Below are 57,671 nucleotides of genomic sequence, written 5' to 3'. Positions count from 1 at the left end.
TTGGTTGGCAACAATACCAACAGCCCATCCATCAATACGAGCATATCCTGTAATGATGGTTTGTCCATAACCAGCTTTATATTCCTCAAATTCAGAGTTATCAACTAATCGTTTGATAATCTCGTTCATATCATATTGATCTGCTCTACTTTCAGGAAGTATACCGTAAATATCATCTGGGTTTTCAGCAGGTTTGGCAGGTTTAGCTCTGTTAAAACCAGCTTTATCAAAATCACCAATTTTATCTACAATATTTTTTATAGTGTTCAAAGCATCTTTATCATCTTTAGCTTTATAATCTGTAACTCCAGAGATTTCACAATGTGTCGTAGCTCCTCCTAAAGTTTCGTTATCAATAGTTTCCCCAATGGCAGCCTTTACTAAATAGCTTCCTGCTAAGAAAATACTACCTGTTTTATCTACTATCAAAGCTTCATCACTCATTATAGGTAGGTAAGCTCCACCAGCTACACAACTTCCCATAACAGCAGCTATCTGAGTAATACCCATACTACTCATTACTGCATTATTTCTAAAGATACGCCCAAAATGTTCTTTGTCTGGAAAAATTTCATCTTGCATAGGTAAAAATACACCTGCACTATCTACAAGGTAAATGATAGGAAGTTTGTTTTCTATGGCAATTTCTTGTGCTCTTAGGTTCTTTTTTCCGGTAATAGGAAACCAAGCGCCAGCTTTTACAGTAGCGTCATTAGCAACAACAATACATTGTTTACCTTTTACATATCCAATTTTCACAACAACACCTCCAGATGGACAACCACCATATTCAGGATACATGTCTTCACCTGCAAAAGCGCCAATTTCTATAGATTTAGATTTTGGGTCTAACAAATAATTAATACGCTCTCTGGCTGTCATCTTGCCCTTGCTGTGATGTTTAGCGATACTCTTTTCGCCACCGCCAAGTTTTACTTTGGCTAATCGTTTCTTTAAATCTGAAAGTTGAAGTTTATTGTGGTCTTCGTTCTTATTGAATTTTATATCCATTTATGTAAATATGTAATTGTACTTATTTTGGTATTCTGAATTTTATACGTCACGAATTTACAAAACAATAATGTTTTATATGAAAAATTAAATTTCCTTAAAGAAAAGTTAATTATATTTCCTTGGAAATATTTTCCTTGGAAAATAAATTTATTATTTCTAAATTTGTACCATCAAAAACAAACAGAATGAAAAAAATATTAGCATTTGCAGGTAGTAACAGTAGTACTTCAATAAACAAACAGTTGGCTAAGTACGCATCTTCATTGTTAAAAGATGTAGATGTGAACTTAATTGATTTAAATGATTTTAAAGCGCCATTATTTGGTGTAGATCTAGAAAGTGAATTAGATGAAGCTCCAGAAAGCGCACATAGACTATTGAACTTAATAAAGGAGTCAGATGGTATTGTACTTTCGTTAGCAGAGCACAATGGTGTGTATGCAACGGTGTTCAAAAACCTTTTCGATTGGATGACTAGAATTGAAGGTAATTTTCTATTCAAAAAACCGATGTTATTAATGGCTACTTCACCTGGTGCAAGAGGCGGACAAACAGTTTTAACTATTGCAGAGGCAAGGTTTCCTTGGCACGATGGAAACATTGTAGCTACATATTCACTACCATCATTTGATGCAAATTTTGAAAATGGTAAAATTACCAATAAAGAGTTAAATAATGAACTTCTAGAACAGGTGGAAAAACTACAAAAAGCATTGTAAAATGGGAGATATAGCAAAAGATGTTAATTCAAAATTTAAGGATAATAAAACTAAAGCCTTAATAAATATTTTGTACACAGCTAATTGGATTACGGCAAAACAAAATACATTTTTTGCAGGATTTGGAATTTCTCCTCAGCAATACAATATTCTTAGAATTCTTAGAGGAGCTAATAAGCCTTTGCCCATGCAAATAGTAAAGGATAGAATGATAGAGCGTGCGCCCAACGCTACTAGACTCACAGATAAGTTATGTGCAAAAGAGTTAATAGAGCGTATTCCTTGCGAAAATGACAGAAGAGTCGTTCATGTTAAAATAACCAAAAAGGGATTGGAATTACTAGAAGAAATTTCAGATGATTTTAATGATGATTGGTTGGGTGAGATTACAGAAAAAGAAGCAGAACAATTAAGCGATTTGCTAGACAAATTGAGATAATAATAAGAAAGGAAAAGAAAAATGAAAACAATAATTCACAAAGCAGAAGATAGAGGATTTGCAAATCATGGATGGTTACAAGCCAACCACTCTTTTAGTTTCGCAAGTTGGTATAACCCTGAAAAAGTTCATTTTGGTGCCTTGAGAGTATTGAACGATGATATTATTGCACCAAAAATGGGTTTCGGTACACATCCACATGATAATATGGAAATTATTACCATTCCGTTAAAAGGAGTGTTGAAGCATCGAGATAATATGGGAGATGATTGGATACCAGTTGTTCCAGGTGAAGTACAAGTGATGTCTGCAGGTACAGGTGTGCAGCATTCAGAAATTAATGGTTCTGTTGATGAATATTTAAGTTTGTTTCAAATATGGATTATTCCAGAAGAACGAAGTGTAAAACCTCGTTACGATCAAAAAACATTTAGTGAAGCTGACAGAAAAGGAAAGCTTCAAACTTTAGTAACATCTTTTAAAGATGAAGACGAGAACAGTTTAAAAATCCATCAAGATGCTAAACTATCTCGTATTGATTTAAAAGAGGGAGAGTCTTTTACTTATGCTTTAAAAAGTAAAGATCATGGAGTTTACGTTATGACTATTAGTGGAGGCGTTTCAATTTCAGATTTTAATTTAAATTCTAGAGATGCAATTGGTATTTCTGAAACTTCTGATTTTGAAATAAATGCAATCGAAAACTCAGAATTATTATTTATTGAAGTGCCAATGATTACCCTATAATAGAACTTTGGTTTATTGATAAGGCACCACAATTTGTGGTGCTTTTTTATTTTAAAATAACGATATTTGCTTTCAACTAACTATCTAAAATTAAGAATAAGATTATGGCGATGAATAAAAACACGGTTTTAGCATGGGCTACAACCATTATGATTATTGTTGGACTAGGATTAATAGCACTTGGGGCATTTCGTTATGATGAAGTTGCAGGTTGGGGATTTGCAGCAGTCGGAATAGGCTTTTTTGCTATTGCGTGGGTATTTAATGCATTAAAAGGAAGAGTATAATTATGAGCGATGATAAACAAATCATATTTTCAATGTCTGGTGTTACAAAGACGTTTCAGTCTGCAAATACACCAGTTCTAAAAAATATATACTTAAGTTTTTTCTATGGTGCCAAGATTGGTATTTTAGGTCTTAACGGTTCTGGTAAATCTACATTATTAAAGATTATTGCAGGTGTTGACAAAAATTATCAAGGAGATGTAGTTTTTAAACCAGGATATACTGTTGGTTATCTTGAGCAAGAGCCACAACTAGATGATGAAAAAACAGTAATGGAAGTTGTTAAGGAAGGTGCTGCTGAAGTGGTTGCAATTCTCGATGAATATAATAGCATTAATGATCAGTTTGGTTTAGAAGAAGTTTACAGCAATCCTGATAAAATGGAAAAGCTTATGAACCGTCAGGCTGAATTACAAGATCAAATAGATGCTACAAACGCTTGGGAACTAGACACCAAGTTAGAAATAGCAATGGATGCCCTACGAACACCAGAAGGCGATAAAAAAATTGGTGTGTTATCTGGTGGTGAGCGTCGTAGAGTGGCACTTTGTCGTTTACTTTTACAAGAGCCAGATGTGTTACTGTTAGATGAGCCAACAAACCACTTGGATGCGGAGTCTGTACATTGGTTAGAGCATCACTTGGCGCAATATAAAGGAACTGTTATTGCTGTAACGCACGATAGATATTTCTTAGATAATGTAGCGGGATGGATTTTGGAACTGGATAGAGGTGAAGGTATTCCATGGAAAGGAAATTACTCATCGTGGTTAGATCAAAAGTCTAAACGTTTAGCACAAGAAAGTAAATCGGCTTCTAAACGTCAAAAAACGTTAGAACGAGAGTTGGAATGGGTAAGACAAGGAGCAAAAGGGCGCCAAACTAAGCAAAAAGCACGTTTGAAGAATTACGATAAGTTAATGAGTCAAGATCAAAAACAACTTGATGAAAAACTTGAAATATATATACCAAATGGACCGAGATTGGGTACAAATGTTATTGAAGCTGTTGGTGTAAGTAAGGCTTATGGCGATAAGTTGTTGTATGAAGACTTAAACTTCAATTTACCACAAGCAGGTATTGTTGGTGTAATTGGGCCAAATGGTGCTGGTAAAACCACCATTTTTAGAATGATAATGGGAGAAGAAACACCAGATAAAGGTGAGTTTAAGGTGGGAGATACAGCTAAGATTGCTTATGTAGATCAAAGTCACTCAAATATAGATCCAGAGAAAACAATCTGGCAAAACTTTAGTGATGAGCAAGAGTTGGTAATGATGGGTGGACGTCAAGTAAACTCTAGAGCTTATTTAAGTCGTTTTAACTTCTCAGGAAGTGAACAAAACAAAAAAGTTAAGTTACTTTCTGGTGGTGAAAGAAACCGACTTCATTTAGCAATGACTTTAAAAGAAGAAGGTAATGTGTTACTTTTAGATGAGCCTACTAATGATCTTGATGTTAATACATTACGTGCGCTTGAAGAAGGTTTAGAAAACTTTGCTGGTTGTGCTGTAGTCATCAGTCACGATAGATGGTTCTTAGATCGTATATGTACGCATATTTTAGCTTTTGAAGGTGATTCTCAAGTTTATTTCTTTGAAGGTGGATTTAGTGATTACGAAGAGAATAAAAAGAAGCGCCTTGGTGGAGATTTAATGCCAAAACGAATCAAATATAAAAAGTTAGTAAGGTAGCTTATTGATAAATTATTAATACAGAAAAAGCCAGCATTTGCTGGCTTTTTTATTTAATTCTATTTTGGTTTTTTAATTATCTCCGTAAAGGTGTCCACCTGTAAAATCTTTATAAGATTCATCTACATCCTTAAATGCATTAGTCTCCATCAATTTCTTATTCTCAGCTTTCAATTTATACATTTTAACTATGGCTATAATTATGAAAACAAGGAATATAGATGCTACAGCAATGAGAATCATAGTAAGCTGAGTAGTCGTCACTAATAAAGCTTTGAAAAGCAGTGTTTTAAGCATGATTGATACAATTAGATTTGGGTTCTATGATGCTAAGATAGAAAAAAAACCTTATCCAAATCCCTAATTTTAAATAATTTACACTTTTGTTTTGAACAAATTCATCGTTAAAGCGGGTCAAATCTTCGATGAATAACAGTGTTTTCGGTCTAAATTCAGCTTTTAAGAAGTTGTTAACAACTCAAAAATTTAACACAGAAATTTTAGTTGTACCATTTCAAAAGTTCCACATTTATAGATTTAATTGAATCATTAACAATTGTCTTAAATAAATTTACGTCACTTAGTCCATCAGTGCCTCTGTAGTGGTATGGAAATACAGTTTTTGGTTTAAAGTCTAAAACTGCACTAGCTGCGCTCTCTACAGTCATGGTGTAGGGTAGATTCATGCAAACAAAAGCTTTGTCTATATTTTTTAAGTTGCGCATTTCAGGAATATCTTCTGTATCTCCCGAAATATATATGCGTTCATCATTTATATCTAATACATAACCATTACCTCTTCCCTTGGTATGAAACTTTAGTGCTTCCTCCCTCAAATTGTACATAGGTATTGCTTCAATATTAATAGCATTATGTTTTGTAGTTTCATTATTATTAAGTGTAATAATATTATTACTCACTGTACTTGGTATTTTATCAGTAACTGCTTTAGGTGCTATAATAGTTACGTCTGTTAGATTTAAAGCTTCTAAGGTAGAGGTACTTAAATGATCTCCATGTATATCGGTAATTAGGACTAAAGTTGGAGATTTCTGCCCCTTAAAAGCTTCAGAGCCACCAGTTGGATCTACATAAATGACTTCAGATTTTGATTCTAGCACAAGTGTACCGTGTGTTATGGGAATTACTTTAACACTTTCTTCAAAGACTTCATTTGTGCCATCAACAGCGAGTTCGGTCTCTTTTTTTTCATTTTTACAACCTAAGACTGTTATTGATAATGCAATAATAAATGTGATTTTTAAAACTTTCATAGATGTTGATTTTTTATAAAGATATTCAACAAATAGCGGTAACTGAAATTTTGTAACATTTTTATAACATAAGCTACTTATAATTTGGTGGTAAAGTTTTTATAGTCTTAAAAAAATACCGAAATTGCTTATCCTAAAAATTGTTCAACTAAATAATACGATACAACATGTCTGATGATTTTGATTTATTAGAAACCAACTCACAAGAGAAACCTGAAAAAGTAGATGTAAATTGGGGAAAAGCCATAGACCAAATGAAGTCTAAGTTGGCGCAAGAAGATGATCCTGAAAGTCGTCAGAAAATCTTAAATGCTACTTTAGATAATGTTGTAGATATGGCAGAGAAGGATAGAACAACTCTTCTTGATGCTATTAAGGACTTAACAGATTACCAGGATGAAGTTGGTATTATGTTCGAAGGTTTTTCAGCATTAAATGCTGCGGAGCAAAAGATTATTGATGATGCTGTAAAACGTCTAGAACGTGCTAGAGTTGAACTTGAAGATGCTAAAGCAAAACCAGATACTTGGTGGAATAACCTTTGGGGAAGAAAATCTAAAATTAAAAAGGCTGAAGACGAATTAGCTGAAGCACAAAAACAACGTGATGGTGCTGATAATAAAGCAAAAGCTATGTTTCAGCAACGTATAGAAACTGCAGATGTGCAGACCTTGTTAAACGAATTGTCATTTAAGAGTCAAGCAGCAATTAAGCGTCTAAAAGACAGAGAACTCGAAATTAAAGAAGTTGAAGAAAGCTTAAAATCTGCTATTGTAGAGGCCAGCGATAACCATACTAAAGCACTTAAAAAGAAAGAGGAAGTTGAAGCTAAGCTCGAAGAGCAATATGCTTTATTAAAGCAAGCAAGACAAGCTTTAGAAGAAGTCGCAGATAAACAATCTCCAGAATACTCAGAAGCCTTAGAAAAAGTAACGGCTTTAGAGCAAAAGGTTGAGGAGCTAGAAGGGCTTAAAAATGCATACACCACATTAGCGGCTTCAAAAGATAGTTTTGTGCATAAGCATAACCTTACTATAAAAGTACTAACGTCTTTACGTAGTAACCTTCAAACGCATCGTGCTAAGTTAAAATCTGATACCGATGAGCGTTTAAAATATTACGATGGTTATGTAGTGGCTTTAAAAGCACGTACAGATCAAGAATTTGCAGCTATTTTAGAGCACTTAGGTGTTAAAACCGATGAGCATATCGGTGAAACTTTGGCAGCAATGCATACGGCTAGTGCCAAAGCACGTCAGGAAATGATGGATAATATTCCAGTACACGAAAAAGTAATGCAAGGTATTTACGGTAGTTATGCAGAAGCGCTTAAAGATATTAGATCTAAAGATGCTGAAATACAGAAAAACTTTGCAGACCGCTATGGTATAGATATGAAAGCCATTTTTGATGAATATTATAGCGCAGATTCTAATGCACCTTCAGGTGATGGTGAGCCAGCAAGTGATCCAAAACCAGAAGCTAATGAAGATGATTTACTTGGGTAAATCTATGATAAGTATAAAGTAACAAGTCACTAATTTAAAGTTTTTGATAAGGCTTGTTACTTTACACTTTGTACTTAAATACTTGTTACTAAAACATGATTGTAACTCCCTTAGATTCCGCAGTATTAGATTCTAAAGAGCAGTACGTATTTTATCACAAAATGATAGATTTTACGCTCAAGGAATTAATTACCGCAGTTCAGGCCAAGCAAATACTTAATCAACAGGAAATATTATTGTTTAAACAGTATACAGACTTGTTGTTGTATTCTATTGAAGCCATGCGAGTAAAATACATGTATGACGATGAGGAAAACATGAAGGTAGATCTTACCGATTCTAGTTTTCCTAATTATCTGGAATTTAGATATCTCTTCAATGACCTGGAATTGCGAGAAGAGTATTTAACTAAGCTCACAAATATTGATGTTCTTAAAGATGAGTTTCTAGATACATTAATGAGAAAGAAAGAACCAATTTCTAAACGTAAATTGTTTCAAGCAGCTTCGATAGTGTATTATTCATCCGCAAAGAAGGAGTATATCTTCAATCGTTTTGTACAAGGCAAGATTATAGCTGCACCTCAAGGCTCACCAGCAGAACATTTGGTAAGTTGGAGCTTTTATGATGTTACTCACAACAGACCTTTTGTTTGTTTCATGTATTTTAATTACGATGGAAGGGATGTTAATGGTTACAAAGACGAAATTTATTCGGTTTTAAAGAATACATCAGATCGTGAGATGAATTTAGATACTATGGCTTATGCCATAGACAAGCGTTTACCAAAGGTTTTACCAAAACTCGTTAAACGAATAGATTTAGGACCAATTCATAATGTGTTTGCAAAAGATGAAAACGAAATAACACATGCTATCTTAGATGGTATTGCTAAGAAAACAATTCCATTAGAATCTTATGTAGTTTCGTTTAAGGTAGATGAACTTGTATCAAAAAGCGAATTTAAAGAAGGTAGCTTTTTTAGCAAACAAACGTTTCAGAAATGGGCAAGTCCATTTAGGCAGCGCTATGTTTTTGCACCGCATAGAATCATACAATTATTATACAATAAAACACCAGAAATCATGAACAAATTAGCGATTCCGCCAGTTCAGGTTTCTGATTTAAAAATTGAAAAATGAAATTAAAAACCACATTCTTATTCTTAGCTTTTTTTACCTTTTCATACTTGTCGGCACAAGATTCACCGGATGAAATTGTAGAAACCTTTTTTAATAAATACAAGAATGAAGGCTCAACAGTAGCTTTAGATTATTTGTATGATTTAAATGATTGGATAAGTAAATCAAGTGATGATGTTATTGCACTCAAAAACCAGATGAGCAATCTCACCGAGGATTATGTTGGAAAATACTATGGTTATGAACATATTTTAGACAAGCATTTATCAGATTGTTATGAGTTAAAAAGTTTTGTCGTTAAATATGAGAGACAACCCTTAAGATTCACATTTCAGTTTTACAAGCCAAACGATAAATGGATGTTTCATGGATTTAGCTATGATGCCAATTTAACAGAAGAAATAAAAGAATCAGCAAGACTTCATAATAACAGATTGCACTAGTAAATAGATAATTTTTGAACAAGCTTCATTTCTTTAATAATAGTGCAACTTAACACTGGAAACTGATTACTGAAAACTAAAAAAATGCAACACAACTCAACATTTCCTATAAAACAAAATGAACTCAACATGCTTCGCGATGAAGCAACATCTTACCTCAAATCTATTCAGTGGGAGCAAAGTCAACGTGCCAAGAATCGAGACAACGATGGTAAGGATGAATCTATTTTGTTGTATCTATCGCGTGCTAGCAATGGCAGTAATGTTTCTGTAACTTCAGTTTCAAAAACCATTTTAAGCTTAAAAAAGAAATTGTTGCCAGAGTCGGTTGCAATTCCTTTATTTCTTAATCAAACATTATATGCTGTACAAGAAGGTATTACACTTGGTATTTGGGTAAAGGATAGTTATTATGATGCTTCAGGTTTATCAACTCTAAGTGAAAATAAATCGGCTTTAGATAACTCAGGAAAACGTGAGTACGAAAGTAAAATGTTAACAGCAACAGCCTTTATGTTGTTTGCTACGGCTTATAAAATATTACACGATTTAAAACCGCATGCGTCGGACGATTTATCTGTAATGAAGCAGAAGTTTGCAGGAATCCCAGAAGTGTCGTTTTTATCGCCTTTAAAAGGAATTTCGTGCCAACTATTTTATTACGATAAGTATTTAGGACATCCTGATATCATCAAAACTGATAAAGACGTTATCGATTTTACAGTCGTTTATTTTGAAGCACTTATAGATGAAATTCAACTAAGAAAAAGTACTTTAGAATATACAGATACTATTGAAGATCGTTCGTTTAAGTTAGAACATTCAGACTTTACGATTGATGGTTGGAACAACGTTTTTGCTGGTACAGCAGTAAGTGTAGAGTTTAATAAAATACAATTTGAACAAATTGTAGGTAACAAAGATGCTAAGCACTTTGCCAGACGATTAACGGAGCGCTTATTAAGCTATGATTTTGAAGCTAAGAAGAATCCATTTCAAGAACTCGGTGGTTTTATGCCAGTATTTATGGGCTACGGAATTCCAGGTACAGGTAAAAGTATGCTCATTGCAGCAATAGCTACACGATTAAAAGAGCATAGTGAAAATTTAAATATTCCGTTTTTGTTTCACCCAATGCCAGATACGTTGATTTCAACGTTTCAAGGTGGTTCTGCTGAAAAAATGGTAGAATGGATGAAACCATTACAAGACCCAACCCGACTCATTTTTGCGCCAATTGATGATGCAGAGAACAATCTTCAAGAACGCACTACACAAGGGGTTTCTGCTGGTGTTAAGGAAGTGATTGGTGTATTTCTTAGATATACCGAAGGTGCTTATGCTGTTAATTATGGTAACAGTTCTATTGGTTTATTTACCAACTTACCAGAAATGTTGGATAAGGCTGTAATTTCTCGTGTACAAGGGAGATTTAAAATCGATGGAGCTCGTAACGAAAATGACTTTGTGGATCAGGATTACCTATGGTGGAAAAAGCTCGAAGATACCATGCCAGATTTCATTAATATGAAAAATCCTAGCGATTATAAGTATCTCGATGCACAGAAAGTCGCAAAGAATTTAGGGGAAATATTAGATAAAATAGACAAGCCAACCGAAGATCGAGTATTAGATACATTTGACAAAGTATCGAGCAAATACAAGGACAATGAGCATATGTTCTATGCGCATTTATATACTGAAATTCAGAAGATATTTCCATTCTTTTCATCGCGTGATGTACGAAACATTCAAAAAGCCGTCTCCTTACGTTTAACGGATTTCGACTTAGAAGACGATTGGTTCAATAATCCAGAAGTGTATTTCAAAAAAGATTATGATACCAAATTCGGTATGCTTCAAGAGTTGATGCGAGCCAACATGAAAGGCTTAGATTTTAGTGACATAAGAAGACAAGAAGTAGTAAGATATCTAGATAATGTAGCAACGATTGCTGATACCGACTTTAAACGAAAAGTTGATGCCAGAATCAATCAGTTAAATATTGAAACGGAAGCGAGAGAACGTTTTGGGAAAGAAAATTAAAAGCTATAGTTGTCATTCCTGAGAAGACAGGAATCTAAATTATAAATGAATTGTTTTTAGAATAGAAAATAATGGGATTAGGAGCAGGACATGTTTTGGATATGATAAATCGGATGAAACAAAACCGAGCACAGCGTCCATCTAATCGTGAAAAGTTTAAACAAAATAATAGAGAAGGACTTTATTCTTCTGAAGTAAAGGAAAAACCAAAATTTAAAACAGTACCTGAAGAGGAGCTCGTAAGAATTAAAGAACAAATACAAATAAATGCAAAAAAGCAACGCAAAAGAGAAATCAAAATTTTTAGTATTGTCTCTGTTCTAATTATAATCGCTGTTCTTGGTTTTATAAAGTTCTTACTGTAATGTTATGACCAAACGCATCAAAAATATCAACCGTACCATTCTTTCAGATAAGTACTTTACTTTATCTCAAGTAAAATTCAATTATCAACTAAATGACGGAAATTGGGTCAATAATACTTGGGAAGTTTTAGAGCGTGGTAATGCAGGAGCAGCCTTGTTGTATGATGTCGAAAAGCAAACCGTTATTTTGGTAAAGCAATTCCGTTTACCAGCTTATATGAATGGAGTAGAAGATGGTTTTTTATTAGAAGTGCCAGCAGGAATGTTAGAAGATGATGATATTTCAGCAGAAGACGCTATGAAAAGAGAAATATTGGAAGAAACAGGTTATAAAATCCCTGAACTTAAAAAAGTGTATAGTGCTTTTGCAACACCAGGTGGTAGTACAGAACGGTTTACGTGTTTTGTTGGCGAATATACTGATGAAATGAAGATCAGCGAAGGAGGTGGCTTAGAAAGCCTTAATGAAGATATTGAAGTATTAGAAATACCATTTGTAAAAGCATTAGAAATGATAGCAAATGGAGAGATTATAGATGCAAAAACAATTATGTTATTGCAGCATGCACAATTAAATAAATTAATTCCTGCTTAGATAGGAATCTCAAAAACAAAAAGATTATCGCTTAAGTTCATCTTGAGCGTAGTCGAAAGGCAGCAATGCAATGAACAAACTAAAACAAGCAAATCTATACAGAAGCGAACTTATACCAGTTAGTGGTAAGCTGGTAGAACGCTATAATAAATGTTTAAAAACACTTGGCTTTAAGGAAACCAAGCTCACATCCTTTTCTATAGATGGTATAGGTTGGAGTCCTGAAATTGCCGAAGAGAAGAAAAATGTACATTATCTCAATCATGGAGGTGCAAACCCACAAGGCATTATTATTTCCCCTTTACAAAAAGGAAAGCCTGTGCATTTACCATTTCATTCTTTCGATAGAGACATGATGCAACACATCTTTAGAACGCATGGTAGCAAAATCAATGATATTACCAGAGATTCTGCTATTTGTATTGATTTTGATCAGGATATTGATGTATTTTATGAGCCTTTAGATATTTTAAAATACGACGATGTAAGTATTAGTTTTAGACTCATTGATAATCTTGAAGAGAAGCAAAAAGAACAACTTCAACTTGTAGATAAATTTAGAACAGGTAACAACTTTATAGACGAAGACATTCATAAAGAGTTGCTAGATTCTGCAAAGACCTATGGAGATTTACGCAATAGAGATCTTAATCTTTATCCGTTGCATTATACTACAGGTTCTTTTTATACACGTGCTTTTGGAGGTGTTTACTTGTTAAGAGATTTCATTCAAACCATTGTGGTTTTTGAAAATGAAGACTCCTACAAAGAAGCCATAAAAGATACCATTCATGATGTGTTGATATATTATATAGACCAACCAGAACTAGTTGAAAAGCTAAAAAGCCACATCATTATTGAGTGCGATTTAGAATATATGGTAACAACACCAAATTATGATCGTATAAAGAAGTTTGAATTGTACAACAAATTAGAACAGCCAGAACATCCTATTAAAGAGATTCTAGATAGTAAAGCACTGTTTAAAAGTTATCTCAATAAAATTAATATTGATGCCAGAAAACAGGTAATGGGAGTGGAGCTGTATTTGGAAAAACTAGAACGCAGTAATGCCTATAAGATAGAAGATATGGTAGATCAGTCTATGTATTTTGCTTTACATCAACCACATTCATCATTATCTTCTGAGCATCGGGATTTAATTCATAAGTTATTAATTAATATCGCTCCAAAAGATGTGCTCTTCTTGTATTGGTACGATAAAGAGCAGTTTTACAAGAATTATGAGACTTGGGATTCGTCTTTTCAGGATTGGGTGATTGAGACCATTAGTAACAATATTTAAGTTTTTTAGACTAATTTTATAGGAACCTTAAAAAGAATATCATGGGATTAGGAATGGACATTATCATTTTCGTTTCGGCAATACTATTTGGCATCTTTCTCTATTGGAGAGAGTCTAACGGAAATGGAGTATACCGCTTTTTTAATAAAATGCTAAACAGCAAAGAGTTACAAATGAGCGCTGATAATCCCAAAGGATTTATTTACAAGCAACCATTTATTCCAAGATTGCTTTTTGTAGTAATTACTTTGTTAGTATTAGGATTGGTATTACAGTTTTTAACGCCAATAGAAATCTTTTCAAATTACTTTGCATTATCTGGCTTTGCAACCTTTGCAACAGGAACATTATTAGGCACATATCTAGCCAATTTTGTAATTAAAACTACTGAGGTTGTTGAGGAAAAAAGCGACTCACTAGGTGATTTTGTAGAAGATGCTGTTGAGAAAGGAAAACACCTTATAGAAGATTTGAAACACAAGGATAATAAAGCAGTAGAAGAAGCAAAAAAAGAGATTGCTAAAGAGCCAGAACCTGAAGCAGAACAAAAATCAGCACGTGACCGATTGAAGGATAAGGGTCTTATGTAATGTCATTCCTGTGAAGGCAGGAATCTCATAGCATGTCATAGAATAAAATAAATTAAAAATAGGAGATTCCTGCCTTCGCAGGAATGGGAAATCATGATAAAAAACTATTGGAATAAAGGAGCAAAGCAAAAACGAATAACCATCTTTCTTGGTTTGTTACTACTTATTTTACTTTTCTTTTTTAGAGACGATTATCAACCAGTGTTATTGTTCTTTAGAAAATACATTTTTGTAATTCTACTGAGTGTTATTATTTTGGTTTTGGGCTTAAGAAAGTTCAGAAAAACTGCAAGTACAGGTGGTCGATTAGGTATTTTGGGTATTCTCATTGTGTTTTTTGGACTGCTTTATTTCTTAGGCTGGAATCAAGGATTGTATGATTACATGAAGACGTATAACGTATTCAATAGTCTTAATAAAGTTGAAATTGATGAGCTGCCATTAACCCAAAATGAGCGTATTCAGCCATTAAGAAACATATTTTCAATGGCTAATGAGAGTGTAGGTGAGACCAAAGATGTATCGCTACCACATTTGGTAAGAATTGGCACAGAGAATAAATGGACTATGGCGATTCAACCAAGCGAAAAGTACATTATGCAACGCATAAGCGATAATACCGAAGAAGTTTTTGCTGTAAGTAGCACAACACCTTTCCCAAGATTTTCGAATGAAAATAGAATCGATGTTACTTTTTCAATAGGCGAATCTTTAAAGTTTAGCAGAAATACTTACAATGCAGTTGTTCAGCGTTTTAATCCTTGGATGCTTTTTAATTATGAGCCAAGCGACACCTTTTACATGAAAAACGATGAAGGTGATTGGGTACAAGTAGTCAGCTTAATAAAGTGGAAAGGCTTCTTTTTTCCCTATCCAACCTTTGGAGGAGTAATGATTATTGAAAGTGGTGAGCACGATATTAACGATTATTTTGAGCGCATATTAATAGGTAAAGGCACATTTGTAAGTCCAGACGAAATAAAAAATTATAAGTTTTTACAAAAGCAAAATACCTTAGCAGAGAGTGTTTCTCAGCTTCAGGCAGAATCTTTAAAGTTTTTAGGAGGCTTTAGCGATCCATTACCTTGGAATATGGAAACTGCGGTTAAGATTCCTGTAATGCCAAAAGATCAAAATCAGCAACCGTATGTAACGGATTTTGATTTTGCAGGAAGTAATTCTGATGCGTATAGCGGTTTATATCATTGGTTTGGTTTAGAACCAGTAGGTGAAGAGCGCACAAGTTTAAGCTATAGTGTGTTTGTTCCAGCAGACGGAACAGATAAGTTGTATTACTACGATCATGCCACCAAAAAACAAGGTTATGCAGGTGTGTCTGCAATGCCATTAAAAGTTAAGGAATCTCGAAAAGAATACGATTGGAACGCAAGTACTCCAGTTGAATTTAGACCTTACATAAAAGATATTGCAGGCAGGAAGCGCATGTTCTTTTTAGGAACTATTTCTTCAATAAGTGATACAAATTCACAGCAATTCGATGGTTCTGCAACACCAGATTTAGTCTTAATTGATAGCGAATATCGCGATGTTATTTGGATAGATGTAAAACATCCAAGTTCTTGGGACGAAACAGTTTACAACCAACTAAATGAAGCTTGGAGATCTAGTGAAGGTATTGGGTATTATTATCAAGAGCAGCCAAAAGATGAGGATCTTATGCAGATGCAAATAGACTCACTTAAAACTATCCCAAAGGTCAATGAAAACTCTGAAATGATAAATGCTTTGCAACGACAAATAGATTCTTTGAAAGCTTTAAATAACTAAATATATAAACACACTTAACCAACTTATGAGTTCAAAATTCTACGATTTTAAAAATTTAAAAGGTGATTTAACAGGAGGCTTAGTCGCAGGCGTTGTAGCCTTGCCATTGGCTTTAGCATTCGGTGTACAATCTGGATTAGGAGCTATTGCAGGACTGTATGGTGCCATTGCTGTTGGTATTTTTGCCGCCATTTTTGGAGGAACAACAACACAAGCCAGTGGACCAACAGGTCCAATGACTGTTGTATCTGCTGCATTGGTTGCAGCTGCCATTGAAATTACAGGAAGTCTTGAAGCCGCTATGCCTATTGTTATTCTTACATTTTTATTAGGCGGAATTTTTCAGATTGTATTTGGGCTTATCAATATTGCAGGTTATGTAAAGTATTTTCCGTACCCTGTAGTTTCTGGTTTTATGAGTGGAGTAGGACTCATCATTATTATACTTCAATTATTCCCTTTTGCAGGTTTAGGTTCTGAAAAATCAACATGGTTAGTAATGCAGGATTTGCCTAGATTGTTCTCTGATTTTAATTGGCAAGCGGTAGCTTTAGGTACTTTTACAATTGTAGTGTATTTAGTATTTCCTTACATCACCAAAGCTATTCCAAGTGCTTTGGTAGCTTTAATATTGGCTTCGGTAACGAGTTATTTTTTAAAATGGGATGTGCCAATTATTGGAGAAATACCATCAGGTTTGCCAAGTTTACAAGTGTCAGGATTGTTTTCTGTAGATGCGAGTGCTTATAGTATTATTTTAGAATATGCCCTAGTTTTGGCAGTTTTGGGTTCTATAGACTCCTTGTTAACTTCTGTAATTGCAGATAATATGACCAAAACAAAGCATAACAGTAACAGAGAGTTAATTGGTCAAGGTATTGGAAACTCTATTGCAGCTATTTTTGGTGGTATTCCTGGTGCAGGAGCTACAAAAGGAACCGTGATTAATATTAATTCTGGTGGACGAACACGATTATCAGGAGCGATACATGGCTTATTTTTATTGGCTGTATTGCTAGGTTTGGGCAAATTAGCTGCCTTTATTCCGTTATCAGTTTTGGCTGGTTTATTAATTCCAATAGCGTTTAAAATCATTGATACTAAAGGTCTAAAGCATTTATTGGTAGTGCCAAGAGCAGATGCTGTAGTTTTAATCATCGTACTATTAATTACCACGTTTGGTAGTTTAATACAAGCTGTTGGTATTGGGTTATTGTTGGCTTCTCTATTATTTATGAAACGCGCCAGTGATATTGGAGAAAAAGGCATGGAAGTTGGTACCATTGCTGGTTTTGATGGAGAAAAACCATGGCAAGACGAAAAAGAATTTTATGAAACTTATAAAGATAAAGTATATATAAAGCATCTTTACGGACCATTGTTTTTTGGGTTTACATCTCACTTCCAGGATGAAATAAAAAATATACCAGAACAAGTTAAAGCACTAATTATAAGAATGGATCGTGTGCCTTATATAGATCAATCAGGATTATATGCTTTAGAAAATGCGGTTTTAGATTTAGAACAACGTGGAATACAAGTCTTATTAACAGCGGTACAAGAACAGCCAAAAGATAAGCTGGTGTCCATTGATATTGTTCCAGACTTAATTTCCGAAACTCATATTTTTGATGATATCAATGGAGCCTTTGATTATTTAAAAATCCATTTTAAGCTATAAAACTGTAACATTGTTTTATTTAGGTTTACTAATATTTAAAAGTACTATTTATGCTTTTAAATAAGATAAAGCCTTTATTCATTACTTACGTACTCATTTTAATAGCTTTTATTGATACAGCTTATGAGGTTGTTATAAAAATCTTAGAGATTAGGGATTATAGTGGTATTAATTTCTCGGATAAATTATTTTTATCAATTCCAGGACAGTCTGGAATTTTTAAAGCTTTTATTATAATATTATTGCCAACTATGGCCGTTTTAATCCGGCGTAAAATAAGCTGGTTTATAATTTTGGCATACTTTTATTTTGTCATCTGGAATATATTTGGATTGTCCGTCTTGGATCTAAGATATAATGATGACTTTCATACATCTGAATTGGTGCTTAAATTGGTTTTTCTAGTGATAATGCTAATATTGATTTATATAATGAATGGATCTCATAGTTATGAAAAGGTCTATAAATTAGAAATCCAAAAGCGTAATTTATTTAATCTGTTGGCATTGATATGTGGTTTTGTCTTGAGCTTTATTCTGATGGTAAGAAAGAATAATCAGTACATTGATATGTTACAATTCTAATAACATTTTTATATCTGAACGTTTGTAAGGGCTGTCAGATTCTAGTTCTAACTCCTTAAAACCGTACTTACGATAGAGATAAATTGCATTTTCTAGTTTAGTACTAGAGTAGAGTAGAAGTGCTTTTAATTGTTGCGATTTTGCAAATTCAATACAAAACTGTAATAATTTTTGGCCTATTTTCTGCCCACGAGTCTCTAGTGAAACAGCCATTTTAGTAAGTTCTAAAACACCAAATTCTTCGGTTGGCATAAGTGCAACAGTCCCAACTACAGTCTCATCTTTTAAAGCAAAGAAAACATAACCACCTTTTTTAATGATATAGGTTTCTGGTTGGCTCAAAACCTCTTCATCAAATGGCTCTACGTAGAAAAAGCTTTTTAGCCATTCTATATTTAAGTCATAGAAACGTTTAGCATAATCTGGCTTGTAATCAACAATTTTAATGTTCATGGGCTCTAATAAAGTCGGTAATTAAGTAGGTAATGAGCTTACCTACTTTTGTTTCGGTTTTATTGGTTGGTGCAGCTTCGCAGATGTGCAAATAACTTGCATTTTCGTGCTTAGCAAAAAAATGTAAAAACTGTCTGGCTTGCTTCACTCTAAATCCGCTAGGAGTAGCTGCACTGCTCGGAATGTTTTCTATAGCATCACAATCTATTTCTATACCATAAGGTTTAGAAGAAATATGATTAAGACCACGTTCTAACTCAGCGTTATAGTCTAATTCGTTTCTGACTTCGAGTGCTTCGTAAGTGTTGTATTTAATAGCTTTTACTTTATTGAGTGTTTTAAAAAGTTTGTCTGAAGTATAGTTTTCGTGCAAACCAAAAATGAAATAATTTTTTAAAAATCCTTCAGCATACGTATAACTAAATCCATTTCCACTATGTCTTCCTTCTTCAGCTCTAAAATCGGTATGTGCATCAAAGTTAACAACATTTACTCTGTCATTTTTAGCCAGTGCTAAGCCCTTTATGTTTCCGTAAGCATTATTGTGTCCACCACCAATAATAATAGGTGTTTTACCTGCTTTAACAATTGATGAAACTAAATGTGTCACATCCTTATCAATAGCTTCAACAAGTGTTCTGGCCTTAGCAATATTCTTTTTTGATGGTTTTTGATTAACGATTTCTCTGGCTTCAGAATATTCTAAATGTCCTAAAATTAAAACCCGTTTTGGGTTGGTAAAGCTATTGTTTTGAATATTTAACAAAACTTTTACTACAGCCTCCCAAGCTTTGTAAGTGCCTGTTTGTCCGTAATTTGCATAAACTCCAATGTCTTCAGAAATACCAAAAATAATATAGTCAACATCTAAATTGGTAATATCATCGTATATGTTAGTGAGGTTAGATATTAACTGAATATGTTCTCCAAATTTTGATTCTCCTTTACGAAGCTTTAAAAGTGTATCGCGATCTTTTGAAGTAAATAATACGAGATTTTGCATTTGGATGTTTAATTAAAGATTGAAATAAAAGTACAGCTTTATTTAAAAATTTTAACCTTTAAATTAGATTAATAAAACAAGAATTAACAAATAACTTAAACACAAATTTTATGGAAGGTTCACAAAAAACTAGCATCGGTCTTAAGGTAGGATTAGGTATTCTATTGGTATTATTTTTAGGAACTGCTTTCTATGCTTCTAAACTGTATACTGAAAAAAAGGAAGAAGAAAAAGCTTACATTACAGAGAAGGAACAATTAATGAATGATTACAGCAATATTAGAAGTCAATATGACGAAGCTATTGCGGCCAGTGAGGTTAAAGATCAGGATTTAATTGAGGCAAGAGATCGTATTCAAGGTTTAATGGATTCTCTTAAAGTATCTCAGAATAGTGTAAACAGTCTATGGAGATACAAAAAGAAATTCTTAGCATTACAAGAAGAAATGGACGAGTTGTTAGCCGAAAATGATCGTCTAAAAGTAGAAAACGAATATTTGGCGACATCTTTAGATAGTACACAAGTGCAACTTGCCGAGCGTACAGTATTTACAGATTCTTTATTAGTACAAAATACGGAATTGGCTACTGTTGTAGAAGATGCTGCAGCTCTACAAACGGTAGGTCTTAAAGGTATGGGTGTTATTGAAAGACGTAGCGGAAGACAAATCCCAACTGAAAGAGCAGGTCGAAGCGATAAAATTAAAATCTGTTTTACAGTTGCTAAAAACACTTTAACTGAAGCGGGTGACAAAGAGTTATATGTACAGGTAATAGATCCTAAAAACAATGTTTTAGGTTCTAATGAGCAAGTACAATTTGAAGACCAAGTGTTAAATTACAGTTTAATTAGCCGTTTCAATTACGAAAACAGAAACCTTAACATCTGTGAGTATATAGCACAGTCTGAAGATTCAGATTTTGAAAAAGGACGTTACCAAGTCAACGTTTTTAATGATAAAGAACTGATTTCTACTTCAGAGTTCACTCTGAAATAAGATTTCAAAGATTGATTGATTGATAGTTAAATCCGGAAGTTTTCTTCCGGATTTTTTATGTCCTTTAATTGTCCATTAATTATCACTTGCTCAATAGGATCGTGAGCAAAAGCGTAAGGTATTTCACTATAATCACTTAATGGTTTAGTAATAATAAGATTTGCTTTTTTTCCTCTGGTAATACTACCGTACATACTGCTAATTCCCATGGCATACGCGCCATTTATGGTTGCAGCGTTAATAGCTTCTTCGGGTGTCATTTTTAATTTCACACAAGCTGCACTAACAACAAAATTCATATTTCCACTTGGAGCAGAGCCAGGATTATAATCTGTGGCAATAGCTAATGGTAGACCTGCATCAATCATTTTTCTGGCAGGAGTATAAGGAATGCTTAAAAAATAGGAACAACCAGGTAATGCTACTGGCATAGTTTCAGAATTTTTTAGAGCTTTTATATCGTCATCATTCAATTCTTCAAGATGATCTACAGATAATGCATTGTACTTTACACCAAGACCAACACCTCCAAGAATATTAAACTGATTGACATGAAGTTTTGGTCTCATATTATACTTAGCAGCAGCTTTTAAAATGGCTTCGGTGTCTTCAATATCAAAATAACCTTTCTCACAAAATACATCAATGTAATGGCTAATATTTAATTTTGAAGCTTTTGGAATAAGCTTTTCTGTGATGAGCTTGATATACTCATCTTTTTTGTCTTTATATTCAGCAGGAATGGCATGAGCAGCTAAAAGCGTAGGAGTAATTTTAGCCAGGCTTTCTTGTTTTATACGCTTTATAACACGAAGCATTTTTAATTCTGCTTCAACGGTTAAACCATAGCCTGTCTTAATTTCAAAAGCACAGGTTCCCATTCTTATAAGTTCTTCAAGACGATTGATAGACTGCTCATATAAGTCATCTTCAGAAGTGTCTTGAAGCAATTTTGCAGAGTTTAAAATACCTCCGCCACGATTGGCAATATCTTCGTAGCTTAAACCATTTATTCTATCTACAAACTCAGATGTACGGTTACCAGCATAAACAATATGTGTATGCGAGTCGCACCAGGCAGGTAAAACGATTTTACCAGTAGCATCTATAATGGTTTCAGCTTCAATGCCTTCACAATACTCCATAGTACCATATTCTATAATGGTATCGTGCTCTATGTAGAGGTATGCATTTTCTATAACAGGAAGGGTTTTCATGTCCTCGCCCTTAACAATCATTACATTATAGTCATGAACCTGAACGAGTTGTTTTATATTTTTTATAAGAATGGACATAGGTTGGCTTTTTGGTAAAGTTCTCTATTTTTTTTGATAAAAAAAAACGCTGATATAAAGTATCAGCGTTTTAAAATTGAAATATTTAATAAATCTATTCTTTAATAAATTTAGAAGTAAATTTTTCATTGATGCTTATGGTATAAATTCCATTTGCCAAACTAGAAACATCTAGAGTTTGATTTGAATTTTGAGATTTAGTAAGAACCACTTTTCCTAAAACATCAGTAACAGAAATATTGATTGTGTTGTCTTCTAGACCTTCAAAATTTATAACATCTTTTGTTGGATTAGGGAACATTTTAAAGGATAAGTTGGTAAACGTTGGTGTACCCAAAGACTCTAGTTCATTTTCAAAATAGTTTAAAGCATCTTGATTATAGGCACAACTCGCAATGTCATTATCTCCATCATTATCAAAGTCATTAACTGTGAATACAAACGCTTGGCTTTGTGTATTGTCAATTACAGTTTCGCTACCAAAACTACCAGCTCCGTTATTTTTAAACCAAACGAGGTCATTTCCTGCACCAGAAGAACCACTACTTAGTACAATGTCTTTTAAACCATCATTATCTACATCTATAAATTGTGCCACAGAAGGATTAGCTATTGATGTTGTAAATACGGTCTCTGTAAAACCAGCACCATTATCTTCGTACCAGTACAGATTTCCTGCTGGTCCACCACCATAAGAAACTTCTGTTGCCAAAATATCTAGGTTGGTATCACCATCCAAATCCATAAAAGCAGCACTAAAAACTCCAACTTTTCCTGTTGTTACAGAAGTTGCATCTTTTGTAAAGCTTACTGTACCACCAGGTACAAGGTCATTTCTAAAAATTTCAATAACATCACCACTATAGACAGCTGTAGCAACAAGTGCATCTAAGTCACCATCACCATCAATATCGCTAAGATCTACATTGCCTGGAGCATTTAAGGTATCATCAATTTTTTCTGATTCTAGTGTAAAATTCCCTGAGCCATCATTAGAAAACCAAACCACTTCACCACTATTATAAGCAGTAATGGCAAAATCTACAATAGTATCTCCATTAATGTCTCCTAAAGACACATCAGAAGCTCCATTAACAGAAGATGAGATTACATTTTCAGAAGAAAAGTTCCCAGAACCATCATTAGAAAACCAAACCACTTTGTTATTACCATAAGCAGTTGCTAAAATATCAAGATATGAATCTCCGTTGAGGTCTACTAATTTAACAGTACCAATTCCGCTTAAAGTATTCGTTACTAAAGTTTGAAGTGTGAATGTATTATCTCCATTGTTTTTGTACCATTCAATGGTATTATCCAAAGATGTACCAATAATAATATCTTGAAAAGCATCACCATCTATAAGACCAGAATCAATAGCATAAGGTGCATCTCCTGTACTGGCATTAATAGTTGATTTTGCTGCCCAAACCGTTTGCGCATCTACAGAAAAAGCAAACATTAAAAAGAATAAAGTTGAAAGTAAAATTTTTTTCATATTGAATTGTGGTTTGTTTGTGCAAATGTAGGAATTTATTTTATGATGGTACTTTTTTTTGTTGATATTCAGTAATTTAAATATTGCACATAGTAAAGTATTATACTACTAAAAAACGCCAATTTGAGTATGGGTTTTTGTTATTTTCAAAACCACATTCAAATTGGCGAATTCTTATCTTTTAATTATGTAATTACTTTAAACTACCAACCATGTCTTCTGGTTTTACCCATTCGTCATAGTCTTCTGCAGAAACGTAACCCAAATTAATAGCTTCTTCTTTTAGAGTCGTTCCGTTTTTATGAGCTGTATTTGCAATCTCTGCAGCTTTATAGTAACCAATCTTGGTGTTTAGAGCGGTTACTAACATTAATGAGTTGTTAAGCAATTCTTTAATCACAGCATGGTTTGGTTCAATACCACTAGCACAATTTTCTTCAAAACTTACGCAAGCATCACCAATTAATTGCGCTGATTGAAGAATATTGGCAGCCATCATAGGTTTAAATACGTTAAGCTCGTAATGCCCTTGTGTACCACCAACAGTAACAGCAACATCATTACCCATTACTTGTGCACAAACCATAGTTAAGGCCTCACACTGTGTAGGATTTACTTTTCCTGGCATAATAGAGCTTCCTGGTTCATTAGCAGGAATGATGATCTCACCAATACCTGAGCGTGGACCAGAAGCCATCATTCTAATGTCATTAGCTATTTTGTTCAGAGATACGGCTAATTGCTTTAAGGCACCATGTGTCTCTACAATAGCATCATGAGCTGCTAAGGCTTCAAATTTATTTTCTGCTGTAACAAATGGTAAACCTGTAAACTCAGCAATGTACTTAGCTACTAATACATCGTAACCTTCAGGTGTGTTTAAACCTGTACCAACAGCAGTACCACCTAAAGCTAATTCACTTAGATGCGCTAAAGTATTTTCTAAAGCTTTTAAGCCATGGTCTAATTGCGATACATAGCCCGAAAATTCCTGACCTAAAGTTAAAGGTGTCGCATCCATAAGGTGTGTACGACCAATTTTAACTACATCTTTAAAGGCAATAGATTTGTTATGTAATGTGTTTCTTAACTGAATAACACCAGGAATAGTCGTTTCTACTACTTTTTTGTAAGCAGCAATATGCATACCAGTAGGGAAGGTGTCATTTGATGATTGCGACTTGTTAACATCATCGTTTGGCTGAATGGTTTTGTTACCTTCACCAATTACTTTGCCAGCTATTTGGTGAGCTCTGTTGGCAACGACTTCATTTACATTCATGTTACTTTGCGTACCAGAACCTGTTTGCCAAATTACTAAAGGAAATTGGTCATTGTGTTTACCTTCTAAAATCTCATCACAAACTTGTGCTATAAGATCGCGTTTGTTTTTGTCTAAAACTCCTAAATCGCAGTTAGCATAAGCAGCAGCTTTTTTTAGATACGCAAAGCCATAAACCACTTCTAAAGGCATAGAGGCTGGTGCACCAATTTTAAAATTATTACGAGAACGTTCAGTTTGTGCTCCCCAAAGTTTATCTGCAGGCACTTTAACCTCACCCATGGTGTCTTTTTCTATTCTGTATGTCATGATAATGTATGTTTTTTAACGCCTTGCAAAATTACAGTTTTTGTAAGTGTATTGCTATTAAAATTATGGTTTTGTCTCATAGTTTTTATATCCTAAAGTGTTTAGAGTTTACGGTAATAAAAAAAGCCCAGATAATTCTGAGCTTTTTAGTTTTGCATTAATTGTAGCATTATTTTTTTATAGATGTTATTACAATTTTAGATTTAACATCCTGTCCTTCTACTGAAAAAGACATATTCATTTCTGATATATCAACATTTCCTGTATCTATATCAATACTACTTTTTCCATCAAAAGTACCGTCAGCAGTACCAGTAATGTTTCCTTTTATTTCTAATTCTACAGTATCACTGGTAATAGATACAACTTCATAAGTGTATTCAAAAGTCATACCTTGTTGTTCTTTTGTTACAGTCCACTTAGTACCAACTTCTACAGCGTCTTCAGGATATACCATACCGCTCATATTATCTTTAAAAGCGCTAATATCAGACGTACCAGCTTTAAGTTCTGTACTAGTAATGTTACCCAGTTTATCATTTTCAATCTCTATAACAGTTTCTAAGAGCTTTTTCATTTCAACATGCATACCTTGTGCAAACGGATCCATCTCTGACTCTTTAGTGTTAGAATCGTATCCCATTTTTTGACCCATAGATTCCATGTCCATTTTAGCATGGCTATATGTAGCTTCTGTTACAATATTGTCGTCTTCAACATTGGTAACATTAAGATTCATAGACATGGTCATATCCATAGTCATCATTTCTCCCATATTTTGGTTCATTGTCATTTTTACTTCATAGGTATCACCTTTTTCATAGTTTAAACGTAATAAAACTTTCTCTTGCGAAAAGGCTAAGGTGCCAACACACAGCAATAGGGCTAATAGTATTTTTTTCATTTTGTAATTTTATAAATGTTATACGAGCAAATATAAGATTTAAAACGAGTTAGAAAACTTTTAATTTAGTAAAGCACTAGTTTGAAAATACGTGACTCTATGTGTTGACTTATTGGTTTAAAAGGACGAACTTGCTTACCTATGCTGAACATGTTTCAGTATCAATCGATATAGTTCATTAAACGGAACTGTATCTTAACTGATTTATGTAAAATCAACAGCAAAATACTTGAACATTAGAGATAATAATTATAAATGATTGAAATTGAAACTTTGAATAAAAATCTTATTGAGGTTAAAACTAAAATTTACGACAAATTATCTCTTAATATTTCCAAAGTGAATAACGAACTTGAAGGAATCGAATATGACGCTTGCCAATTTGAACTAAATGGAATGAAAATTGTTTCAAGAAGTTCAAAAATTACACCTAAAAAAGTTGGACAATTTGTGACTTTTTGGAAACGAAATCAAAATAAAGAAACGGAACCTTATTCTGAAAATGACCAATTTGATTTTTATGTAATTAACTCAAAATCTGGAGACCGTTTTGGACAGTTCGTATTTCCAAAATCCGAATTAATCAATAAAGGCTTCATTACCTCTGAAAAAAAGGATGGAAAAAGAGGATTTAGAGTTTATCCAATTTGGGATAAAACACTAAATAAACAGGCGGAAAAGACTCAAAAATGGCAATTGAATTATTTTTATGAGATTAATAAAACAACTGATTTTAAAAAAGTAAACGAATTATATTGTACTACGAACATAGGAAGTCTGTAAGTAATTGTCTGTTCTGGTATACCTTGTGGTTTGCTTAAACTTTTCTTGATTCTAAAAAAAGTTGTTGCGGTTAACTATCCAAATTCACTATATAAATTAATTGTTGCTAAAATAATTTTGAAAGTAAAATATTAATATATTTGGCTTAACCCTAATCTTAAATTTACCTACACAATGAAAAGAATACTTTCTCTTTTTGCGATTATCCTAACTTTAAATTTATCATTTTCTCAAAATTCTGAAACTAACGGAACCAGTTCTGAAGAATACAATTACATGATAAGAGGCTACGAAATGCAACAATCTTCTGGTCTAGATATAAAGAGTGGCTATAAAATAGATCTTATAGATAGTATAACTAAAAGTGATTATTCGTTTAATTTTAATGCTCTTGTAAGAACAAAGGAGAACAAATTAGCAGGTATTTTAATCATTGCTAAGTCAGAAGTTTCAGGAAGAACCTATTATTTAGGAATGCCAATAAACAATGCCCAATTACAAAAATCTTTTGAAAATGATGTTAAAAATTGGGATGAAAGAATGACCACGGCTTTTGCACATGCACTTGGAGAATTATACTCTAGGTCAGCAATTTCTGATTATATGAAAGAAAATAAAACAGAGTAGAAGTTTTAGCTTACAATCTTCCCATCAACCATTGTTAATTTTCGGTCTGCCATGTTAGCTAGTTCTTGGTTGTGAGTAACAATGACAAACGTTTGTTTAAACTCATCTCTAAGCTTAAAAAATAGTTGATGCAGTTGTTCTGCAGATTCGCTATCTAAATTACCAGAAGGCTCATCGGCAAAAATGATGTTGGGTTGATTAATTAAAGCTCTAGCTACAGCAACACGCTGTTGTTCACCACCAGACATGCTATTTGGCTTGTGGTGTATTCTATCCTTTAAACCTAAATACTCTAGCAATTCTATAGCACGTTTTTCGGCTTCTGCTTTTGGAGTGTTATTGATAAATGCAGGTATACAAACATTCTCTAAAGCTGTAAATTCTGGTAATAATTGGTGAAACTGAAAGATAAAACCAATATGCTTGTTTCTAAATTTTGCTAAGGCCTTATCGTTAAGTGTTGTAATAGATTGTCCGTTGATTTCTAAGGTTGTATCACTTTTAAAATCGGGTTTATCTAGTGTACCCAAAATTTGCAGCAACGTGGTTTTACCAGCTCCTGAAGCACCAACTATAGAGATAATTTCACTTTCAGCAATGTTAATATCTACACCTTTTAAAACGTGTAGATCTTTATACGATTTGTGAATGTTGGTAGCTTTTATCATACAACAGCGAAAATACTATTTTTTTAGATTATTAGACGCTTAGATTGTTGGACTTTTAAGTTGTTAGCTTTTAATGTTGTTCCGAGCAAAGTTGAGCTTGTAATCTTGTACTGAGAAACTAAAGAATTGACCAAAAATTAAGAGTTGATACCAAATTTTCTTTTACGAGGTGAAAAGAAGTTATTGGCTTGCCCAGTTTGAGGTTTGTCGTTCTTTTTAAAAATAGATTTAATACCATTAAAGTCTAAGAAATATTGAAGTCTTACGGAAATAGTATGCTGTATTGGTTGATCGAAAAGTGTGCCTAAACTTTCAGAATAACTATCCTGAGACTTCGTATCGAAATTAAAAAGCTGGTTTCGGTATAAAGCGGTTAAGAAACTGCCAGGCGCAAACTGCCATGAGTAGCTTAGATCTATATTCCATGTGCTAAAATTAATGTTTGGAGATTCCTCAACATTATCTACCGTATAGCCTTGTTCTGTTGTGAGAAGACCATTGTCTAGTAGTGTAAATAGCTCGTTATCGTAATTTACAGTGTCCCAATAATGCCTAAATGTTAATGCAAGTGAGTTAAAAGGATTAAATGTGTAGTTTGCAGAAATGGTGTTGGTTACTCGCTTACGATTTCGTTCCCCAAAAATAGGCTGATCGTCTTGGTAAGTAGCATAACCACGAGATCCGTTAGACATGTTTAAGTTAAAGCTATACACCATTAAAAGTTTGTCATTTGGTCTAACTCTTGGGTTTAAGGATAAGTTATAACCAAATAAATCTCTACCATCTTCAAATATTTTGAAGGTATTAGCATTAATATCAAAAGCAAAGACTTTGTTATAGTTTGAAGAATAGTATCCACCTGTACTCGCTATATTTTCATATATAAAATAGCGTCCGTCTCTAGATTCAAAGTAGTCATACTGTTTGCCTGGTTCCATATCTACCCAAAATCCATAATTGTTCAACGTTTTGGTCTGGGCATTGTACTCTGCACCAAAATTGGTACCTGTAAATGTGCCAGGATTAGCAAGGTTTCTATAGTTAATATAGGCGCTGGCGCTGTACCGGTTTAAGTTGCCTTTAGGTTCAAAAATCTGATACCATATATCTGCTCCAAAGTTGTTAAAGTTGTTTCTAAAATTGAGTCCCAAATCATTGATTTCGTATTTGGTATCGGCAAAACTATGGTCAAAACTGTATCTTAAATTTCCGTGAGATTTAGCAACATAGAAAAACGTACTGTAGCCTGTTTGTGTATTATTAAACTGAGGATTAACATTACTCATTTTTGCTTCTCCTCTTATACGATACGTGTTGCGTTTGTTTTGTATGTTTGTTACCAATGCAGTAGCATTTGCATCTCTATACTCACCTTCACGCATTACATTAGTATTTATAAGACTTATAGAAGAATTACCATTAAACTGTTGGTCTACAACCAAAATGTTGTAATTGGTAAAAGGTTCTACAACCTCACGACGTTTTTCGTTAGTATCGGTATTGGTAATAGTAGCGAAGGTTTTTTCGGTAATGGCATTAAAAATTCCGACTCCAAGTCCTTTTTTTGTTCTACCCGAAACTTTTAAAGCGTTTAGCACTTTAACTTCGTCAGGTATGTTAGCTTCTTCATTATCGGCTAAATTTAGTTCACCGCTAGGTCTTCCTCCAACACGTCTTGAAAAGAATAAATCTCCTTTAGAAAACAAATCGACACCTTCAGTAAAAAACTGACGTTGTTCTGAAAATGTCTGCTCAAAAGGGCCAAGATTTAAAACCACTCTGTCAAAACCAGCCTGACTAAAATCTGGCACCAAAGTAGCATCTAGCGTAAAGTTATCTGTAATACCATATTTAACATCCATTCCAAAGGTTAAATCGGTTTCGGTATCACCATCGTAGCTATTCAAAATTCCTGTTGAAAAAGGGTAGAGGTTAAGCCTTACAGGTGGTTTTAGATTTTTTAAGCCTTTTAGCTCTCCATGATAAAGACCTATGTTTCCTTGTTTTGGGTCGTACTTATTCCATGTGTATTGTGAACGTTCCCTTCTAAAGTGTCTATGAAATTGAAGTCCCCAAGTTGGTTCTTCCTGGTCTGCAAAACGTAAGGTTCTGTATGGTATTTCCATTTCTACAATCCAACCATCATCTACAATTTGTACAGCACTTTGCCAAACAGCATTCCAGCTAAAGTCTTCTCCAATACTAGGATTAGCTATAGCGTCTGCTTGCTGACCAGAACTGAACACAAAAAACTCAGTATCGTTTTGTGCATCGTTATTGGGATTTAAAATCACAGCAAAAAAGTCGTTCTGTCCAAAATTATCACGCGAAGTCAGTTGCTTTAATATTTTTGTGGGATCATCGTATAGATATGCTGCAACATAGATAGCATCATCATCATAGCTCATTTTTACTTCAGTTCGCTCCTCTGTTTGTCGTGTATTGCCAATATCTGGTCTAAATTGTATAAAGCCAGTTGCTATTTCTGCATTTTCCCAAATAGCATCGTCTAAAACACCATCAATTTTGGGTTTTTGAGTAGCTCTGGTAATGTTGAGTGTTTTTTTATCCTTGGAAAGGACAGTATTTTCTTCTTGCGAATGTGCAACACTGCAAAAAATAAGAATAAACAGAATGAAAACAGAACGTATGTTCATAATGATTGATTGATGAATTCTTTGGTTCGCTAATAAAGATTAACGTTTTGATTGATTGTTACACTTTTATTTGGTAATGGAGGTTTTATACTCTTAAGCTTATACACAATTCATTTTTACAAAACTAACTTGTGAAAATATGCAAGCTTCTTAATTAAACGTTAAAAAGGTTTAAGATATGTTAACAGAATTAACAATATGAACTGACAGTACTAAATTTTGGAACGCTTATTGCTTAATATTAAACGAATTAATATTTAAAATAATACATGAATAGATATAGAAAACTGGGACTAAGTATTCTCTTTGATGCATTAGGTTATGTATCTTTTGTTTTTCCTCCTTTTGATATTGTTTGGGCACCTTTATCTGCCTATTTAATGACAAAGATGTATAAAGGAAGAGAAGGTAAGGTGGCTGCGGTTATTTCATTTGCAGAGGAGGCATTACCGTTCTTTGACGTGATACCTACATTCTCGTTAATGTGGTTATACACATTTGTCTTAAAAGCTAAACCGTCTTTTTCTAAAGCATAAAAAAAAAGCACTCAATTTGAGTGCTTTTTTATTTTAAAGTGTGTAAGTAACACCAATATTAATATTTCGACCCATATTCAAAATACCATCGGGTTTTAGTCGAGACAGATGATGAATATATTCTGTGTCTAATAGATTTGTTGCGGTTAAGCTAACATCTAAATTATTATTGAAAACTGTTACCGTTCCTCCTAAACCTAAACTCAATAAATTATAACCATCTGTACTTGTCTCAAACGGATTGACATTATTTTGAGCAAATGTAGAACGCAATTTTACAAATGCATAACTGTTTTTAAACAGTTGAGAATCAAACTCTGCTCTAATAGTATTTGTAAGCGAGTTAGCAGGAATAAGCGGTAAATAATCATCATTATCTAATTTACCAGTAACCGTTTCAAAGCTACTTTCAAAGTGTAGCCAGTCTAAAGGGTGTGGATGTAAGTGAAAACCAAATTCACCACCATATAAACTTGCATTTTCTTGCTCGTAAATAAATACAGGATCATTATCAATAAAATCACCATTTGGGTTTAAGAAGATATAATTGTTCACCTTGTTATAAAAGGCATTAGCAAAAAACTCAATGTGTTCATTTTTATATTCTAAAGCCAAATCGACTTGAAAATTTTGTTCGTTTTCTAAGTCTAAATTTCCTATTTCGTATCGGTTTGTACCTTCGTGCGTACCATCTGAAGCTAATTCTGATAAATTAGGTGCTCTAAAACCAGATGCTAAATTTAGTCTTACAGTAGCCTTTTCAAATAAGTTGGTTTTAAAACCTAAAGCACCATTAAAAGCATTAAAATTTCTGTTGTCTATATTTTGTATAGAAATTTCTCTGTAATCATATCTTGCACCTAGTTGTACATCTACAGTTTCAAAATGAATATGTGATGTTGCTAAAACACCAATATCGTTTGTGGTTGCATTTGGTATTAGGGTTTCTTCACCATAATTAGTGTTGATTTGATTCATACCTTGTACACCAACAATAGTCTCAAACTTACCAAGTTTTGGTAGATTGTACTTCATGTTATAGTTGAAGGTTTTAAGCTTCATATGAAGTGCAGGTTCTAGTATTTCACCTTCTTCGTGTTCTTCATCATGGTCTTCGTCTTCATCTTCGTCATGATGATGATGTTCTTCAAATTCTTTTCTGTTGTTGTACGTATAGCCTAAGATTAAATCTAAACTAGAATTTTCAAAGAATAGGGTAGACTTAGAACTAAATATATGATTATCTATATTTTGATAAGGTAGCAAAGGCGCTTTATTAGTAGATTGAATACCAATCTCTTCCGGTAATCCTATTTTGGCATTATTCAGATTATAGCGCAATTCAGTTTTAAATTTTGAAGACTGGTATCCAAAACCTGCTTTAAAATCTTGCTCTCTGTAGCGCGTGTTGGTAACTCTATATTTATTGGTTTTATAGTCTGAGTGCTCGGTAAGACTACCTCTAAAAAGAAATTTGAAGGCATCTTTTGAGCTTTTGTAACCAGCATTGGTTGAGTAACCTCTGGTATTACTAAAATAGTTTACAGATGCATCTGCGCTAGATTCATTATTGTTAGCAAAGCGTTCGGGATTTAAATACAACACACCACCTAAGGCATCACTACCATAGAGTAACGAGGCAGGTCCTTTTATAATTTCTACACTTTCAATTCCTGCGCCATTTACACCAAGACCATGTTCGTCACCATATTGCTGGTTTTCTAGTCTAACCCCTTGAGTATATACCAAAACTCGGTTAGAACTTAAACCTCTTATGACAGGTTTGCCAATACCATTACCTGTAGTTACGCTCTCAACACCTGCAACATTAGTAATTCCTTCTGATAACGAAATGGAACCAGATCTGTTTACGTCACTCATTTTTATCTGTTCTACCTTCATTACATTTTCGCTCTGCAGCTTATGAAATGGTGTAGATATAATAACTTCTTCCATTTCTATGGCAGACTCTGAAAGTTCAATAATAAGGTCTTCTGAAGTTGGTATTGAAACTTGAACTGATTTGGTTTCATACCCTATGCTAGATACTACTAGCTTATATGTGCCAGAACTTAATTCTAAAACAAATTCGCCACTACCATCAGCTGTAGCACCAATTTCTAGTTCTGGGAAATATAATGAGGCAAAGCTTATGTCTTGTTTTGTTTTTTTATCAATGACCTTGCCTTTAAGTTGTTGTTGTGCGCTTAAGCCCATGCTAAATATGCATAGGGTTAGCACTAATATTTTTTTCATGTTTTATGATTTAATAATTTGAGAAACTAAGTTTTTCCGAATACTATTAAATCAGTTGTGGTGGACCACGGAGTGAGGTTTGAAGTTTTTGAAATTTACTGATAAACTCATATTGAGATGCAGTAATTTTAAAATTATCTTCCGTGTGTCTTAGTTCTAAAACTTTTTGTTTAAAAAAGAATTGCTGGGTTAATTTAAACTTGTAAAATTCACAATCAACATCTAACTCGTGGAAATGTGTTTTATCATTGTTGTCATTTTTACAGACTTCGTGTTTGTGGTGCACAAAAACATGAGAAAGCTTTACCGCAGAAGGTAATAATACTGCGAGTATCAGTATTAAAGAAAGTACTTTGAATATATGTTTTATGATAGTTTTTTTACTCAATCCACAAAGCGTTTTAAACCAAATCGTCTCAACATTTTTTTTTCAAATTCCCAAAAGAATTTAAATTGACCAAATAGCCAGCCAAATGTTACTAGGAGAATTTGATAAAAAATAAGCCCAATGATAATAAATAATATCCAGTAGAGTATAGGGTTTAAGTTTTCTTTAGTAATTCCAAGAAGTTGTATTATTGGTCTACCGATAAATAAGGAAGAAGATCCGGTTACAGCAAAAACGAGAAATACTCGTATCATTTCCCATTTATAGTCAAGTATCCAGCGCTTTTCAAGTATTTTAAAGAGTTTTAATGTTAACACTAATAAGCCATAGAACAATACAACTGTAGCAAAGACGGTTACAATAGTGCCAAATTCAGCAAAGAAAGCTGTCGCTAATTTGTATGAAGAATATCCTAAGCCTAAGAGACCAATTAACGGAAAAATTAATTGCCAATTATGCTGAATTTCCCAATTTTCTTTAAACCTTTTCATAGCACTTTTAAAGTGCTGCAAAATTACACTAAATTCTAGGAATAATGGAGGTTAGCTGCTGTTTATATTTTAACTGAAAGTATAAAAAGTAGTTGTAGAGTTTGTAGTTAACTTCATAACCATAGTCTGTACGTGTGTCGTAATCTATTCTTACTTGATACAATTCTGGATTATAGCTGTATGGTTGAAGGTTTCTTTGGTTCCAAGCCTGTACCAAAAAGGCATTTCTTTTTTCTAGATATGATTGGGAATGAAAACCTCGAGGTCTTGCTGTACTGGCTAACCATGCGTTAAAACCAGGTTCTATAATAATAATTTCGTAGTCACTTTCATCACCACTAATAGAAACCGTGTCGTTTTCTACTAAAGCATTGTCATTACCATTGTTAATCGTTGGGTTTGAATTGTACGATTTGCAACTAGCTATTAGCGCAATAAGAACAACAAATGGAATCATCTTTTTCATAACAATAAAGATATTAATTATTTTAATCAATTAAGAATTATTAGTGTTAAACAAAGTAAAACACTATTTGTAAAGAATGAAACCGCGAATGAGTAAATAGGGCTATTTGGTGAGTAAGACATCTTTTTAAGATAGAAAAAAAGCAACTCCTAAGAGTTGCTTTAGTATATGTAAATCATGGTAGGATTTTATTTTCCAAACAAGCCTCCTAAAAGACCACCAAGACCACCTTTTTTCTTAGCACCACCAAGTACCATTCCTGCAACGTCGTCTATAACACTGCCATCACCATCGGCATCTAATATCTTTTCTAGGAAACTTTGTTCGTTTTGAGTATCGTTACCACCAAGTAGTCCGCCTAATAAACCAGTAAGGTCATTTTGAGAACTTACATTCTTTTGACGAGATTGTTTACCTAAAACACCCATTAAGATTGGTGCCGCAACTTTTAGAATGTTACCAACAGAACCAGCATCTAATCCAGATTTTTGACCAATAACTTGCTCTACACCTTGTTGTTTACTCCCTAAGATATGACCTAAAATTTTAGACCCATCAGTTTTTACCTCTTCATCAACTCCACCTCCAAAAAGGCCACCTAAATTATCTAAGATACTACCATCGTGCTTATTGCTTAAAGCGCCCATAAGACCTTGAGCTCCTTCAGGAGTAGAAGCATTACGCTCCATAGCTTTCATAAGCACAGGTAAAGCCATTGTTAACACACTACTTGTTTTGTCTTGATCCGTTCCTGTTGAACCAGAAACACCACTGATTATGGTTTTTCCTAAATCACTATTTAATAAGTCTAATATTCCTGCCATTGTTTTATAAAATTAAGGTTAATAAATTCAGTTAAAAAAGGTACAAAAAAAGTCCCATACAATTATAGGACTCATTTTGTTTATTTAGGTCACATTTATTTTGTTAGCCTAATATAGTAATAATCTGTTCAGCAAGTTCAGCACCAATTCTGTCTTGTGCTTCATTGGTTGCAGCACCAGTATGAGGTGTTAACGATAAAGCAGGATTCATAAGCAATTGAACTTCTGGTTGTGGTTCTTTTTCAAAAACATCTAAGGCAGCTCTCGCTACTTTACCACTTTCTATTGCTTTTACTAACGCTACTTCATTTACAACTCCACCACGTGCAGCATTGGCTATAATAACACCATCCTTCATTTGGTTAAAGTCAGCTTCATCAATAACGTACTCTTTTTGAGCTGGTACATGAAGTGTTATAAAATCTGCTTGTTTTAAAACCTCTTCTTTAGATACCGTTTTTATGTTGAAGCTTGCTTTTTGACCATCAAAAAAGTCTAATTCTAAAGTGGTTTCTTCAATAAAAGGATCAAAGGCTACGATGTTCATACCTGCACCAATTCCTATTTTAGCAGTAGCTTGTCCTATCCTGCCAAAACCTATAACTCCTAGAGTTTTTCCTTTTAATTCAACACCTTTAGCGTAAGCTTTTTTAAGTGCTTTAAAGTTTGCATCTCCTTCTAAAGGCATATCGCGATTAGAGTTATGAAGGAACCTAGCTAAGCCATAGAAGTGACCAAATACCAATTCGGCTACAGAATGTGAAGATGCAGCAGGAGTATTAATAACATGAAGCCCTTTTTCTCTTGCATACTCAACGTCTATATTATCCATACCAACACCACCACGACCAATAATTTTAAGGCTAGGGCAGTTGTCTATAATGTCTTTTCTTACTTTGGTAGCGCTTCTTACCAAGAGTACAGAAATCTCTTTATCGTTTATGTAGTTTTGTAATTGTTCTTGTGCAACTGTTGTTGTTATCACTTCGTAACCAGCTGCTTCTAAAGCGTCGATACCACTTTGAGAAACACCATCGTTTGCTAATACTTTCATGTAATTAGGAATTCTTTGTTTTATTTTTTTAAGCTTTACGTTCTAGTTCGCTCATAACCTCTACAAGTGCTTTTACACTGTCTAAACTTAGAGCGTTGTACATAGATGCTCTGTAGCCTCCAACACTTCTGTGACCATTAAGTCCGTTGATTCCGGCTTCTGCCCACATGGCATCAAATGTTTCTTTAAGGTTTTCGTTTTCTAATGTAAAAGTCGCATTCATGATAGAGCGATCTTCTTTTACCGCATAACCTTTAAAGAGAGGGTTTAAGTCTATTTCTGAGTAAATTAAACGTGCTTTCTTTTCGTTTTCTTCTTCGATTGCTTTTATACCACCTAAATCTTTTAACCATTGTAAGGTTAACATTGAGGTATAAACCGCAAATACAGGTGGTGTATTGAACATACTTCCTTTGCTGATGTGTACTTTATAGTCCATCATAGAAGGAATTTTGCGCGATACTTTTCCTAAGATATCTTCTTTTACAACCACTAGTGTTGTACCTGCAGGACCCATATTTTTTTGTGCACCTGCATAGATTAAATCAAACTGTGTGAAGTCTAATTGACGCGAGAAGATATCACTACTCATATCGCAAACCATAGGAATTGGCGAGTCTGGGAAACTCTTCATTTGTGTTCCAAAAATGGTATTGTTAGACGTGCAGTGAAAATAATCGTAATCTTCTGGGATATCGTAACCTTTTGGTATGTAATTAAAGTTAGCACTCTTTGAAGAGGCTACTTCATAGATATCATCATAAATTTTAGCTTCTTTTATAGCCTTGTCACTCCAAGTACCCGTATTTAAATATCCAGCTCTTTTCTCAAGAAGGTTTAAGGCTACCATTAAAAACTGCGTGCTAGCTCCACCTTGTAAGAATAAGGCTTTATAGCCTTTACCTTCTAGACCTAAAAGCTCTAAGGCCAAAGCTCTTGCTTTTTCCATAACGTCTACAAAAGGCTTGCTACGATGTGAAATCTCTATAAGTGATAAGCCATCGTCAAAGTTTATAAGGGCTTCAGAAGCTTTTTGGATTACGGATTTTGGTAGTACGCAAGGGCCTGCACTAAAATTATGTTTTTTCATCTGTTAATATTTATTGCTTTTTAATGGTCACATGGAACATCTTATTATCATTTTCGCTATTAGACTTAAGATGATTATAGATGTTTCATGAAGAATATAGTTTCATTTCTGATGCTTCAGAATGTTGTTGTTTTTTGTTTGAACAGTTACAAAGGTGCTAATTTATTGCCTATAAAACATTAATAAATTGCTAATTTTTGCATCAAATTTTTAACAGGAATTCAACAGTATCAACGTTGTCTGCATAATCCCAAAGTTCTGGTTTTTGGGTGTGCCCAAATGTAACTTCGTTTTCTGTGAAATTATTAGCGACGATACATTGAATCTTGTCGCTGTCTTGTTGCAATTTGGTTTTCAATTCTTCACTATTGTTATAGTACTCATAAAACACTGTAGCAATAGGAGAGGCGTAGCTTTCATCTTCCTTTATCATTAAAAACCCATTCTCTAGCATGTCGAATTCGCTCATAAGATACACGGCTTTGTTGTAGTCGTAGTTGTTGGCATACTTGGCTTCGTGTATTACGGGATGCCATTTGTATACTGCATTAAAGAAGGCATCGAAATTATAGTCTTTGGGTACGAATAATTTTGAAACATTTCTACACCCTAATCCGTAGTATCTAAAGATATCGTCTGATAGGGCTTCTAGCTGGTCTTTAGACTCTTTACCAGTAAGAATGGCTACAGAGTTTCTGTTTTTTCTGATGATGGATGGTTTGTTTTTGAAGTAATATTCAAAATAACGTGCTGTATTATCGCTACCTGTTGCAATGACTGCATCGAAGTTTTCGAGCTTGTCTTGTGTAAAGGTAATCTTGTTTTTAAAGCCTGGTTCTACAACTTCTAGATACTTTGCTAAATAGGGTAGCAGGTGCTTGTCGTTTGAGGACTGCTTTACCAATACGTTGTGACCAGACATAAGTACGGATAAGAAGTCATGAAAACCTACCAGTGGGATATTGCCAGCCATAATAATACCTACGGTTTTTGGCTCGACGTTATTAAAATTGTATTGGCTTACCCATTTATTGATGTTAGCGGTAGTTAGTGCATTTGCCCAAGATTGTAGGCTAAAATGCACATTAGCATCTGTAAACCAACCGTTATGTTCTTTAGCTAGCTTTATTTGGTGTTTGAACCCATCAAAAAAAAGCTCATTAGCCTTAACGGTATCGTCTTTTTGGATGCCATTGGTGCCAAATTGATTTAAAAACTGACCTAAATTAGAGAATGCGTTAATTCTTTGTTGTAAATCCATGTAGAGTTTGGTAAAACGCCTTTTTGGCTTTATTTTTGCAACCCTGTCTACCGACAGGCAGGTGCAAAATTACGTAATAAAAACCTAAAATTTACTATGGCAATTATAATCACAGATGAATGTATAAATTGTGGAGCTTGTGAGCCAGAATGTCCTAATACTGCTATTTATGAAGGTGCTGATGACTGGCGCTATAAAGATGGAACAAGCTTAGAAGGTAATGTTGTATTACCAAATGGAAAGGAAGTAGATGCAGACGAGGCGCAAGAGCCTATTAGTGATGAGCTGTATTACATTGTACCAGATAAGTGTACGGAGTGTAAGGGCTTTCATGAAGAGCCACAGTGCGCTGCGGTTTGCCCAGTAGATTGTTGTGTGCCAGATGATGACCATGTAGAAACTGAAGATGAGCTGTTGGGTAAGCAACGTTTTATGCATCCTGACGATTAGATTGATGCACCATTATTAATGAATGATGACTAATAATCCTGAGCTTATGGCTCGGGATTTTTTTGTTTTTACCCTTAAGGATATCCTAAGGAAACATACCTTTAGTACGGTATAAAGTCGGCATATAGTCGGCATATAGTCGGCATAAATGGGGATTTGTTATATATTTTTTATATATTTATGTTATTGAAAATAAGTATATTATGGCAAGACAGAAAGGGATTGTGTTTTTTGAAGGGACTTTGGGTGGTGTTAATTTTTACTACAGAAAGGGTGTGCCTACGGCGCGACGTGCTGGTGGTGGCTTTACGGCTAAGGCTATAAAGACGAGCCCAAGTATGGAGCGTGTACGTGAGAGTAACACTGAGTTTGCGCTATGCTCTAAGGTAAATAAGCATTTTAAGCTGGCTTTACGGCCTTTTTTGGTGGGTTATAAGGATGGGACGTTGCATGCGCGATTGATGCGCTTGTTTTTAGGTATTAAGGATTTGGATGCTACTTCTAAGCGTGGGGAGCGTAGGGTTGGTGTTGGCTATGCTACGGCTTATGGCCCGAGAATGTTGAGTGACTTTAAGGTAACGCCAGAGCGGCCTCGTTTGTTTGATGGTACGTATGGTTTTGATTGGGATGCTTTGCGTTTTGAGGTTAGCGATTTTAGCATTGCTGGTGCGCGCTTTCCTAATGGGGCGGATACGATGGAGGTTGTGGTTGGTGTGCTGCGTTTTGATTTTGATACTTGTACTTATACTAGTGTTATGGCTGATGGTGTTTTTGTTGATAGGGATTTTGATGCTACTGCTTTTGCTATTGCGGTAGATGGCTTGCCTGAGGGTGATGGTGCATTGGTTGCTGTGGCGCGCGTGGCGTTTTACCAACGTGTGAATGATGGGCTTTTTTTATTGCCTGGTGGTGATGGTTATGGTGCTGTGTTGTTTGGTAGATAGGTGCTTGGGAGTTTGGTTTAGAATGTACTAAGGTGCGACATAACTCACTTTTATATGGTTATGCCATAATTTGTAAAAAGGTGCTGAATAACACATAATTAGGGTTGTATATGCTTACTTTTTTGGCTAGGTTTGTATATACTAACGTTGTGCTTCATTATCAGAAAACGCTAACCAATGATAAAATTCTTTAGGAAAATTAGACAAAAAATGCTGACTGAAAATAAATTCAGTAAATATCTGATTTATGCGATTGGGGAAATAGTGCTTGTGGTTATTGGAATTTTGATTGCTTTGTCTATTAACAATTGGAATGACAATAGAAAGAACATAAAAGCGGAACTTAATTATTATAACAGAATCTTGGACGATTTAGAAATGGACAAGCAACTAATTGTCCAATCTTTAGAAAAAGCCGATAAAAGGATTGAAACAAGTAAAGAGCTTTTGTTGGAATTAGATTCAGGAACAAAGAGCAAGAAATATCTTTTGAACAAATTTTTAATAGCTATCAGAGGTGATGTTTTTGTGGTTCGCGATGTTACATTCAAAGATTTAATCTCATCAGGAAACATTAAGTTGCTTAATGACATCAAAATTAAAAATAGCCTAATTCAATATTATAGTGAATTGGAAAACGTACAGACTCAAATGAAACAAAATAGAGATGAAAATCTAAAAAACATATTTGGATTGTTCAACAGTTCAATCGAATTTGGTGGTACACAAGAATTGGAATACGTGAATCAAATCATTGGACCAGAGATTCTTCATACTTTAAAGCAAGTTGATTGGACAAAGGACAAAGACAACGAATATTACGAAAAGTTTCAAATGGAATTATTGTTCAATATTTCAATGACAGATAGAGAGAAACAGCATTTAACAACAATAAGTAATTTAATGAATTCACCTTATGACTTATTAGTGAAAAAATGTCGAAAAAATTAGAAATAACGAAAGCACAACACCGTGTATAGCTCATTGCGGCTGAATTCTCTTTCGAAAATTCCTTGCAATTTGCTATCTTTCGGTTACGGCGGGAAATCCGCGAGGATTTCCCGCAACGAGCCATACACAAAACCGTTGTGCAACATTTGAGAGAAACCGCAAAACCAATGAACGAAGACGTAAACAGATACCTTAGCGGACTTAAAAAATGGAAATCGGAATTGACCAGACTTCGTGAAATTATACTTGATTGTGGATTAATTGAAGACTTCAAATGGATGCATCCTTGCTATACTGACAATGGGAAAAATATAGTTTTAATTCACGAGTTTAAAGATTACTGTGCGATTTTATTTAATAAAGGAGTATTACTCAAAGACCCTGAAAAGATTTTAGTACAACAAACTGAAAACGTGCAATCGGAATTGAAAAATTAGGTAAGAAAGTTGAAAAGAAAAAAACTTCTGAATTTAATGTACCAGAAGAGTTGGAACAAATTTTTTCAGAAAATGCTGACTTTGAAAAAGCGTTTAAGAATTTGACAGCTGGACGTCAAAGAGGTTATCTCTTACATTTTGATAAACCAAAGCAATCCAAGACAAAGATATCTCGAATTGAGAAAAATATGAAAAGAATAATGGATGGTTATGGATTGAACGACTGTGTATGTGGGCTCTCAAAACGAAAACCGAATTGCGATGGTTCGCATAAACAATTAGAAAAAAGTGAATAAAAAACGTTGCACAACAATGTATAACCGCAATTTGCTGACACCTGTTCGCTATGCTCGGGTTGGAGGATTCGACTGCTCTTCGACTTACGTTGTAAGGTATCTTCATTCAAAATATATTTTGAATTCGATAATGCTCAGGACAGGCTCTCGAATCCACTCGGAATTGCTAACGCCAGTGCTAAACCGAAAATCATTAACTTTAATTCCGTAACTGACGGTTGCACAAGACCGTTTGCTGTAATTTAAATTAACTGAACATGAAAAAATTTAATAAATTAAAAATAATTGCTATTGTTTTATGTGTCACCTTACTCTATGGGTGTCCATCACCAATATCAAATGTTGTTTTAAAATCAAATAAAGTAAAAATTGATGATGATTTAGAAGGAGGTTGGGATATTACTGTAATGGATGAAGTTAAAACTTATATGGAAGTTAGAAAAAAGGATGACTATTGGGCATATGTTAAAATGACTTTTCGAAATCTAGAGAAAAAAACTACAGAAACAATTAAATGCGACTTAACAATGCACTATATCGATGGACAGAAATATGCATGTTTATCGGGATGGGATGAAGGAAAAAAGTTTGGAGATGTATATGCGATTGAATTAAAAGAAAATACTCTGAAAGTATTTGAACTCTCTTTAAATTCTGAAGATAAAGATAATCTAAAAAACACACCACTCAAAGTCAGCGAGCCTGTATTTATGTCTTATTTAAAAGATAATAAGATTGAAAAAGGCAGAGCGACTTATTTTTATAAAAAGTATGATATAGATAATTAATATAAGAAATACCACACACAACAATGGCTATAAGTAATTGCTTGTTCTTGCCTACTTCTGAAAATTTGCTAGCGCACAATTCGCACTGTTTGCTGGTGTCTTGCGGATTTTCTATCCGGTTTGTATTTGCTAAATTAGTTGCTTAAACCACACAATTACTCATAGCCGAGCCCTTAGGTGCATTAGAAAACTGAAAAATGTGATTGACCTAGAAAGAAGAAAGAAACTTGCGCTACACCTGAGACAACTCTCGACAGGTCAGATAAGCAACGATGATTTTGAAGAGCGAATAATGGATGATGTAACTTATGGTTGGCTTCCAGAACAATATTATCGCTCAAAAGAAAGTAAATGCGATGATAAAATTATCAGACCTATTCTTGAATTTTCTTGGTGCCTCTACAATGACACTTATAATCATAAGCTGAAAGGAAAACATGAATTGACAGAAGGACAGATAAAAGATATTGCGAGACTTATTTTATTCCTTCATTCAGATCAGGAATACGATTGGAATTATGTAGATATGACTAATCCAATTATTCGATTTTCTTTTAATGACTTATTGAAAAGCATAATAACCTTTGGACAGTATTATAGAAATATAAAAATGTCTAGAGAGCAACAATTTGAATTAATGAAAAAAGAAGGTGATTTTGAATATTGGCCATTCAAAACGAAAGCGGATTATGAAAGGCAATTAAAGAATCAACCATTTCTGGTAGAAAAATAAAAACAGCAATACAATACGGTTTATATTGCATACCCACGGAATACGTACTACACACAAACCGTTGTGATACATTATTTAGTAATCTCAATTAATTTAAAATCATATCTTTAGAGAAACTAACCTCTGATGATAAAGTTCTTTAGAAAAATTAGACAAAACTTACTTACGGAAGGGAAAACCGGAAAGTATTTAAAATATGCAGTAGGTGAAATTATCCTTGTGGTTATAGGGATTTTGATTGCGTTGCAGATAAACAACTGGAACGAGAGTCGTAAAAACCGCAATCAGGAAAAAAATTTCTTGGTACGCTTACAGGCCGAGATAAAAACCGATGTTGAAAATATCTCAAACGCTATTCGCGCAAATAAAAATCGGATGGAACGTGCCGAGTTTTTGTTAGGGTCTATTGATGAACCAAATTTAGCTGAAGATTCTGCCACTTACTTTATACAAAGTGTTGAATATGCAGGTTATACCAATGATCCTGTAATTTCGGATAACACTTTTGAAGAAATCAAATCTAGCGGAAAGCTTTCCCTTATTAGAAATGAAAAGCTAAGAAGTAAGATTCAGGATTATTATTCCTGGACATCACAGCGTGGCCAATATAATTTTATTCGTCAGGATAATCAATTGAATTATTTTAAAGAGCGCCGAGGAATACTCTCTTCACGTCAACAAATAAATATGGGGAGTTTTACACAAACGGAACAGTACTCTATATCAGAAGCCAAAGAGGTGTATGAACGAATGATAAATAAACCTGAGTTTATAGAATTACTTCCGTTTACTATTCAATCTCAGATCCGAACTGGTGAGAGCTTTGAATCTATTAATAAACAGGCCATTGAATTGAATAAAATGATTGAAAAAGAGATTGAATAGTTAAAAATAACGAACGTACAACAAACTATTGTGCTTATTATGACCAACCAATACCAATGATAAAATTCTTTAGAAAAATTAGACAAAACTTACTTACGGAAGGAAAAACAGGTAAGTATCTTAAATATGCTATTGGTGAGATTGTACTTGTGGTTATTGGAATTTTGATTGCACTGCAGATTAATAATTGGAATGAAAATCGAAAAAATCAAGAATTAGTTTCAGTATATAAAACCGAACTGATTAACGATTTATTATTGGATGTTAGTCATTTCGAATTTCATTTATCTCACGCAAAACAAGAAAATAAGACTATTGACAGCTTAAGAACAATACTTAATCGTTCTAGTTCAGACAAAGACACTTTAAACAGTGTCATTAGAAAAAGCTTGACTTTTTTTAAAAGAGAACCTTGGATAATGTTAGCCACTACTGAATATCCACTTATAAGTGACAATACTTTTCAATCGCTTCAAAGTTCTGGTCAAATAACTTTACTTGATAATGAACTACAAGAGGAAATCGTGAGTTTTTATGGATATACTAGAAAATATTCATTTATGATTCAAGAAATAATCACAAGCAAAAATGAAGTATATTTTGAATACATAAACAACATTCCTGCAATGCATTCTAAAGGAATGAATATTGTTAACCAAAATCTAAATAATCAAGTATGGAATAATGTTGATTGGAATAGTGTGCAAATCAAATTCATTACTTTATTAAATACCTATTACGAGTTAAATTTAAAAACGATATTTTTTAACGATATGCGTCTTAATAAAACCAACATAATGATTGAACAATTAAAATTGGATTTAAAAAAATAACGAACGTACAACAAAGGCTATAGTTCATAGCTTCAGGTTTTTCCTCTCGGAAACTACTCTTGTTGAACTTTTTAAGGCTCTTTTTACTATCTTAGTTTCCAACCAACGCAAAAGACCTTGAACCGTTAGCCATAATTAACACCCAAATGAAAAAAAGAACAAGAACTATACTTTTAATTATTATTGGAGTTTTGGTGTGCTTATTCTTTTTAGGAAGCAGAAATTTTGAAAAGGATAAAGAGACTCTGTTGCTACTAAAGTCTAAAGCCGGAAATGGAGAAATCAAATATGTTCTTGACGAACTGGAAGAAACTGAAAGTCTTTCAAATCCATTAATCAATATTGCTTATCAAAAGTGGAAGACTAAAATGTATGAACGCTTTATTACAAAAGAAGAAGCAATCGAAAATATTTCAGGAAACAAAGTAATAGACGACATTTCAAATATTTATAGAGACTATTGGAGAACCGAACTCTTGAAAGACGCAAGTGACATTAGAACGGACTCTTTACTCTATCATAAGCTTGCAGACTATTTATTGTCTCATAGCTTAACAAAGCTTTCAAAGGATAGCTTACAACAAACAATTAAAAACGATGTTGAGTTAAAACGAATAATTGAGAAGGAAGGTTTTAGTGCAAAGTTTATGTATAGAGACGGACTTCAGGACTTAATACTATGGGATAGAGCATTGAGTGAAACTTATGAGGTGTACTTACCTAAGGACACTATTACTACAACAGTAAAGTTTATTGAAAATTATGTTTTAAACGGATATGATGATTACGCTACATTTGGGTCTTCACAGGTTGGTGGTTGGGCTGAAAAGGAATCTGCAACATTGTATTGCAACATGAATGAATATGACTTAGCGTCTGAGCGCTTTAAAATTTCTTATCTGAAACACGAAAGTCTTCATTTTACGGATTTGAATGACTATCCTAATTTAAGTTCAGCCGATTTGGAATACAGAGCTAAACTCATTGAGTTAATGTTTTGTTCTGAAGCTACAATTTATGATAGGGTTGCACAATTTTTAAACGGAGCTAATTCTGAGAATAGAAGTTACGCACATGCGTATGCAAATTACAGTGTAATCAATAATTTATCTCAAATTATCTTTAAGTCAGAGTATGTGTCTAACTACAATCAGTGGCAACAACTATCTGTGGAAGAGATTAATAATGCAGCATTGATTTTGTACAATAGAAGTGAGTCTATTTTGCAGAATGATAAAAGTTTATCTGAGGTAATTTAAATGATTATGGCTTTTTGTCTAAATTATCGTTAGTTTCTTATAGGTGAAATGCATAACAGATGTGTTAGGTTTAGCCATACATGGCATTCCATATTTCTTTTATTAAATCAAAAAAGAAAGCGAAAACACCATAAATAAAAATTAATAAAAGAATAATGATGACCACTAATGTTCCTGTGCAACCAGAGGCTAAAATACACCCTGTATTATCTGATTTTAAAACGACACCACAATGTGGGCATTTTGGTGCTTGATCGCTTATTAAGTTATGGCACTCTTTACAACTGATTAAAGACATAGCCAAATATAAGTAAACTCATTAAGCGGTTGTTTTTTCCTGCTAGAAAATAATAAAGCTAAGCAAATAGATACGAACTAAAACTACGTAGTACTACGTATTGCTTTTTTTGTTTAAAAGACCGAACTTAGCTTAATTGAGCTAAACTCCTGCCTACTGATAGGCAGGTGCTTCTGTATTAATGGATATGGTTTATTAAAACAGAACTGTATCTTATTATGTGCTGAAATATGAAACACGGAATTAAGATATTATATGGAATTTTAATAATTGGAATTCTAATTTCAGTTTTTCATTTGTTAAGCGGCAACGGTTACTATGCCTTAGGGCATATAATTGGTACCTTAATGATTACCTCAATAGTTCTGTTTCTTGCAACGGTCTTATTTATTTTAATATCATTCAAACAAAACATAAAAAAAATAAGTGTTTGGTTGCTTCTAATTTTGAGTTGTCCTACTGCGATTATATCCATGCGGTATTTTGCAAAAGAATATTTCTTAAAAATAACCGATACAACAACACCTGATGAATTTCTCTATACAGTAAAGGTTAATTCTGAAAAATATGAACGTGATAAATTGAAACTTGAAAAGTTGGTTGATAGTTTGGTGACATTAGAAATCGTTCAAAGACCTTCAGAATTAGCTTTGAGGTCTTTTAAAGACAAGGTCTATAACGATACTATTGAAAGAGCTTGGGCAATTGATTTACCTATACGACTTGAAAATAACGAGTCTATTATAGATACCTTGTTTTTTTCAGATGATGGAAAAGATGTTATTGCCGGATTACTTATAAATAAGGGGTTTAACAAATTCTCAAAGAAAAATGAATATATTGGAAACGGCTTTGAATTTAACAAAAATGAATGGAAGCCATTTAAAATACTAGAATATTCAGTTAGGGGTTATGACAATTACAAATCTTGTTCTGAACGATTAAGATATTATTATTTTAAAAAAATCGGAACATATGAAAACGAGTACAATATGAATGATATAAGATTTTTAAACCTTAAAAAATGAAAAGATTTCCTAATGCATTTGTTATCATTTTATCTGTAATACTTATTGCATGGGTTCTTACATTTATAATTCCACAAGGTAATTACCAACGCGAAGTTAATGCTGAAAATAACCGTACGATTGTTGTACCCAATTCTTATGAACATATAGAGGCACCTTCTCTTTCGGCTTTTGATGCTTTACTTGCCATACCAAAGGGCATTGCTGGACGAGCAGATCTTATTGTTTTAATATTACTGTTGGGAGGCTGTTTTTATATTATTGAAAAGACAGGTGCTTTAAATCAAGGATTAAATCAATTAATAACCATCCTTAAAGGCAAGGAGGTTTTTGCTTTGATAATTATTAACCTGCTGTTCTTAACCGCTGGATTTACAATAGCATTGCAAGAAGAAATTATAGCAATGACTCCTATATTGCTATTATTTGGCCGTACACTTGGATATAATACTATGACAATACTTAGCGCGAGTTATGGGTCGGCAGTTGTGGGTGCTGCTTTTAGTCCTTTTAATCCTTTTGGGGTTTTGATTGCACAAAAGGAAGCTGAGGTTGAGCTGTTATCGGGAACTGAGTTTAGACTTATCTTTCTATTCATAGCTTGTGTGGTTTGGACTCTTTATATTGTGCGTTATGCCAATAAGAACCGCGTTGAAAAATCTATAGTAGAACTAGAGGTAAATACCTTAACGGTAAGGAACAAAGTGATATTATCTCTCCTTGTGCTGACATTTGGGGTTGTAACCTATGGGTTGATTTCTTTGGGTTGGGGTTTTAGTGAAATGTCGGCTTGTTTTTTTGCACTGGGTATATTATGTGGCATTATATCAAATTTTGGATTTAATAAAACTACAGAGCTATATGTTGATGGTTTTAAAGAGATGATTTTTGCATGTATCATCATAGGGCTTGCAAACAGTATTTCTATTATTTTAAGTGAAGGGATAATTATAGATACGATTGTCTATGGGCTTTTTTCGCCATTAGAAAATGTGCCGACTTCCATATCTGCTGTTCTTATGATGGTTTCGCACTGTATTCTTCATTTTCCGATACCTAGTTATTCTGGACAAGCTATTTTAACAATGCCAATTTTGACACCTCTTGCAGATTTGATAGGCCTTTCTAGACAGGTATGTGTGCTTGCTTATCAGTATGGAACCATTATGATGGATGTTATTGTACCTACAAATGGTGCTTTAATGGCAGTATTAGCATTGGGAGGCATAAAGTATAATAATTGGATTAAGTTTATAGTAAAACCTACTTTGATAATACTAATCATTGCGGCTATTGCAATTTTAGTAGCTGTAAAAATAGGATATGAATAATATATAGTGGCTAGTAATGCACTGAGCTAATATCGAAACAGGTCATGGTATTGGTTTATATGTATTATTGAATAGGTTACTATTTTTAAGCTGTACTTCATGATTTCTGTATATCAATTAATTAAAAATCATATCTTTAGAGAAACTAACCTCTAATGATAAAGTTCTTTCGTAAAATCCGCCAAAACTTACTTTCAGAAGGTAAAACAGGCAAATATCTAAAATATGCCATTGGCGAAATAATCCTTGTTGTTATTGGTATATTCATAGCTCTGCAATTGAATAATTGGAACACCAATAGATTATTGAAAAATGAAGAACTTAAATTATTGGAAAGTCTTCATCAAGAATTCAGTGAAAACCTTGTTGTATTTGATGATATATACAAAAAACACCTCACAAGAAAAAAAAGTATAGAGGTATTAATGACTTCTGAAATTGAAGATTTGCATCTGGATAGCTTAAGAGCATTAACGAGAAATTCCCATAATAATTACACATACGATCCTTATCAAGGAATTTATCGTTCAGTTATAAATTCAGGAAAAATAGAACTTATTTCCAATGATTCGTTGAAACAAAGAATTTCAAAATTGCAAGACCTTCTAGTTGATTACAAAGAAGAAGAAACCAACGTAATGACATTCGTAACAAATAATTTGTATCCATACATTATACAAAACAGAACGTTAAATTTCAAAAAGGAATGGAATTTTGAAGAATTTACAGAAGAAGAACTAACTAAATATAAAACTGACATTATAGAAATGATTAAAGCCGATAAATATGAAAACTTGATGGTATATGTTTATGGATATATGGCCGAGACATTTACAGAAGGTCCCATGTTGAGAGCGGAAATGGTTTTTATTATTGAATCAATAGAGTCAGAGATAAGACTCACTAAAAAATAACGAACGCACAACAACCAACCTATGATTAAGTTCTTTAGAAAGATTAGACAAAACTTACTTTCTGAAAACCCGCCTGCCGGACGGGCAGGTAAGTTTAGCAAGTATTTACTTTACGCTGTTGGCGAAATTGTGCTTGTTGTTATTGGGATTTTGATCGCACTACAAATTAATAATAAGAATCAAGAAAGAATAAATAGAGATTATGAGTTGACAATGCTCAGGGAGATTAAGGATGCTTTAGAAAAAGATATATCTAACATGGAGGGTGGGCTAAAGACTATTGAAGATTTAAAACAAAGCGTTATTAAGTTAACAACTGTTAGAAATGAACCCACTTACCCTTATGATTCACTAGTTTATCATTTTACCAAGGTGAGACGCGGTGGTATTGCATTAGTAATAAATTATAGTCCATACGAGTCTATCAAATCTACAGGATTAGATAAAATTTCGAATTCACAACTCAGAAACAGTATTACAAATTTGTATGAGGTTAAAATGAAAGGGGTTGAGTTTTGGGTCAATGAATTTATTAGAAGGCAACTCTATAAAAAAAATGACTTGGTTTCTACAATATTTAAAAAAGAAGTTGTCTCTGATGAATCAGATGGTATAAAAGTAGACTACAGTATTAATTATGAGCTAATTCATGATAGCGATGACTTTAATGAATTTCTAGTTATTGCAGGTGGTTTTATACCCATTGCTAAAAGAAACATGAATTATGCAATAAAAGAAATGAAATCTCAAATAAAAGAAATTGAATTAGAACTAAAGAAATAGCATTATGTAATAATTGCTAAAAGTAATTGCTTGTTTCGGATTTCTGAGCATTTTCTATGTTAAAGCTAATATATGGAACTACATATGGAAAGTGAACTTCAATGCCCTTGTTGTGACTATTACACATTGAGTGAACGTGGTGTATATGACATATGCCCAATCTGTTTTTGGGAAGATGACGCAATTGACATAACTGAATTAGATAAACATTCTGGTCCCAATCATATAACCTTAAGAGAAGGACGTTTGAATTTTGAAAAATATGGTGCTTGTGATTCAACGATGGTTAAAAATGTAATACCAAAAAATCATAGAAAGCGGTTCAAATCTAAAAAACGAATAGTTAAATAACACGCCTACAACAAGTGCTATAATTCATTGCAATTTTGCTATCTTAGTTTATCAATGCGAAAATCATAATTGATTTTCTATACAAAACCCTTTGTAAGTAAGCCGAAATAAACCAATGAAAAAACTCTTTCATATATTTAAAGTAGATGCTGAAGAAGCACAAAGAATTGCTGAATTACCAAATGAACCTCATAACCACAATTTTGAGGAATTACTTATTGGTTTGGAAGGAGAGTTAGAACATTTTATAGATTTTAAAACCACTAAAATTGAAGCACCTTTTGTGAGCTTTGTAACAAGAGGTAAAGTACACAAAGTAGAGCCAAAAACCTTAGATGGAAAATGTGATATATGGGGAATTAGGTTTAAAAGTGAGTTTATTCCAGAGACCACCTTTCAACTGTATTCGCTCTACCATAATCAGGCTAATATAGAACTGCATAAAGACAATTGCTTTGGACGATTGGTTAATATTTGCGAAATGATCTATGACGAAACTCAAGAGGAGACTATAGATTACGGTATTATTAGGCAATTATTAAGTGTTCTTTTAACAATGATAGAAGCAGAAAGAAAAAAAACGCTTCCAGAAGAAAATGAATCTCCAAAAACCCAACACATCTCCTTTGGCAACTTTCTGAGCATTTTAGAAGAAAATTTTAGGCGACCTGTAGGAGTAGAGTTTTATGCTGAAAAATTGTTTATGTCGTCACGTAATCTAAACATCATTTGCCAAAATATATTAGAGCAAAGTACTTCTGAAATTATAGAAACCAGAAAACTCATTGAAGCTAAAAATCTTTTGATTTCAACCGATAAAACCATTTCTGAGATTGCTTACGAACTAGGCTATAATGAAAATTCCTATTTCTCTAAAGTCTTTAAAAAGAAAACCGGACAATCACCAAGTGAGTTTAAAGAAGAAATGAAAAACAGCCTTATTTCCTAAAATTACCACACGACTTCTTAAAAGTGTAAACAGATTACTTGTATTATGTCTCATCTTTGCATTGTTAATTTAAAACAATAAAAAATGAAACGTTTAAACTTAATTTTAGGAGCACTTTTGTTCATCACTGCAATTCATGTAAATGCACAATCAGAAACCAAAAACTGGTCTAATGACCCAGCACATTCTCAATTACATTTTACAGTAACACATTTAGGCATTAATGATATTAGCGGAACTTTTAATCAAGTTGCCATAAATGTAAACACCTCAAAATCTGATTTGAGCGATGCCTCTATAGAGCTAACAGCTGAGACCAATTCTATAAATACACTTGTTGAAGCACGAGACAACCATCTAAAAAGTGCTGATTTTTTTGATGCTGAAAAATTCCCAACCATAACTTTTAAAAGTACAGGATTGGAAAAAGTATCTGAAGGAACATACAAGCTTAACGGAAACCTGACCATGCACGGTATTACAAAGTCAGTTGTTTTAGACTTGATTTACAAGGGAGAAACCGTAAATCCTATGAGTTCTAAAAAAACGATTGCTTTTAAGGTTACAGGTACTCTAAACCGTTCAGACTTTGCTGTGGGAGATAAATTTCCAGAAGCTATTATTAGTGATGAAGTGCGTATTGCATTCAACGGGGAATTTGTTCAGCCAGGGAAGTAATAAAGTTTAGGCATAGACTATCAAAGCATAAATAGACTAATTTTTATATGAATGAACCGAAAGGAATTTATAAAATCAATGGCACTTTTGCCAGTACTCACTTCATGTATGAATGTAAAAGATTTAGATAAAATGACTGCCCAAATGAACAGTACATCTAAAATGCCTGTACTGTTTTTGGGTCATGGAAGCCCAATGAATGCCATTGAGGAAAATGAATTTGTTGCCGGATTTAGAAAAATAGGTCAAGAACTTACAAAGCCAAATGCTATTCTTTGTATTTCGGCGCATTGGGAAACCAGAGGTACTTATGTAACAGCCATGCAAAACCCACCAACTATCCATGATTTTGGAGGGTTTCCGCAGGCATTGTTTGATGTACAATATCCTGCACCTGGAAGTCCGGAATTAGCAGAAGAAACCAAAAAGCTGATTACCAATACAGAAGTTGGATTAGATGATAATTGGGGACTAGACCATGGTGCATGGAGTGTTATAAGACATCTTTACCCAAATGCAGATATTCCTGTAATTCAAATGAGTATAGATTATACACAACCTGCTCGTTATCATTTTGAATTGGCGAAACAAATTAGTAGTCTTCGTCAAAAAGGTGTGCTGATTATAGGAAGTGGAAATATGGTGCATAACCTGCGAATGGTTGCATGGCGAAAGCTCAACGAAGAATTTGCTTTTGATTGGGCCACTGAGGCTAATGAAAAAATGAAAAGTTATATTTTGAGTAACGATTTTCAACCTTTGATAGATTTTAAATCGCAAGGAAGAGCGTTTGATTTGGCTATTCCTACACCAGAGCACTATTTGCCACTACTATATACCTTGGCGTTAAAAGACGAGAACGAAAAGATAAGTTTATTCAACGATAAACCCGTAGGAGGTTCATTGACAATGACATCAGTTAAAATTGAACCCAATTAAAAATAGTAGAACTATTATTGTATATAGAATAAAGCGGTTTAAGTGTAAACTTGAACCGCTTTTCTTTTTTAATATGAATATTTTTCAAACTGAACAGTGAGTTAAAAAAAAGGCTATTTTTATTTATGAGACGGATAGGTGAGACCCAATTTAAGGTGTAAGTTCATTAAGAATGTTTTGCGTTTTGGAATAAAACACCGAACTTAGTTTGGATGTACTGGACATGGTAGTTAATTTAAATACATACAATAAATGGCAGAAAACATAGACGAATTTGAGGATTACTTAGCACCTCATTATATAAATCGGAGCAATTGGTTGAGAGCAGCTGTACTAGGAGCTAATGATGGTATATTATCTACTGCCAGTATTGCAATTGGAGTTGCAGCAGCTAGTGATATGCGAGAGCCAATTATTTTGGCTACGTTAGCCGGATTAGTTGCTGGAGCTTTATCAATGGCAGCAGGAGAATATGTTTCTGTGAGTTCGCAAACAGATGTTGAAAAAGCTGATATTGAGCGCGAAAAGGAAGAACTCAATGAAATGCCAGAAATTGAATTACAACGACTCGCCGAAATTTATGAAAAAAGAGGACTTAAAAAAGAGACAGCATTAACAGTGGCTAAAGAATTAACAGAGCATGATGCTTTGGGAGCTCATATTAGAGACGAATTAGGAATTAATGAAATCAGTCAAGCTAAACCAATACAAGCTGCTTTTGCTTCTGGTGCAGCTTTTACAGTAGGAGGGCTACTGCCTTTTTTAGTAACATTATTTCTGCCTCTTTCAAGTATGGAATATTCACTTTATGGTTTTGCACTATTTTTTCTAATAATTCTAGGTGCATTGGCAGCTAAAACTGGTGGTTCGAGTATTGGCAAAGCAATAATCCGAATTACTTTTTGGGGAACAGTTGCAATGGGACTCACGGCTTTAGTTGGTTATTTATTTAATGTTAATGTCGCATAACAAACTACACAGATACGATACGCGCAACCCAATTTAATGCAATACTTTAAAAAAAACAGTAATTTTAATCCTAAACTAATGGTTTTATAAGAACCTTATTAAGCCCTATACAAAACTTATACACTATGAAAAAAACCTTATTTTTTTTACTTATGTTAGTCGTAACTACTAACTTTTTCTATGCTCAAGAATTACACAAGGAATATTATGACAATGGTCAATTATCTGAAATAGGAAAACTCGATACAAATGGAAAAGCCACAGGCGAATGGAAGTATTATTATGAAAATGGAAAGTTATCTAAAATAGGACACTATGACAATGATAAAAATACTGGTGAGTGGAAGTTTTATTATGAAAATGGTAAATTAGAAACAGTTGGAACATTTGAGAATGGTATTACTGTCGGTATATGGAAAACCTATCATGAAAGTGGACAATTAATGGGTGTGGGAAGTTATGAAAACAGAAAACAAGTGGGTGAATGGAAGTACTATTATGAGAATGGTCAATTGGAACTGGTAGAAAACTATAATACTACTGGACAAAAGGCTGGTGAATGGAAAAGTTATTTTGAGAATGGTAAATTATCTATAATAGGAAGCTATGATAATGACATAAAGGTAGGTGAATGGAAGTATTATTATGAAGCAGGTCAATTAGAAAGAGTAGTATTATATAATGCTAATGGACAACTAGATGGCACATGGAAAAAATACCATGAAAATGGTAAACAGGCTGCTGTAGGAACCTTTGAAAATGATGATCAGGTAGATGAATGGAAAATATACCATGAAAATGGTCAATTAGCTGAGATAGGAGTTTTTAAAGCTGGCGAATTAGAAGGCCTATGGAAAGTTTATCATGATAATGGTCAATTATCTGGGATAGGGCATTATAAAAATGATAAAACTACTGGTGAATGGAAACATTATCATGAAAACGGTCAATTATCTGAAATAGGATATACAGAAAATGGTAAAAAAATAGGTGAATGGAAATTCTACTACGACAATGGTCAATTATCTGAAATAGGAACTTTTGGATCACAAGGAGTGTGGAAGTCTTATCATGAGAATGGCCAATTATCAGCTGTCGGAATACGTGAAAATTATAAGAAAATTGGAGAATGGAAACATTATCACGATAATGGACAGTTACAAGAAATTGGAAACTTTACTAACGGTAAAGCCACAGGAGAGTGGAAAATTTATCATAGAAATAATAGTCTCTATCAAATAAGATTATGGGATGATGGTAAATTTATGGATATTATCTCTTGTTATGATAATAAAGGCAACATCCTTGATAAAGGTACTTTAGTACATGGCAATGGTACCGTAAATTACTATGATGAAAACGGTAAACTAACCAAAACAAAAACATATGTAGATGGCATTGTTAAAGAGTAGCAGTTGCTAACTTTAAGACATGAAGTGTAGCTAGTTCTTTACGACCAAAATGTTAAACTAATTCAGAATAAAATATTATAACAAGGCTTATGAAGTATTTTAGTAAGGCAAGCTCAATTTCAGAAAACAATGCTTCAATAAAAATCAAATCATCTGAAATTGCTTTTGGAATTACATCAGAATCAGCTGATGATTTGCCAAATCCGGCCGAACTGTTTTTAGGCTCTTTTTCTGCATGTATACTTAAGAATGTTGAACGTTTTTCGCATTTAATGAATTTTGAATATTCTAATGCAGAATTAATAGTTAGTGCAACACGTCTCGAAAAACCACCAAGGATGGACGAGTTAAATTATGAGTTGAAAATCTACACTCAAGACAATAGTTTAAATATTGATTTGCTCAAAAAGAACATAGAGAAATTTGGAACAATATTTAATACAGTCAAAAGCTCGTGTAGCATAAATGGTAAAATTGAAAAACTAACTGAATAAAAAACCAGACAGAACTAAAACTAATAGTTAAAACACATATAGTTTATTTACAGTTTCTGGCTCACTTCTAAACACCCAAAAGGATTTTGATTTGCTTTATTTAACCGCAATCATACTAATCTCTACATTTACAAATTTAGGTAGGTTAGCGACTTCTACAGTCTCTCTGGCAGGAGCTGTGTCTTCGTTAAAATAGGTGGCATAAACGGTATTGATCTTAGCGAAATTGTGCATGTCGCTAATGAAGATAGATGTTTTAATAACATTTTCAAAGGTCATGTCTGCAGCAGCTAAGACCGCTTTCATGTTTTCCATAACCTGTTTTGTCTCTTCCTCAATAGTATCCGTAACCAATAGCATAGTCTTAGGATGTAATGCTATTTGTCCGGAAGTATATAAGGTATTGCCAACTAAAACAGCTTGGTTATAAGGTCCTATAGGAGCAGGAGCGTTTGGTGTGTTAATAATTTTTTTCATCTATTTAAATTTTGTCAAGATACTAGGGTTCAGTTGTTTAATTGTTATTTAGGGTGATGATTATTCGCAAAATGTCCATTGTGGGCTTTCATAATATCATGGATGTTTTTGTCTAAAACTCTAACAATCTAAGTTGTCTAGCATATCTAATTGCCCAATTGACGGTCTGGTTGCCTACGTTGATCGTATTTTAAATCTTTAAGTAAGTTAGACTTAATACCTATAAAAAAGTTCCATGAGCTACGGTTACTAAAAGGTACCCAAGTAAAATTCATTCTCCAACTTAGTAAATCGCGTTCAAAACGTAATTGTGTAAAGGTAAAGCCTTGGTTTAAAAAATCGTAACCAGATGATGCACCAATAGACCAACGCGGAGACAATTCTACATCACCAGAAAACATTAAGGA

Annotated in this window: 63 protein-coding genes (2 of these 63 cut by a window edge); 41 read left to right on the top strand and 22 right to left on the bottom strand. The window is 33.7% G+C overall.

What is annotated here, in order from left to right; all coding sequences use genetic code 11:
- A protein-coding gene (locus tag MST30_RS14705; protein ID WP_243472167.1) for an acyl-CoA carboxylase subunit beta crosses the window boundary here: on the bottom strand, window positions 1-1,011 show its 5' portion. 633 nt of this gene lie to the left of the window's left edge; the window shows 1,011 of its 1,644 coding nt (coding positions 1-1,011); the start codon lies at window positions 1,009-1,011; the stop codon falls past the left edge of the window.
- Between the two features lie 188 nt (window positions 1,012-1,199).
- On the opposite strand from MST30_RS14705, the gene MST30_RS14700 reads away from it, so the two are divergent.
- The 5 genes from MST30_RS14700 (at window position 1,200) to ettA (ending at window position 4,900) form a co-directional block, all read left to right on the top strand.
- Window positions 1,200-1,733, top strand: a complete 534-nt coding sequence (locus MST30_RS14700; protein ID WP_243472166.1) for an NADPH-dependent FMN reductase — start codon at window positions 1,200-1,202, stop codon at window positions 1,731-1,733.
- A 1-nt stretch (window position 1,734) separates the two neighbouring features.
- Window positions 1,735-2,172, top strand: coding sequence for a MarR family winged helix-turn-helix transcriptional regulator (locus MST30_RS14695; RefSeq protein WP_243472165.1), 438 nt, complete (start codon window positions 1,735-1,737; stop codon window positions 2,170-2,172).
- Window positions 2,173-2,193: 21 nt separating this feature from the next.
- Window positions 2,194-2,919, top strand: a complete 726-nt coding sequence (locus MST30_RS14690; protein ID WP_243472164.1) for a pirin family protein — start codon at window positions 2,194-2,196, stop codon at window positions 2,917-2,919.
- 104 nt (window positions 2,920-3,023) lie between these two features.
- Window positions 3,024-3,206, top strand: a complete 183-nt coding sequence (locus MST30_RS14685) for a CAL67264 family membrane protein (protein WP_243472163.1) — start codon at window positions 3,024-3,026, stop codon at window positions 3,204-3,206.
- Window positions 3,207-3,208: 2 nt separating this feature from the next.
- Complete coding sequence (ettA, locus tag MST30_RS14680; protein WP_243472162.1) at window positions 3,209-4,900, top strand: energy-dependent translational throttle protein EttA; 1,692 nt, start codon at window positions 3,209-3,211, stop codon at window positions 4,898-4,900.
- A 72-nt stretch (window positions 4,901-4,972) separates the two neighbouring features.
- Here the strand turns inward: ettA and MST30_RS14675 are convergent, their stop codons facing one another.
- Together MST30_RS14675 and MST30_RS14670 are read right to left on the bottom strand one after the other, a co-directional pair.
- Entirely contained in the window at window positions 4,973-5,197 is a 225-nt protein-coding gene (locus MST30_RS14675) for a hypothetical protein (RefSeq protein ID WP_243472161.1), read from the bottom strand.
- Between the two features lie 203 nt (window positions 5,198-5,400).
- Complete coding sequence (locus MST30_RS14670) at window positions 5,401-6,174, bottom strand: MBL fold metallo-hydrolase (protein WP_243472160.1); 774 nt, start codon at window positions 6,172-6,174, stop codon at window positions 5,401-5,403.
- Between the two features lie 167 nt (window positions 6,175-6,341).
- Between MST30_RS14670 and MST30_RS14665 the strand changes: the two genes are divergently transcribed.
- From MST30_RS14665 to MST30_RS14615, 11 genes are all read left to right on the top strand, one after another.
- Window positions 6,342-7,682: a coiled-coil domain-containing protein gene (locus MST30_RS14665; RefSeq protein WP_243472159.1), complete on the top strand. Its 1,341-nt coding sequence runs from the start codon at window positions 6,342-6,344 to the stop codon at window positions 7,680-7,682.
- A 95-nt stretch (window positions 7,683-7,777) separates the two neighbouring features.
- Window positions 7,778-8,824, top strand: coding sequence for a hypothetical protein (locus MST30_RS14660; protein ID WP_243472158.1), 1,047 nt, complete (start codon window positions 7,778-7,780; stop codon window positions 8,822-8,824).
- A complete protein-coding gene (locus MST30_RS14655; protein ID WP_243472157.1) occupies window positions 8,821-9,267 on the top strand; it encodes a hypothetical protein in 447 nt (148 codons plus the stop codon). Before MST30_RS14660 ends, MST30_RS14655 begins: the two co-directional genes overlap by 4 nt.
- Before the next feature lie 84 nt (window positions 9,268-9,351).
- On the top strand, window positions 9,352-11,313 hold the full coding sequence (locus MST30_RS14650) for an AAA family ATPase (RefSeq protein ID WP_243472156.1): 1,962 nt from the start codon (window positions 9,352-9,354) through the stop codon (window positions 11,311-11,313).
- A gap of 71 nt (window positions 11,314-11,384) precedes the next feature.
- Window positions 11,385-11,678 carry a hypothetical protein gene (locus tag MST30_RS14645; RefSeq protein WP_243472155.1) on the top strand — a complete coding sequence of 98 codons (294 nt, stop codon included), beginning with the start codon at window positions 11,385-11,387 and terminating at the stop codon, window positions 11,676-11,678.
- Window positions 11,679-11,682: 4 nt separating this feature from the next.
- Window positions 11,683-12,273: an NUDIX domain-containing protein gene (locus tag MST30_RS14640; protein ID WP_243472154.1), complete on the top strand. Its 591-nt coding sequence runs from the start codon at window positions 11,683-11,685 to the stop codon at window positions 12,271-12,273.
- Between the two features lie 70 nt (window positions 12,274-12,343).
- Complete coding sequence (locus MST30_RS14635; protein WP_243472153.1) at window positions 12,344-13,579, top strand: DUF6638 family protein; 1,236 nt, start codon at window positions 12,344-12,346, stop codon at window positions 13,577-13,579.
- Between the two features lie 41 nt (window positions 13,580-13,620).
- On the top strand, window positions 13,621-14,169 hold the full coding sequence (locus tag MST30_RS14630; protein WP_243472152.1) for a hypothetical protein: 549 nt from the start codon (window positions 13,621-13,623) through the stop codon (window positions 14,167-14,169).
- A 93-nt stretch (window positions 14,170-14,262) separates the two neighbouring features.
- A complete protein-coding gene (locus MST30_RS14625; RefSeq protein ID WP_243472151.1) occupies window positions 14,263-15,957 on the top strand; it encodes a hypothetical protein in 1,695 nt (564 codons plus the stop codon).
- A gap of 25 nt (window positions 15,958-15,982) precedes the next feature.
- Window positions 15,983-17,638 carry a SulP family inorganic anion transporter gene (locus MST30_RS14620; RefSeq protein WP_243472150.1) on the top strand — a complete coding sequence of 552 codons (1,656 nt, stop codon included), beginning with the start codon at window positions 15,983-15,985 and terminating at the stop codon, window positions 17,636-17,638.
- A gap of 50 nt (window positions 17,639-17,688) precedes the next feature.
- Entirely contained in the window at window positions 17,689-18,222 is a 534-nt protein-coding gene (locus tag MST30_RS14615; RefSeq protein ID WP_243472149.1) for a hypothetical protein, read from the top strand.
- On the opposite strand, the gene MST30_RS14610 is transcribed toward MST30_RS14615, so the two are convergent.
- A complete protein-coding gene (locus MST30_RS14610; RefSeq protein ID WP_243472148.1) occupies window positions 18,211-18,675 on the bottom strand; it encodes a GNAT family N-acetyltransferase in 465 nt (154 codons plus the stop codon). The genes MST30_RS14615 and MST30_RS14610 overlap by 12 nt on opposite strands.
- Window positions 18,665-19,678: a formimidoylglutamase gene (locus MST30_RS14605; protein ID WP_243472147.1), complete on the bottom strand. Its 1,014-nt coding sequence runs from the start codon at window positions 19,676-19,678 to the stop codon at window positions 18,665-18,667. The genes MST30_RS14610 and MST30_RS14605 overlap by 11 nt, the downstream gene beginning before the upstream one ends.
- A gap of 110 nt (window positions 19,679-19,788) precedes the next feature.
- Between MST30_RS14605 and MST30_RS14600 the strand changes: the two genes are divergently transcribed.
- The gene (locus tag MST30_RS14600) at window positions 19,789-20,676 is read left to right on the top strand and encodes a DUF8428 domain-containing protein (protein ID WP_243472146.1); all 888 of its coding nucleotides are present in this window, start codon (window positions 19,789-19,791) and stop codon (window positions 20,674-20,676) included.
- A gap of 26 nt (window positions 20,677-20,702) precedes the next feature.
- Here the strand turns inward: MST30_RS14600 and hutI are convergent, their stop codons facing one another.
- The 4 genes from hutI to MST30_RS14580 all read right to left on the bottom strand — a co-directional run bounded on the left by hutI (window position 20,703) and on the right by MST30_RS14580 (window position 25,964).
- Complete coding sequence (gene hutI, locus MST30_RS14595; protein ID WP_243472145.1) at window positions 20,703-21,971, bottom strand: imidazolonepropionase; 1,269 nt, start codon at window positions 21,969-21,971, stop codon at window positions 20,703-20,705.
- 94 nt (window positions 21,972-22,065) lie between these two features.
- Window positions 22,066-23,469: a T9SS type A sorting domain-containing protein gene (locus tag MST30_RS14590; protein ID WP_243472144.1), complete on the bottom strand. Its 1,404-nt coding sequence runs from the start codon at window positions 23,467-23,469 to the stop codon at window positions 22,066-22,068.
- Window positions 23,470-23,662: 193 nt separating this feature from the next.
- Window positions 23,663-25,060, bottom strand: coding sequence for a class II fumarate hydratase (gene fumC / locus MST30_RS14585; protein ID WP_243472143.1), 1,398 nt, complete (start codon window positions 25,058-25,060; stop codon window positions 23,663-23,665).
- Window positions 25,061-25,229: 169 nt separating this feature from the next.
- Window positions 25,230-25,964, bottom strand: coding sequence for a DUF6263 family protein (locus tag MST30_RS14580; RefSeq protein ID WP_243472142.1), 735 nt, complete (start codon window positions 25,962-25,964; stop codon window positions 25,230-25,232).
- 255 nt (window positions 25,965-26,219) lie between these two features.
- On the opposite strand from MST30_RS14580, the gene MST30_RS14575 reads away from it, so the two are divergent.
- Together MST30_RS14575 and MST30_RS14570 are read left to right on the top strand one after the other, a co-directional pair.
- On the top strand, window positions 26,220-26,747 hold the full coding sequence (locus tag MST30_RS14575; protein ID WP_243472141.1) for a MepB family protein: 528 nt from the start codon (window positions 26,220-26,222) through the stop codon (window positions 26,745-26,747).
- Between the two features lie 174 nt (window positions 26,748-26,921).
- On the top strand, window positions 26,922-27,374 hold the full coding sequence (locus tag MST30_RS14570) for a hypothetical protein (protein ID WP_243472140.1): 453 nt from the start codon (window positions 26,922-26,924) through the stop codon (window positions 27,372-27,374).
- Between the two features lie 5 nt (window positions 27,375-27,379).
- Here MST30_RS14570 and MST30_RS14565 read toward each other — a convergent pair whose 3' ends face one another.
- Window positions 27,380-28,042 carry an ABC transporter ATP-binding protein gene (locus MST30_RS14565; RefSeq protein WP_243472139.1) on the bottom strand — a complete coding sequence of 221 codons (663 nt, stop codon included), beginning with the start codon at window positions 28,040-28,042 and terminating at the stop codon, window positions 27,380-27,382.
- Window positions 28,043-28,179: 137 nt separating this feature from the next.
- Window positions 28,180-30,699: a DUF5916 domain-containing protein gene (locus MST30_RS14560; RefSeq protein ID WP_243472138.1), complete on the bottom strand. Its 2,520-nt coding sequence runs from the start codon at window positions 30,697-30,699 to the stop codon at window positions 28,180-28,182.
- 269 nt (window positions 30,700-30,968) lie between these two features.
- On the opposite strand from MST30_RS14560, the gene MST30_RS14555 reads away from it, so the two are divergent.
- Window positions 30,969-31,235, top strand: coding sequence for a hypothetical protein (locus tag MST30_RS14555; RefSeq protein WP_243472137.1), 267 nt, complete (start codon window positions 30,969-30,971; stop codon window positions 31,233-31,235).
- Between the two features lie 33 nt (window positions 31,236-31,268).
- On the opposite strand, the gene MST30_RS14550 is transcribed toward MST30_RS14555, so the two are convergent.
- The 8 genes from MST30_RS14550 to MST30_RS14515 form a co-directional block, all read right to left on the bottom strand.
- The gene (locus tag MST30_RS14550; protein WP_243472136.1) at window positions 31,269-33,491 is read right to left on the bottom strand and encodes a TonB-dependent receptor; all 2,223 of its coding nucleotides are present in this window, start codon (window positions 33,489-33,491) and stop codon (window positions 31,269-31,271) included.
- Between the two features lie 46 nt (window positions 33,492-33,537).
- Window positions 33,538-33,879 (bottom strand): hypothetical protein, encoded by a 342-nt coding sequence (locus MST30_RS14545; RefSeq protein ID WP_243472135.1) that lies wholly within the window; start codon window positions 33,877-33,879, stop codon window positions 33,538-33,540.
- Window positions 33,876-34,370 carry a DUF6787 family protein gene (locus tag MST30_RS14540; protein ID WP_243472134.1) on the bottom strand — a complete coding sequence of 165 codons (495 nt, stop codon included), beginning with the start codon at window positions 34,368-34,370 and terminating at the stop codon, window positions 33,876-33,878. Before MST30_RS14540 ends, MST30_RS14545 begins: the two co-directional genes overlap by 4 nt.
- Window positions 34,371-34,398: 28 nt before the next feature.
- Window positions 34,399-34,827: a DUF6146 family protein gene (locus tag MST30_RS14535; protein ID WP_346346970.1), complete on the bottom strand. Its 429-nt coding sequence runs from the start codon at window positions 34,825-34,827 to the stop codon at window positions 34,399-34,401.
- A 197-nt stretch (window positions 34,828-35,024) separates the two neighbouring features.
- A complete protein-coding gene (locus MST30_RS14530; RefSeq protein ID WP_243472132.1) occupies window positions 35,025-35,660 on the bottom strand; it encodes a DUF937 domain-containing protein in 636 nt (211 codons plus the stop codon).
- Window positions 35,661-35,763: 103 nt separating this feature from the next.
- A complete protein-coding gene (locus MST30_RS14525; protein ID WP_243472131.1) occupies window positions 35,764-36,714 on the bottom strand; it encodes a D-2-hydroxyacid dehydrogenase in 951 nt (316 codons plus the stop codon).
- 28 nt (window positions 36,715-36,742) lie between these two features.
- Window positions 36,743-37,804: a 3-phosphoserine/phosphohydroxythreonine transaminase gene (gene serC, locus MST30_RS14520; RefSeq protein ID WP_243472130.1), complete on the bottom strand. Its 1,062-nt coding sequence runs from the start codon at window positions 37,802-37,804 to the stop codon at window positions 36,743-36,745.
- Between the two features lie 202 nt (window positions 37,805-38,006).
- Window positions 38,007-39,065, bottom strand: coding sequence for an acyl-CoA reductase (locus MST30_RS14515; RefSeq protein ID WP_243472129.1), 1,059 nt, complete (start codon window positions 39,063-39,065; stop codon window positions 38,007-38,009).
- A gap of 96 nt (window positions 39,066-39,161) precedes the next feature.
- Between MST30_RS14515 and MST30_RS14510 the strand changes: the two genes are divergently transcribed.
- The 10 genes from MST30_RS14510 to MST30_RS14470 all read left to right on the top strand — a co-directional run bounded on the left by MST30_RS14510 (window position 39,162) and on the right by MST30_RS14470 (window position 46,641).
- Window positions 39,162-39,515, top strand: coding sequence for a 4Fe-4S dicluster domain-containing protein (locus MST30_RS14510; RefSeq protein WP_243472128.1), 354 nt, complete (start codon window positions 39,162-39,164; stop codon window positions 39,513-39,515).
- 203 nt (window positions 39,516-39,718) lie between these two features.
- Window positions 39,719-40,459 carry a hypothetical protein gene (locus tag MST30_RS14505; RefSeq protein ID WP_243472127.1) on the top strand — a complete coding sequence of 247 codons (741 nt, stop codon included), beginning with the start codon at window positions 39,719-39,721 and terminating at the stop codon, window positions 40,457-40,459.
- A gap of 177 nt (window positions 40,460-40,636) precedes the next feature.
- A complete protein-coding gene (locus MST30_RS14500) occupies window positions 40,637-41,410 on the top strand; it encodes a DUF6090 family protein (protein WP_243472126.1) in 774 nt (257 codons plus the stop codon).
- 167 nt (window positions 41,411-41,577) lie between these two features.
- Entirely contained in the window at window positions 41,578-41,847 is a 270-nt protein-coding gene (locus tag MST30_RS15780; protein WP_346346969.1) for a DUF1801 domain-containing protein, read from the top strand.
- Between the two features lie 50 nt (window positions 41,848-41,897).
- Window positions 41,898-42,143 carry a YdeI/OmpD-associated family protein gene (locus tag MST30_RS15775; protein ID WP_346346968.1) on the top strand — a complete coding sequence of 82 codons (246 nt, stop codon included), beginning with the start codon at window positions 41,898-41,900 and terminating at the stop codon, window positions 42,141-42,143.
- A gap of 257 nt (window positions 42,144-42,400) precedes the next feature.
- Window positions 42,401-42,931: a hypothetical protein gene (locus MST30_RS14490; protein ID WP_243472125.1), complete on the top strand. Its 531-nt coding sequence runs from the start codon at window positions 42,401-42,403 to the stop codon at window positions 42,929-42,931.
- Between the two features lie 199 nt (window positions 42,932-43,130).
- On the top strand, window positions 43,131-43,664 hold the full coding sequence (locus MST30_RS14485) for a hypothetical protein (protein ID WP_243472124.1): 534 nt from the start codon (window positions 43,131-43,133) through the stop codon (window positions 43,662-43,664).
- A 126-nt stretch (window positions 43,665-43,790) separates the two neighbouring features.
- Entirely contained in the window at window positions 43,791-44,549 is a 759-nt protein-coding gene (locus MST30_RS14480; RefSeq protein ID WP_243472123.1) for a DUF6090 family protein, read from the top strand.
- A gap of 56 nt (window positions 44,550-44,605) precedes the next feature.
- Window positions 44,606-45,382: a DUF6090 family protein gene (locus MST30_RS14475; protein ID WP_243472122.1), complete on the top strand. Its 777-nt coding sequence runs from the start codon at window positions 44,606-44,608 to the stop codon at window positions 45,380-45,382.
- Window positions 45,383-45,528: 146 nt separating this feature from the next.
- Window positions 45,529-46,641 (top strand): hypothetical protein, encoded by a 1,113-nt coding sequence (locus MST30_RS14470; RefSeq protein ID WP_243472121.1) that lies wholly within the window; start codon window positions 45,529-45,531, stop codon window positions 46,639-46,641.
- A gap of 70 nt (window positions 46,642-46,711) precedes the next feature.
- Here MST30_RS14470 and MST30_RS14465 read toward each other — a convergent pair whose 3' ends face one another.
- Window positions 46,712-46,939: a hypothetical protein gene (locus MST30_RS14465; protein WP_243472120.1), complete on the bottom strand. Its 228-nt coding sequence runs from the start codon at window positions 46,937-46,939 to the stop codon at window positions 46,712-46,714.
- A gap of 230 nt (window positions 46,940-47,169) precedes the next feature.
- Here MST30_RS14465 and MST30_RS14460 point away from each other — a divergent pair, with 230 nt between their 5' ends.
- The 11 genes from MST30_RS14460 (at window position 47,170) to MST30_RS14410 (ending at window position 56,787) form a co-directional block, all read left to right on the top strand.
- On the top strand, window positions 47,170-47,967 hold the full coding sequence (locus MST30_RS14460; RefSeq protein WP_243472119.1) for a hypothetical protein: 798 nt from the start codon (window positions 47,170-47,172) through the stop codon (window positions 47,965-47,967).
- Window positions 47,964-49,298, top strand: coding sequence for a YfcC family protein (locus tag MST30_RS14455; RefSeq protein ID WP_243472118.1), 1,335 nt, complete (start codon window positions 47,964-47,966; stop codon window positions 49,296-49,298). Before MST30_RS14460 ends, MST30_RS14455 begins: the two co-directional genes overlap by 4 nt.
- A gap of 155 nt (window positions 49,299-49,453) precedes the next feature.
- The gene (locus MST30_RS14450) at window positions 49,454-50,212 is read left to right on the top strand and encodes a DUF6090 family protein (RefSeq protein WP_243472117.1); all 759 of its coding nucleotides are present in this window, start codon (window positions 49,454-49,456) and stop codon (window positions 50,210-50,212) included.
- Between the two features lie 21 nt (window positions 50,213-50,233).
- On the top strand, window positions 50,234-50,995 hold the full coding sequence (locus tag MST30_RS14445) for a DUF6090 family protein (protein WP_243472116.1): 762 nt from the start codon (window positions 50,234-50,236) through the stop codon (window positions 50,993-50,995).
- 72 nt (window positions 50,996-51,067) lie between these two features.
- The gene (locus MST30_RS14440; protein ID WP_243472115.1) at window positions 51,068-51,346 is read left to right on the top strand and encodes a CPCC family cysteine-rich protein; all 279 of its coding nucleotides are present in this window, start codon (window positions 51,068-51,070) and stop codon (window positions 51,344-51,346) included.
- 115 nt (window positions 51,347-51,461) lie between these two features.
- A complete protein-coding gene (locus tag MST30_RS14435; protein WP_243472114.1) occupies window positions 51,462-52,295 on the top strand; it encodes an AraC family transcriptional regulator in 834 nt (277 codons plus the stop codon).
- A gap of 84 nt (window positions 52,296-52,379) precedes the next feature.
- On the top strand, window positions 52,380-52,973 hold the full coding sequence (locus MST30_RS14430; RefSeq protein ID WP_243472113.1) for a YceI family protein: 594 nt from the start codon (window positions 52,380-52,382) through the stop codon (window positions 52,971-52,973).
- Window positions 52,974-53,024: 51 nt separating this feature from the next.
- Window positions 53,025-53,912: a 4,5-DOPA-extradiol-dioxygenase gene (gene ygiD, locus MST30_RS14425; RefSeq protein ID WP_243472112.1), complete on the top strand. Its 888-nt coding sequence runs from the start codon at window positions 53,025-53,027 to the stop codon at window positions 53,910-53,912.
- Window positions 53,913-54,164: 252 nt separating this feature from the next.
- A complete protein-coding gene (locus MST30_RS14420; protein WP_243472111.1) occupies window positions 54,165-54,881 on the top strand; it encodes a VIT1/CCC1 transporter family protein in 717 nt (238 codons plus the stop codon).
- Between the two features lie 125 nt (window positions 54,882-55,006).
- Complete coding sequence (locus MST30_RS14415) at window positions 55,007-56,293, top strand: toxin-antitoxin system YwqK family antitoxin (RefSeq protein ID WP_243472110.1); 1,287 nt, start codon at window positions 55,007-55,009, stop codon at window positions 56,291-56,293.
- Window positions 56,294-56,382: 89 nt separating this feature from the next.
- Entirely contained in the window at window positions 56,383-56,787 is a 405-nt protein-coding gene (locus MST30_RS14410; protein ID WP_243472109.1) for an OsmC family protein, read from the top strand.
- Between the two features lie 96 nt (window positions 56,788-56,883).
- Here the strand turns inward: MST30_RS14410 and MST30_RS14405 are convergent, their stop codons facing one another.
- Window positions 56,884-57,264: a Rid family detoxifying hydrolase gene (locus tag MST30_RS14405; protein ID WP_243472108.1), complete on the bottom strand. Its 381-nt coding sequence runs from the start codon at window positions 57,262-57,264 to the stop codon at window positions 56,884-56,886.
- A gap of 146 nt (window positions 57,265-57,410) precedes the next feature.
- Window positions 57,411-57,671: the 3' end of a putative LPS assembly protein LptD gene (locus tag MST30_RS14400; protein WP_243472107.1), read on the bottom strand. Its footprint extends 2,541 nt past the window's final position; only the last 261 of its 2,802 coding nucleotides appear in the window; its start codon lies off the right edge, out of view; the stop codon is at window positions 57,411-57,413.

It is taken from the genome of Winogradskyella sp. MH6, assembly GCF_022810765.1.
GTDB lineage: Bacteria > Bacteroidota > Bacteroidia > Flavobacteriales > Flavobacteriaceae > Winogradskyella.
This window is presented reverse-complemented; position numbering and strand designations above follow the sequence as displayed.

What these genes read in the sequence shown, in the direction of transcription:
- MST30_RS14535 (WP_346346970.1), bottom strand. Translation starts at nt 34,827, where the DNA reads ATGATTCCATTTGTTGTTCTTATTGCGCTAATAGCTAGTTGCAAATCG.
- MST30_RS14460 (WP_243472119.1), top strand. Translation starts at nt 47,170, where the DNA reads ATGAAACACGGAATTAAGATATTATATGGAATTTTAATAATTGGAATT.
- MST30_RS14430 (WP_243472113.1), top strand. Translation starts at nt 52,380, where the DNA reads ATGAAACGTTTAAACTTAATTTTAGGAGCACTTTTGTTCATCACTGCA.
- MST30_RS14570 (WP_243472140.1), top strand. Translation starts at nt 26,922, where the DNA reads ATGAAAAGAATACTTTCTCTTTTTGCGATTATCCTAACTTTAAATTTA.
- MST30_RS14685 (WP_243472163.1), top strand. Translation starts at nt 3,024, where the DNA reads ATGGCGATGAATAAAAACACGGTTTTAGCATGGGCTACAACCATTATG.
- MST30_RS14665 (WP_243472159.1), top strand. Translation starts at nt 6,342, where the DNA reads ATGTCTGATGATTTTGATTTATTAGAAACCAACTCACAAGAGAAACCT.
- MST30_RS14470 (WP_243472121.1), top strand. Translation starts at nt 45,529, where the DNA reads ATGAAAAAAAGAACAAGAACTATACTTTTAATTATTATTGGAGTTTTG.
- MST30_RS14560 (WP_243472138.1), bottom strand. Translation starts at nt 30,699, where the DNA reads ATGAACATACGTTCTGTTTTCATTCTGTTTATTCTTATTTTTTGCAGT.
- MST30_RS14625 (WP_243472151.1), top strand. Translation starts at nt 14,263, where the DNA reads ATGATAAAAAACTATTGGAATAAAGGAGCAAAGCAAAAACGAATAACC.
- MST30_RS14510 (WP_243472128.1), top strand. Translation starts at nt 39,162, where the DNA reads ATGGCAATTATAATCACAGATGAATGTATAAATTGTGGAGCTTGTGAG.
- fumC (WP_243472143.1), bottom strand. Translation starts at nt 25,060, where the DNA reads ATGACATACAGAATAGAAAAAGACACCATGGGTGAGGTTAAAGTGCCT.
- MST30_RS14415 (WP_243472110.1), top strand. Translation starts at nt 55,007, where the DNA reads ATGAAAAAAACCTTATTTTTTTTACTTATGTTAGTCGTAACTACTAAC.
- MST30_RS14660 (WP_243472158.1), top strand. Translation starts at nt 7,778, where the DNA reads ATGATTGTAACTCCCTTAGATTCCGCAGTATTAGATTCTAAAGAGCAG.
- MST30_RS14690 (WP_243472164.1), top strand. Translation starts at nt 2,194, where the DNA reads ATGAAAACAATAATTCACAAAGCAGAAGATAGAGGATTTGCAAATCAT.
- MST30_RS14635 (WP_243472153.1), top strand. Translation starts at nt 12,344, where the DNA reads ATGAACAAACTAAAACAAGCAAATCTATACAGAAGCGAACTTATACCA.
- MST30_RS14515 (WP_243472129.1), bottom strand. Translation starts at nt 39,065, where the DNA reads ATGGATTTACAACAAAGAATTAACGCATTCTCTAATTTAGGTCAGTTT.
- MST30_RS14445 (WP_243472116.1), top strand. Translation starts at nt 50,234, where the DNA reads ATGATTAAGTTCTTTAGAAAGATTAGACAAAACTTACTTTCTGAAAAC.
- MST30_RS14435 (WP_243472114.1), top strand. Translation starts at nt 51,462, where the DNA reads ATGAAAAAACTCTTTCATATATTTAAAGTAGATGCTGAAGAAGCACAA.
- MST30_RS14615 (WP_243472149.1), top strand. Translation starts at nt 17,689, where the DNA reads ATGCTTTTAAATAAGATAAAGCCTTTATTCATTACTTACGTACTCATT.
- MST30_RS14490 (WP_243472125.1), top strand. Translation starts at nt 42,401, where the DNA reads ATGAAAAAATTTAATAAATTAAAAATAATTGCTATTGTTTTATGTGTC.
- MST30_RS14640 (WP_243472154.1), top strand. Translation starts at nt 11,683, where the DNA reads ATGACCAAACGCATCAAAAATATCAACCGTACCATTCTTTCAGATAAG.
- MST30_RS14630 (WP_243472152.1), top strand. Translation starts at nt 13,621, where the DNA reads ATGGGATTAGGAATGGACATTATCATTTTCGTTTCGGCAATACTATTT.
- MST30_RS14475 (WP_243472122.1), top strand. Translation starts at nt 44,606, where the DNA reads ATGATAAAATTCTTTAGAAAAATTAGACAAAACTTACTTACGGAAGGA.
- MST30_RS14440 (WP_243472115.1), top strand. Translation starts at nt 51,068, where the DNA reads ATGGAACTACATATGGAAAGTGAACTTCAATGCCCTTGTTGTGACTAT.
- MST30_RS14420 (WP_243472111.1), top strand. Translation starts at nt 54,165, where the DNA reads ATGGCAGAAAACATAGACGAATTTGAGGATTACTTAGCACCTCATTAT.
- MST30_RS14645 (WP_243472155.1), top strand. Translation starts at nt 11,385, where the DNA reads ATGGGATTAGGAGCAGGACATGTTTTGGATATGATAAATCGGATGAAA.
- MST30_RS14600 (WP_243472146.1), top strand. Translation starts at nt 19,789, where the DNA reads ATGGAAGGTTCACAAAAAACTAGCATCGGTCTTAAGGTAGGATTAGGT.
- MST30_RS14655 (WP_243472157.1), top strand. Translation starts at nt 8,821, where the DNA reads ATGAAATTAAAAACCACATTCTTATTCTTAGCTTTTTTTACCTTTTCA.
- MST30_RS14550 (WP_243472136.1), bottom strand. Translation starts at nt 33,491, where the DNA reads ATGAAAAAAATATTAGTGCTAACCCTATGCATATTTAGCATGGGCTTA.
- MST30_RS14525 (WP_243472131.1), bottom strand. Translation starts at nt 36,714, where the DNA reads ATGAAAGTATTAGCAAACGATGGTGTTTCTCAAAGTGGTATCGACGCT.
- MST30_RS14505 (WP_243472127.1), top strand. Translation starts at nt 39,719, where the DNA reads ATGGCAAGACAGAAAGGGATTGTGTTTTTTGAAGGGACTTTGGGTGGT.
- MST30_RS14565 (WP_243472139.1), bottom strand. Translation starts at nt 28,042, where the DNA reads ATGATAAAAGCTACCAACATTCACAAATCGTATAAAGATCTACACGTT.
- MST30_RS14670 (WP_243472160.1), bottom strand. Translation starts at nt 6,174, where the DNA reads ATGAAAGTTTTAAAAATCACATTTATTATTGCATTATCAATAACAGTC.
- MST30_RS14530 (WP_243472132.1), bottom strand. Translation starts at nt 35,660, where the DNA reads ATGGCAGGAATATTAGACTTATTAAATAGTGATTTAGGAAAAACCATA.
- hutI (WP_243472145.1), bottom strand. Translation starts at nt 21,971, where the DNA reads ATGTCCATTCTTATAAAAAATATAAAACAACTCGTTCAGGTTCATGAC.
- MST30_RS14695 (WP_243472165.1), top strand. Translation starts at nt 1,735, where the DNA reads ATGGGAGATATAGCAAAAGATGTTAATTCAAAATTTAAGGATAATAAA.
- MST30_RS14700 (WP_243472166.1), top strand. Translation starts at nt 1,200, where the DNA reads ATGAAAAAAATATTAGCATTTGCAGGTAGTAACAGTAGTACTTCAATA.
- MST30_RS14590 (WP_243472144.1), bottom strand. Translation starts at nt 23,469, where the DNA reads ATGAAAAAAATTTTACTTTCAACTTTATTCTTTTTAATGTTTGCTTTT.
- MST30_RS15780 (WP_346346969.1), top strand. Translation starts at nt 41,578, where the DNA reads ATGAACGAAGACGTAAACAGATACCTTAGCGGACTTAAAAAATGGAAA.
- MST30_RS14500 (WP_243472126.1), top strand. Translation starts at nt 40,637, where the DNA reads ATGATAAAATTCTTTAGGAAAATTAGACAAAAAATGCTGACTGAAAAT.
- ygiD (WP_243472112.1), top strand. Translation starts at nt 53,025, where the DNA reads ATGAACCGAAAGGAATTTATAAAATCAATGGCACTTTTGCCAGTACTC.
- MST30_RS14675 (WP_243472161.1), bottom strand. Translation starts at nt 5,197, where the DNA reads ATGCTTAAAACACTGCTTTTCAAAGCTTTATTAGTGACGACTACTCAG.
- MST30_RS14410 (WP_243472109.1), top strand. Translation starts at nt 56,383, where the DNA reads ATGAAGTATTTTAGTAAGGCAAGCTCAATTTCAGAAAACAATGCTTCA.
- MST30_RS14650 (WP_243472156.1), top strand. Translation starts at nt 9,352, where the DNA reads ATGCAACACAACTCAACATTTCCTATAAAACAAAATGAACTCAACATG.
- MST30_RS14450 (WP_243472117.1), top strand. Translation starts at nt 49,454, where the DNA reads ATGATAAAGTTCTTTCGTAAAATCCGCCAAAACTTACTTTCAGAAGGT.
- MST30_RS14555 (WP_243472137.1), top strand. Translation starts at nt 30,969, where the DNA reads ATGAATAGATATAGAAAACTGGGACTAAGTATTCTCTTTGATGCATTA.
- MST30_RS14480 (WP_243472123.1), top strand. Translation starts at nt 43,791, where the DNA reads ATGATAAAGTTCTTTAGAAAAATTAGACAAAACTTACTTACGGAAGGG.
- MST30_RS14405 (WP_243472108.1), bottom strand. Translation starts at nt 57,264, where the DNA reads ATGAAAAAAATTATTAACACACCAAACGCTCCTGCTCCTATAGGACCT.
- MST30_RS14455 (WP_243472118.1), top strand. Translation starts at nt 47,964, where the DNA reads ATGAAAAGATTTCCTAATGCATTTGTTATCATTTTATCTGTAATACTT.
- MST30_RS14540 (WP_243472134.1), bottom strand. Translation starts at nt 34,370, where the DNA reads ATGAAAAGGTTTAAAGAAAATTGGGAAATTCAGCATAATTGGCAATTA.
- MST30_RS14605 (WP_243472147.1), bottom strand. Translation starts at nt 19,678, where the DNA reads ATGCAAAATCTCGTATTATTTACTTCAAAAGATCGCGATACACTTTTA.
- ettA (WP_243472162.1), top strand. Translation starts at nt 3,209, where the DNA reads ATGAGCGATGATAAACAAATCATATTTTCAATGTCTGGTGTTACAAAG.
- MST30_RS14465 (WP_243472120.1), bottom strand. Translation starts at nt 46,939, where the DNA reads ATGTCTTTAATCAGTTGTAAAGAGTGCCATAACTTAATAAGCGATCAA.
- MST30_RS14620 (WP_243472150.1), top strand. Translation starts at nt 15,983, where the DNA reads ATGAGTTCAAAATTCTACGATTTTAAAAATTTAAAAGGTGATTTAACA.
- serC (WP_243472130.1), bottom strand. Translation starts at nt 37,804, where the DNA reads ATGAAAAAACATAATTTTAGTGCAGGCCCTTGCGTACTACCAAAATCC.
- MST30_RS14610 (WP_243472148.1), bottom strand. Translation starts at nt 18,675, where the DNA reads ATGAACATTAAAATTGTTGATTACAAGCCAGATTATGCTAAACGTTTC.
- MST30_RS14580 (WP_243472142.1), bottom strand. Translation starts at nt 25,964, where the DNA reads ATGAAAAAAATACTATTAGCCCTATTGCTGTGTGTTGGCACCTTAGCC.
- MST30_RS14575 (WP_243472141.1), top strand. Translation starts at nt 26,220, where the DNA reads ATGATTGAAATTGAAACTTTGAATAAAAATCTTATTGAGGTTAAAACT.